Source organism: Pseudomonas sp. HR1, from assembly GCF_030175875.1.
GTDB classification, from domain to species: Bacteria; Pseudomonadota; Gammaproteobacteria; order Pseudomonadales; family Pseudomonadaceae; genus Chryseomonas; species Chryseomonas oryzihabitans.
In genome coordinates this window covers 252,735-307,858 of the sequence record NZ_JASNRF010000005.1, presented here as the reverse complement: position 1 = coordinate 307,858, position 55,124 = coordinate 252,735, and the positions used below count along the sequence as shown (strand labels likewise).

Genomic DNA, 55,124 nt, shown 5'->3' with positions numbered 1-55,124 from the left:
GTAGTCGACCACCAGGTCCAGCGCCGAGCCGTCGAAATGGGGCAATACCCGCTTGACTTCGAACTTGCGCGCCAGGGTGCCGTCCAGACCGTCGACGAGCAGGGCGATGCCCAGCCACATCAGGCAACCCTTGGGTTGACCGTCGACCAGAGCGAGCAGCGCCAGAAGCGCGAGGATCACACCACTGGAGGTCACCGCATGGGCGCCCCAGGCCTTGGCTTTTGTCAGCATGAGCGGATGGGAAATGGAGTTCACGGGCGTCTCTCTATGATGACGGCTTCGACTGCCCAGCGCACCGCCCGTTCTGGCGATACGCTACGAAATCGACAATGAAGCCGGTGAACGGCAAGGCGGACCTTGACCGCCGACCCCGGAAACCGGGCGCCAAACGTCGAGGATACCGCGCCTTGCGGCCCTTTGCCCGCCTTCCCGCCGAACGCCCGTGACTGGGTTCGCAGGACGACCGGGGCGGACAGGTCGCCGCCCCGGCCGCGCTTAGTGCAGGATCTGCCCAAGGAACAGGCGGGTACGCTCGTTCTGCGGGTTGTCGAAGAACTGGTCCGGAGCGGCCTGTTCGACGATTTCGCCCTTGTCCATGAAGATCACCCGGTTGGCCACGGTGCGGGCAAAGCCCATCTCGTGGGTCACGCAGAGCATGGTCATACCGTCCTGGGCCAGACCGATCATGGTGTCCAGCACCTCCTTCACCATCTCAGGGTCGAGCGCCGAGGTCGGCTCATCGAACAGCATGATGCGCGGCTGCATGCACAGCGCCCGGGCGATGGCCACGCGCTGCTGCTGGCCGCCGGACAGCTGGCCCGGAAACTTGTTGGCCTGCTCGGGAATGCGCACCCGCTGCAGGTAGTGCATGGCGATTTCTTCGGCCTGCTTCTTCGGCATCTTGCGCACCCACATGGGGGCCAGGGTGCAGTTCTGCAGCACGGTCAGGTGCGGGAAGAGGTTGAAGTGCTGGAACACCATGCCCACTTCGCTGCGAATGGTCTCGATCTGCTTGAGATCGTTGGTCAGCTCGGTACCATCGACGATGATCTGGCCCTTCTGGTGTTCTTCCAGCCGGTTGATGCAACGGATGGTGGTGGACTTGCCCGAGCCGGACGGCCCGCACAGCACGATGCGCTCGCCCTGGGTCACGGTCAGGTTGATGTCCTTGAGCACGTGGAACTGGCCGTACCACTTGTTCACGTCCTTGAGCTGGATCATGACCTTACTGCTGTCGACCTGCTGCTTGTTGCTTACGTTCATCTGATGACTCCTAACGCTTGTGGCCGGTGTTCAGCTTGCGCTCCAGGCGAGCGGAGTAGCTGGACATGGCGAAACAGAAAACCCAGTAGATCAGCGCGGCGAACACATAGCCCTCGGTGGACATGCCCAGCCAGGCCGGATCCGAGGTGGCGCGCTTGATGCTGTTGAGCAGGTCGAACAGGCCGATGATGATCACCAGGCTCGAATCCTTGAACAGCGCGATGAAGGTGTTGACGATGCCCGGGATCACCAGCTTGAGCGCCTGCGGCAGGATCACCAGGCCCATGGTTCGCCAGTAGCCCAGGCCCATGGCGGCAGCGGCCTCGTACTGGCCCTTGGGAATGGCCTGCATGCCACCGCGGACCACTTCGGCGATGTAGGCCGCCTCGAAGATGATCACCATGACGATGGCGCGCAGCAGCTTGTCGAGGTTCATGCCCTCGGGCAGGAACAGCGGCAGCATCACCGACGACAGGAAGAGCACCGTGATCAGCGGGATGCCCCGCCAGAACTCGATCATGGTCACCGAGATGACCTTGATCGCCGGCAGCTTCGAGCGGCGGCCGAGGGCCAGCAGGATGCCCAGCGGCAGCGCGCCGACGATGCCCACCGCCGCGATGACGATGGTCAGCATCAGGCCGCCCCACTCGCTGGTGGGGACCACTCGCAGGCCCAGACCACCGTACAGCAGCCAGAAGGCCACCAGCGGGTAGATCACCAGCAGGGACAGGCCGTAGCGAGCCTTGTGCTTGAAGCTGTCGAGGAACAGCGGAATGGCGCCGACCACGGCCAGCACCACGGTCAGGTCGAACCGCCAGCGCTGGTCTTCCGGGTAGAAGCCGTACATGAACTGGCCGATGCGTTCCTTGATGAACACCCAGCAGGCACCGCCCGGCGCGCAATCGGACCGGGTCGTGCCACTCCAGGTGGCATTGAGGAAGGCCCAGTTCACCACCGGCGGCACGATCAGCCAGACCAGGTAGAGGCCGAGCAGGGTCAGCAGGGTATTGCCGACGCTGGAAAACAAATTGCCACGAATCCAGGCCAGGGCACCGACGCTGGAGGGTGGCGGCGGCAGGTCCGGTTTGAAGGTATGGGTCTGGTTACTCATACGCGCTCCTTAACGCTCGATCAGCGCGATGCGCTTGTTGTACCAGTTCATCAGGATGCTGATGCTGATGCTGATGGCCAGGTACACGCTCATGGTGATGGCCATGGTCTCGATGGCCTGGCCGGTCTGGTTCAGCGTGGTGCCGGCGAACAGCGCCACCATCTCCGGATAGCCCACCGCGGCGCCCAGGGAGGAGTTCTTCATCAGGTTCAGGTACTGGTTGGTCAGCGGGGGAATGATCACCCGCAGCGCCTGGGGAATGATCACCAGCCGCAAGGTCAACCCGGGACGCAGGCCTAGGGAGCTGGCTGCCTCGGTCTGACCATGGCTGACCGCCTGGATACCGCCCCGTACCGTCTCGCCGATGAAGGCCGCGGTATAGACCGATAGGGCCAGCGCCAGGGAGACCAGTTCCGGAATGATCACCCAGCCACCGCGCAGGTTGAAGCCTTGCAGCTCCGGCAGCTCCCAGTGGAACGGCTTGCCGAACACCAGGGTCGCCAGCAGCGGAATGCCGATCAGCAGCGCCAGGATCGTCCACAGCACCGGGAAACGTTCACCGGTGGCGTGCCGACGCTTGCGGGCCCAACGGAACACCACGACGCTCGCCACGACGGCGATCAGAAAGGCGATCAGGCCCGGAATGAAGCCCGCATCGGCGCTCGGGGCCGGCATGTACAGGCCGCGGTTGTTGACGAAGAAGGCGTCACCCAGGCTCAGACTCTGGCGCGGGCCAGGCAGCGGCGCGAGGACGGCGAAGTAGACGAAGAAGATCAGCAGCAACGGCGGAATGTTGCGGAAGATCTCGATATAGACCATGGCGACCTTGCGCAGCAGCCAGTTGTTGGACAACCGCGCCACGCCCACGGTGAAGCCGATGATTGTCGCCAGCACGATGCCGATCACCGAGACCAGCAGGGTGTTGAGCAGACCGACCAGGAATACCCGGCCGTAGGTGTCACCCTCGGTATAGGGAACCAGGTGCTGGGGAATGCCGAAGCCGGCGGAGTTGTTGAGGAAGCCGAAGCCCGAGGTGATCCCCCGGTGAGACAGGTTGGTCTGGGTGTTGTTGAACAGGAACCAGCCGAAGGCCACGACGGCGACTACGGCGACGACCTGGAACAGCCACGAACGCACCTGAGGGTCGGTCAGTAGCGACCCACGGACTGGTGGCGAGGTTTTGCTAACGTTTTGCATCTACTGGAAGCCTCATTAAATCCTCGCCCCGCAGCGCGAACAGCGCTGCAGGGCGAGAATCTGCACATCCGGAAGGTGTCGGCGACTAGGGCGCCGAGATCAACGGACCGGCGGGGAGTACTGCAGGCCGCCTGCGTTCCACAGGGCGTTGAGACCACGCTTGATCTTCAGATCGGAACCCATGCCGACGTTACGTTCGAAGACTTCGCCGTAGTTGCCGACCTGCTTGACGATGTTCAGCGCCCAGTCCTTCGGCAGCTTCAGGTCCTTGCCGAATTCGCCATCGGTACCCAGCAGACGACGCACGTCAGGATTCTTGGAATCCTTGGCCTGGGCTTCCACGTTGGCGGAGGTCAGGCCCATTTCCTCGGCGCTGACCATGGCGAACTGAGCCCACTTGACGATGGTGAACCAGTCTTCGTCGCCACGACGGACGGCGGGAGCCAGGGGCTCCTTGGAGATGACCTCGGGCAATACGACGTAGTCGTCGGGCTTGGCCAGCTTGATGCGCTGGGCGTACAGCTGCGACTGGTCGGAGGTCAGCACGTCGCAACGACCGGCTTCCATGGATTTGGCGCTTTCGTCGGAGGTGCTGTAGGTGATGGGGGTGAACTTCATGCCGCTCGAGCGGAAGTAGTCAGCCAGGTTCAGCTCGGTGGTGGTACCAGCCTGGATGCACACGGTGGCACCGTCCAGTTCCTTGGCGCTCTTCACACCCAGCTTCTTGTTCACCAGGAAGCCCTGGCCATCGTAGTAGGTCACGGCGGTAAACATCAGGCCCATGCCGCCATCGCGGGAGCTGGTCCAGGTAGTGTTGCGCGACAGGACGTCGATCTCGCCGGACTGCAGCGCGGTGAAGCGCTCCTTGGCGGTGAGGGGGGTGAAACGCACCTTGGAAGCATCGCCGAACACGGCGGCGGCGACGGCGCGGCAGACGTCCACGTCGATACCCTTGTATTCACCCTTGGAGTCGGTGAAGGAGAAACCCGGCAGGCCATCGCTGACGCCGCATTGCACGAAACCCTTGTTCTTCACTGCATCCAGAGTAGCGCCCGCATGAGCCATGCCGGACAGGCCCAGAGCAGCGGCGGTGGTCAGAATTGCCAGGGTAGACTTCACCATCTTCATCGATAAGCTCCACTTTGTTTATGAATTACGTTTCCAGTCGCACGGCAGCACGATGTCTCTCGCCTGATTGCCGTGTAACTCGCCCACCCGATCCCTGGGCGTCCTCTATCAAGGGATGGAGGAGACGCGCTGGAAGGCGTGACGAAGCAGTGAGTCAGTGTTACCTGTTAGTGCACTACCTGGCCGCAGCCTAGATGAGGCAATTTGCGGACCAGTGAATGCGACAGCTGCTCACTTCGCTCAAACCCGGCAATCGCGTGACTTCGAGCAAAAAGCCGAACAACAGAATTACGAAAATGCGACACGCATTTTGTGCACCATCTGTTACCACACCCATTTTTAGTGGCACCAAACTGGAGCAAAGCCTTGGAAAATTCGCCTCTTGTGCTGGAATCGCCTAGCGGAACCGCCGATAGCTGCGTCATTTGGTTGCATGGCCTGGGTGCAACCCAGCATGACTTCGAACCCGTTGCCGAATTGTTGCAGCGCAGCCTGACGTCGACCCGATTCGTCCTGCCCCAGGCGCCCACCCAGGCGGTCACCATCAATGGCGGCTGGGCCATGCCGTCCTGGTACGACATCCTGGCCATGAATCCGGCCCGGGCCATCGACCGCGCCCAGCTGGACGCCTCGGCCGCCACGGTACGGGCACTGATCGAGACCCAGCAGGCCCAGGGCATTGCGGCCGAACGCATCGTGCTGGCCGGCTTTTCCCAGGGCGGCGCCGTGGTCCTGCACACCGCCTACAACACCGCCTGCCCGACACTGGGCGGCGTCATGGCGCTGTCGACCTATGCGCCCAGCTTCGAGGACGCCCAGGTCAATCGGGGCGGGGCCACCCCGGTGCTGTGCCTGCACGGCGAGCAGGACGACGTGGTACCCCTGGCCCTGGGGCGGGCCGCCTACGAGGCGCTGGTGGCCGCGGGCGTGGAAGCGCTCTGGCACAGCTACCCCATGCGCCACGAGGTCATCCCCGCGGAGATCCAGGACATCCAGGGCTGGCTGCTGGCACGTCTCGGCGGAAAATAAAGGGCGAATTGCCGGACCGCTTCGTTTTTGGAAACCGGTCGACAATTTGCAGAATCTGGACGCGAAGGGAGGCCTGGAAAGGGCAAAGCGAACGAACTTTGAGGTACCCATCCGGTCCAGTGTGGGTGCCTGAAGGTCGTGATGTGCATGGAGCAGCTATGGCCCGAGTTTTCCTTTCAGTCCCCGGGGTGATCCTTTGATGGCTGCCCCCTTGTCGGTCTGGTTGGCCGAAGTCCCGGTCGATTCCCTGAAGGACCTGCGCCTGTTCAAGGGCGTGGAGACCTATCTGCTGGAAGCCCTGATCGCCCGCTCGGCCACGCGCAGCCTGGTCGCTGGTGAGTGCCTGCTCTCGCCCGCCATGCTCAACCAGTACATGTATCTGATCCTAGAGGGTCGCCTGCGGGTCCACCTGGGCTCGCCGGACAATCCGCCCATCTATCTGCTGGGTCCGGGCGAATGCTCGGGCGAGATCAGCTTCATGGACAGCGAGCGACCCAGCGCCCACGTCATCGCCGAGGCCGACACCCAGGTGCTCTGCCTGCACCGCGATCTGGTGCTGGAACTGATCGAGCGCTCCTCCAAAGCCATGCACAACCTGCTCGGCATCCTCTGCGAGCGGATGCGCCGTGGCAACCAGCTCATCGTCGATACCGAACGCAATGCCAATGTCGACACCCTGACCGGCCTCTTCAATCGTCGGCGGCTCGAACAGCTGTTCGAGCGCGAGAGCACCCGTTGCGCCTTCAATCGGCAGCCCTTGAGCCTGCTGATGCTGGATGTGGATCACTTCAAGCGCTACAACGACACCCATGGGCACCTGGCGGGCGACTACGCCCTGTGCCTGGTGGCCAACACCCTGCGCGACCAGCTGAGACCCAAGGACAGCATGGCGCGCTATGGCGGCGAGGAGTTCGTCATCCTGCTGCCGGAGATCGACCGCGACGAAGCCATCGCCATCGCCGAGCGCCTGCGCCAGAGCCTGGCGGAGATCAAGGACTTCTATTCGCCCTGCGGCAAGCTGCCGGGGGTGACCGTGTCCATCGGCCTGGCCCAGATGCGCAAGGCCGACTCCCTGGACGAACTGGTAGGGCGTGCGGACAAGTCGCTCTACCAGGCCAAGGATGCCGGGCGCAATCGGATCAGCGGCTGAGCGGATTGCGCTTGCGTTCGGCAGGTAGTTGTTGCCGGGCACGTAGGTTGCTTTACACTGCGGTCTCATTCCGCTTTCGATGATCGAGACCCTCCGTGCTCAAGGCACTCAAAAAATTTCTGGGCAAGGATCAGGAGGTCGCTCAGCCGACTCCCTCCCCTGCGCCCCAAGCTACCCCCAGCGTCGCTCCTGCCGCCCCCTCCTCTTCTGCACCCATCGCGCCCGAGCCCCAGGCCGAGCGGGCGCCGCGCAAACCGCGCAACTCAGGCGAATCGCGCAGCCAGGAGCCGCGCGCCCAGACTGAAAAACAGGAACCCCGCGCGCAGGCGGAAAGAGCCGCCAAGCCGCGTCGCGAACGCAGTCCGCGCAAGCCCAAGCCGGTCGACACCTGGAAACTGGAAGACTTCGTGGTCGAGCCGCAGGAAGGCAAGACCCGCTTCCACGACTTCAAGCTGGATCCGCGGCTGATGCACGGCATCCATGACCTCGGCTTTCCCTACTGCACGCCGATTCAGGCGCAGGTGCTGGGCTTCACCCTCAAGGGCAAGGACGCCATCGGTCGCGCCCAGACCGGTACCGGCAAGACCGCCGCCTTCCTGATCTCGACGATCACCCAGTTGCTGACCACCCCGCCGCCCAAGGAAAGGTACATGGGCGAACCGCGGGCACTGATCATCGCGCCGACCCGTGAACTGGTGGTGCAGATCGCCAACGACGCTCTGGACCTGGCCAAGTACACCGGTCTCAACGTCATGAGCTTTGTCGGCGGCATGGACTTCGACAAGCAGCTCAAGCAGCTCGAAGCGCGCTATTGCGACATCCTGGTTGCCACCCCGGGCCGCCTGCTGGACTTCAATCAGCGCGGCGAGGTGCACCTGGACATGGTCGAGGTGATGGTGCTGGACGAGGCCGATCGCATGCTGGACATGGGCTTTATTCCCCAGGTTCGCCAGATCATCCGCCAGACCCCGCCCAAGAGCGAACGCCAGACCCTGCTGTTCTCCGCCACCTTCACCGACGACGTGATGAACCTGGCGCGGCAGTGGACCACCGATCCGGCCATCGTCGAGATCGAGCCGGAAAACGTGGCCAGCGATACCGTCGAGCAGCACGTCTATGCGGTCTCTTCCAGCGACAAATACAAGCTGCTCTACAACCTGGTGGCCCAGAACAACTGGGAGCGGGTGATGGTGTTCGCCAACCGGCGTGACGAGGTGCGCCGCATCGAAGAACGCCTGACCAAGGACGGCATCAGCGCCGCCCAGATGTCCGGCGACGTGCCCCAGCACAAGCGCATCAAGACCCTGGAAGGCTTCCGCGCCGGCAAGATCCGCGTGCTGGTGGCCACCGACGTGGCCGGTCGCGGCATTCACGTCGACGGCATCAGCCACGTGATCAACTTCACCCTGCCGGAAGATCCGGACGACTACGTGCACCGCATCGGCCGTACCGGTCGGGCTGGCGCCAGCGGCACCTCGATCAGCTTCGCCGGCGAGGACGACGCCTTCGCCCTGCCGCCCATCGAGACCTTGCTGGGTCGCAAGATCTCCTGCGAAATGCCCCCGGCCGAATTGCTCAAGTCGGTCCCGCGGCAGCGCTAGGGCAGACGCGTTGGAACGCCCCCCCTAAGTGGCCTACCAACGCGACCGCTTGCTGAACCTCTCTTATCGCGGCCATGGCGGTCCGCCAATGCGGCCGCTCCTACACCTGTATCGCGCCTCTGTAGGAGCGACCCATGGCCGCGATAAGTGTTAGCGCTGCGCACGCGCGGTGATTGCCAGCCGCTGGAAATCACCTGTCGTAGGGTGGATGACGGCGTAGCCTCATCCACCGCCAGCCTTGAAGCAGCAGGTGGAAAACGCTTACGCGGTTTTCCACCCTACCCCATCACTCTTTCGCCCAACGCCCCGCGGCATCCTGGTCGCTGGCGCGGCCTTCCACCCAGCGCGGGCCTTCGGCCGTATCTTCCTTCTTCCAGAAGGGTGCGCGGGTCTTGAGATAGTCCATCACGAAATTGCAGGCGTCGAAGGCGGCCTGGCGATGGGCGCTGGCGGTGCCGACGAAGACGATGGGCTCGCCCGGCTCCAGGCGACCGATGCGATGCAGGATATCGACCCCGAGCAGCGGCCAGCGCTGCTTCGCCTCCTCGACGATGCGCGCCAGGGCCTTTTCGGTCATGCCGGGAAAGTGTTCGAGGAACAGGCCGCCGACGTCGCGCCCGTCATTGAAATCCCGCACATACCCCACGAAACCCACCACGGCACCGATACCGGTGTTGGCGGCATGCAGGGCATTGAGTTCCTGGCCGGGATCGAAGGCCGCGGCCTGCACACGAATGGCCATGGCTAACCTCCGGTCACGGTGGGAAAGAAGGCGACCTCGTCGCCATCGCGCAGCGGCTCGGCCAGACCACAGAGTTCTTCGTTGCGCGCGCACATCAGCCCCCGCTCACCCAGGGTCTCGGCCCAGCTGCCGCCGCGCTGGACCAGGTGCTCGCGCAGGTCACCAACGGTGGCCAGCTCAGGCGCCCAGGCCAGGCTATCCTCGGCGCGGCCCAGCATTTCGCGATAGCGGGCGAAGAATTGCACGCGGATCATGCCGGTTGCTCCTCGGCGCGGAAATGACCGCTCTTGCCGCCGCTCTTTTCCAGCAGCCGTACCGCCTCGATGGTCATGCCCCGATCGACCGCCTTGCACATGTCGTAAAGGGTCAGGGCCGCGACGCTGGCGGCGGTCAGGGCTTCCATTTCCACCCCGGTCTGGCCGGACAGCTTGCAGGTGGCGGTGATCCGCACCCCATCGGGCGCTTCGGCGGCCAGCTGGACCTTGACGCCGGTCAGCATCAGCGGATGGCAGAGCGGGATGAGGTCGGCGGTCTTCTTGGCCGCCTGGATGCCGGCGATACGGGCCACGGCGAAGACATCGCCCTTGGGATGGCCACCGCTCTGGATCAGATCGAGGGTTTCCGGACGCATGCGCACCCGGGCTTCGGCGGTGGCTTCACGGAAGGTCACCTGCTTGTCGGTGACATCGACCATGTTGGCACGGCCTTGGGAATCGAGATGGGTCAGCACGGCATGACTCCTGGAAAAGACCTGCCATTGTAGACCCGCGGTTGGGAATTTGATCCCCGCCCGTGGCCGGACGGGGATCGGGGGAGTTACAGATGGGCCTCGGCGTATTCGGCGAGGACGGAACGGGGCACGCCCTGCAGGGTGATGTGCACCCCGTGGTTGAAGCCCTTGAAGCGCTCGGAAAGATAGGTGAGGCCCGAGCTGGTGGCCGAGAGGTAGGGCGTGTCGATCTGCGCCAGGTTACCCAGGCAGATCACCTTGGAGCCGCTGCCGGCACGGGTGATGATGGTCTTCATCTGGTGCGGGGTGAGGTTCTGGCATTCGTCGATGAGGATCAGACTCTGCTGGAAACTGCGGCCGCGGATGTAGTTCAGCGACTTGAACTGCAGCGGTACCTTGCTGAGGATGTAGTCCACGCTGCCGTGGGGGTTGTGGTCATCCATGTGCAGGGCTTCGAGGTTGTCGGTGATGGCGCCCAGCCAGGGCTCCATCTTCTCGGCCTCGGTCCCGGGCAGGAAGCCGATGTCCTCGTCCAGGCCCTGGACGCTGCGGGTGGCGATGATCCGCCGGTATCTCTTGGTGACCATGGTCTGTTCGATGGCCGCGGCCAGCGCCAGGATGGTCTTGCCCGAACCCGCCGCGCCGGTCAGGTTGACCAGGTGGATATCCGGCTCCAACAGGGCGAACAGCGCCAGCGCCTGATAGATGTCGCGTGGCTTGAGGCCCCAGGCTTCCTGGTGCATCAGCGGTTCCTGGTGCATGTCGAGCAGGATGACCTCGCCATCGCGCACCGCCTTGACCCAGCCGACGAAGCCCTGCTCGTCGAGCACGAAGTCGTTGACGTTGAAGGGCGGCATCTCGGCCGACAGCTGCACCCGGTGCCAGACCCGGCCCAGCTCCTGCCGGCTTTCCACCTTGCTCACGTTGTCCCAGAAGGATCCCGGCAGATTGTGATAACCCTGGGACAGCAGGGAGACGTCGTCGAGCAACTGGTCGGTCTGGTAGTCCTCGGCGGCGATGCCGCAGCCCCGCGCCTTGAGGCGCATGTTGATGTCCTTGGTCACCAGCACGACCCGCTCCTGGGGATGCTGGGTACGCAATTCGACGAGCTGGTTGATGATACGGTTGTCGTTGATGTCGTCGGGCAGACAGGCCATGGGCCCGGCGCGACGCCCCATGAGGATGGACAGCCGCCCCTTGGCCTCGCCCTTGCCGCGGGGGATGGGTACGCCCCGTTCGACGTCCTCGGGCGAGGATTCGGCGAGGACACTGTCGATCAGGCGGATCGCCTGCCGGCATTCGGCGGCAACGTTGTGCTTGCCGGTCTTGAGCTTGTCGAGTTCCTCCAGGACCGTCATGGGAATGGCGACGTGGTGCTCCTCGAAATTGAGCAGCGCGTTGGGGTCGTGGATCAGTACGTTGGTGTCGAGCACATAGAGGGTGGGCTGGGTGGGGCGGGAACGTCCGTGATCATCCATACTCGGTCACCTCGTAGAAACGCTTGACTCGCAAGCCTGTCGACGGAGCGCCAGACGACGCTCCGCTGCGAAAGGTGCCGTCGCTCCAGCAACGGGTTCACGGACCGGCCAACATGAGGGCACGGGACCCGAGAGATGCGACGGACACTTCGGTAATAACGCAAAAGGCCTGAGGCACAAAGGCTTTTTTTGGCGGTACCCGGTTTTTTTCGCGGACCGGTATTTCCTGCTGCCTGGCCTGGCAACCTCGCCCCGGGAGCGTGGTCAATACCTATCGATCCCATCGGCAAGGGCCACTGGAGCCCAGCGGCGGAGGCTTCTAGAATGGCGCCTCGCCAAGAGGAGCCAAGCCGATGCTGATGGTGATTTCACCCGCCAAGACGCTGGACTACAGCACGCCGCCGAGCACGTCCCGCCATACCCTGCCGCAATACCTGGAGCACTCCCGTGAGCTGATCGACGGACTCCGGCAGCTCGCGCCGGCGGAGGTCGCCGCGCTCATGGGGGTGTCCGACAAGATCGCTACCCTCAATGTCGCCCGCTTCGGCAGCTGGACCCCGGACTTCACGCCGGAGAATGCCAAGCAGGCGCTGCTGGCCTTCAAGGGCGACGTCTACACCGGCCTGGCCGCCGCAGACTTCCAGGAAGAGGATTTCGACTTCGCCCAGCGCCACCTGCGCATGCTTTCCGGACTCTATGGCCTGTTGCGGCCGCTGGACCTGATGCAACCCTATCGCCTGGAGATGGGCACCAAGTTCGCCAACGCACGTGGCAAGGACCTCTACGCCTTCTGGGGCGAGCGTATCAGCGACTGGCTCAAGGCGGATCTCGCGGCTCAGGGTGACGATGTCCTGCTGAATCTGGCCTCGAACGAGTATTTCAGCGCGGTGCGCCGCGCGCGCCTGCAGGCCCGGGTCGTGGACGTGGAGTTTCGCGATCTCAAGAATGGCGACTACAAGATCATCAGCTTCTACGCCAAGAAGGCCCGCGGCCTGATGGCGCGGCACGTGATCAAGCAGCGCGTCACCGCGGTGGACGACCTGCGCGACTTCGACGACCAGGGTTATCGCTATTCGAGCGAGCGATCCTCGGCCGATACGCTGGTGTTCCTGCGCGATGCGGCGCCGGATTAGCCGAGCGAATCGACGGATGGCACAATTGCCCGCACATCGGGCCATCGAACTGGCTAGGGGGTCACATTCGACGCCTGCCATCCGTGAAAGACTGTCATCTCCCTCCAATAAAAAAGGTTTCAGCCCCGTAGCGGAGACGTTTCAGGCGCGAAAAGTTGCCGGACATCTCAAAACCGCTGCCTTTCCGGAAAAAGGAAAATTCGCTGAGAACCACTTTCGTTTGATTCTGTCTTTGTCTGGTCCTTGCCCTGGGTCATGCTGGCCAAAGGCAATCAGTCCGCACGTTCAATTTGTACCGGTCGACCTGTCGGCCGGTTGATCTTTCGAAGCATGGACGCTTCGTCCCGACCTCAGGGACAGCGGCCACAAATCAGCAGACGCTGAAGGAGTAACGCCCATGATTCCCGTCATCCTGTCCGGTGGTAGCGGCTCGCGACTCTGGCCCCTCTCGCGCAAGCTCTACCCCAAGCAGTTCCTGGCACTGACCAGCGAACAGACCATGTTCCAAGAGACCATCAATCGCCTGGGCTGCGAGGGCAGCATCGATTGCCCCATCATCGTCTGCAACGCCGAACACCGTTACCTGGTGGAAGAGCAGCTCAAGGCCGTCGAGTGCAAGCCGCAGGCGCTGATCATGGAGCCCTTCGGTCGCAACACCGCACCGGCCGTGGCCATCGCCGCCATGCAACTGGTCGCTGACGGCAAGGACGACCTGATGCTGGTGCTGCCCGCCGATCACGTGATCGAGGACGAAGCCGAATTCAAGGCCGCCCTGCAACAGGCCGCCGCCGCCGCCGAGCGTGGCGAGATGGTGCTGTTCGGTATCCCGGCCACCGCGCCCGAGACCGGCTACGGCTACATCAAGACCGGTTCCAACGACGGTCTGCCCCAGGGCGTGTCCCGCGTCGAGCGCTTCGTCGAGAAGCCCGATGCCGTCACCGCCACCGAATACGTGGCTTCCGGCGACTACTGCTGGAACAGCGGCATCTTCCTGTTCCGCGCCAGCCGTTTCCTGGAAGAGCTGAAGAAGCACGACACCGACATCTATGACACCTGCCTACTGGCACTTGAGCGCAGCAGCATCGACGGCATCAACATCAGCATCGATGCCGCCACCTTCGCCGTCTGCCCGGACAATTCCATCGACTACGCCGTGATGGAAAAGACCACCCGCGCCTGCGTGGTGCCCATGAGCGCCGGCTGGAACGACGTCGGTTCCTGGTCCGCGCTGTGGGACGTGCATGCCAAGGACAACAACGGCAACGTCATCAAGGGCGACGTCGTCCTGCATGACAGCCGCAACTGCCTGGTGCACGGCAACGGCAAGCTGGTGACCCTGGTCGGTCTGGACGACGTGGTCGTGGTGGAAACCAAGGACGCCGTCATGATCGCCCACAAGGACAAGGTCCAGGACGTCAAGAAGCTGGTCAACACCCTCGAGAAGCAGAACCGCAACGAGGTCAAGGCCCACCAGGAAGTCTTCCGTCCCTGGGGTTCCTACGACTCCATCGACATGGGCCAGCGCTTCCAGGTCAAGCGCATCACCGTCAAGCCGGGCGCCCAGCTGTCGCTGCAGATGCACCACCACCGTGCCGAGCACTGGATCGTGGTCTCGGGTACCGCCGAGGTCACCTGTGACGACAAGGTTTTCCTGCTGACCGAAAACCAGTCCACCTACCTCCCGATGACCTCCGTGCACCGCCTGGCCAACCCCGGCAAGGTACCGCTGGAGCTGATCGAAGTGCAGTCCGGTGGCTATCTGGGCGAGGACGACATCGTCCGCTTCGAAGACATCTATGGCCGCGTCGACACCCAGGCCCTGGAAGTCGCCAAGGCAGGCAAGGCGTCGACCCGCTAAGCCTCGCTGTGCGGCAATGAACAGACACCGGCTCCGGCCGGTGTCTGCGTTTTCGGCAGCCGCTCGGCAAAACCGGTTAGGCTTGTCGTTTCCCCTTTCGCCATCGGATCCGCCGCATGACCGCTCCCACCCTGCTCCGCCTCGATCAACTGGACGAGGCCCTGGCCGCCTACGACGGCTTCATCCTCGACCTCTGGGGCGTGCTGATCGACGGCTACGAAACCTTTCCCGGCGCCCGCGCCTGGCTGGAGCGCCGCGCCGCCGAAGGCAAGCCGGTGTGGTTCCTCAGCAATGCCTCACGCGATGCGGACGGCATGGTCGAAGAACTGGGCAAGCTGGGCGTGCCGCGCGAGCTCTTCGCCGGCATCACCACCTCGGGTCAGCTGGCCATCGATGCCTTTCAGCAGGACCCGACCTTCAGCGAGGGCGGAATCTACCTCTCCGGTCCTGGCACCGGCCAGGTCGGCTGGCCCGCGGAAATCCGCGCGCGCTTCGTCGAGGACATCGCGCAGGCAGCCATCATCCTGGGCGTCGGCAGCTTTCCGGAAGACGAACTGGAGGCGCGCTTCGCGCCCCTGGCCACGGCGCTGGACAAGCCTTTTCTCTGCGCCAATCCGGATCGCAACGTGGTGTCCGGGGGTCTACCCTTCTATGCAGCCGGCAAGCTGGCCGATCGCTTCGCCGCCCTGGGAGGGGCGGTCACCTGGTATGGCAAGCCCGATCCCTATGCCTTCCATTGCGCGGCAGGCGCCCTGGCCGAGCGTGGCGCCAAGCGCCTGCTGTTCGTCGGCGACTCGCTGGTGACCGATGTACCCGGCGCGGTGGCGGCGGGCATCGACTGCCTCTGGCTGGCGGCCACCGGCATCCACCGCGAGGCCCTCGGTCTGGACTTCAACCAGGAGCCAACCCGCGAGGGACTCGAGCCGCTGCTCAGGCAACATCCCGAGCGGCCGCGCTTCGCCGCGGCCGGTCTGGCCTAATCCTTTCCCACACGCCGAGGTATCGATGAGCAAGAAGCACGTAGTGGTCTTCAACCGCCTGCCCGAACAGCTGGCGGAACGCCTGCGCGAACACTTCACCGTCGAAGTGATTCCCGCCAGCGCCAACATCGACCTGTTCGCCGCTTCCGCAGCTAAGGCCCAGGGCCTGATCGGCGCCAGTCGCAAGCTGGGCGAGAAGGAGCTGGAAATGGCCACGACCCTGGAAGCCATCGCCAGCGTCTCGGTCGGCTACGACAGCTATAATGTGGACTACCTGACCGAGCGCGGCATCCTGCTCACCAATACCCCGGACGTGCTCACCGATACCACCGCCGACCTCGGCTTCACCCTGCTGGTGAGCGCCGCCCGGCGGGTGCCGGAGCTGGACGCCTTCGTCAAGGCCGGACACTGGCGCAAGGGTATCGGCGAAGAACACTTCGGCACCGACATCCATGGCCGTACGCTGGGCATCGTCGGCGCCGGTCGCATCGGCGCGGCCATCGCCAAGCGTGGCCACTTCGGTTTCGACATGCCGATCCTCTATACCGCCAACAGCGCCAAGCCCGAGCTGGAAGAGCAGATGGGTGCCCAGCGCCGCGAGCTGGACGACTTGCTCAGGGAGGCCGACTTCGTCTGCCTGGTGGTACCCCTGTCGGCCGCCACCGAAGGCCTCATCGGCGCCCGCGAACTGGGGCTGATGAAGTCCAGCGCCATCCTGATCAACCTGGCGCGCGGCCCGGTCATCGACGAGCCGGCGCTGATCGAGGCGCTGCGCCAGGGCCAGATCCGCGGCGCCGGTCTGGACGTCTATACCCGCGAGCCGCTGGAGGCCTCGCCGCTGTTCGAACTGCCCAACGTGGTCACCTTGCCGCACATTGGCTCGGCGACCCACGAGACCCGCTACGCCATGGCCGAACGCGCAGTGAACAACCTGATCGCAGCCCTCACCGGTGAGCGCCCGACCGATCTGGTCAATCCGGCGGCGCTGGATCGCCGCTAGGCGCTGATCGCCCACCGTCGACCCAGGTGGCGTGCCGTCCGGGCGCTTAAAGGCTATACTGCCGCGCCGCTCTCGGGTCGGCCGCCCTGGCCGGGTGGGCCTCTCTCAGTGTGTCAGGCCACCCCTCCGATCGGGCTCCTTCGCGGCCCGGTCCGTGCGACCCGAATTGCGCGCCCGTCTCGCCACCGCTGTGGCCGAGACGCAAGAAACCGCCAAGAGGAGCGCGTACATGACCGTGATCAAGCAGGATGACCTGATCCAGAGCGTTGCCGACGCCCTGCAGTTCATCTCCTATTACCACCCCGTCGATTTCATCCAGGCCATGCACGAGGCCTATCTGCGCGAAGAATCCGCCGCCGCGCGCGATTCCATCGCCCAGATCCTGATCAACTCGCGGATGTGCGCCACCGGCCACCGGCCGATCTGCCAGGACACCGGCATCGTCACCGTCTTCGCCAAGGTCGGCATGGACGTGCGCTGGGACGGCGCCACCCTGAGCCTGGACGAGATGATCAACGAAGGCGTGCGTCGCGCCTACAACCTGCCGGAAAACGTCCTGCGCGCCTCGATCCTGGCCGACCCGGCCGGTGCCCGCAAGAACACCAAGGACAACACCCCGGCGGTGATCCACTACCAGATCGTCCCCGGCAACACCGTGGAGATCGACGTCGCGGCCAAGGGCGGCGGCTCCGAGAACAAGTCGAAGATGGCCATGCTCAACCCGTCCGACTCCATCGTCGACTGGGTGCTCAAGACCGTGCCGACCATGGGCGCCGGCTGGTGCCCGCCGGGCATGCTGGGCATCGGCATCGGCGGGACCGCCGAGAAGGCCGCGGTGCTGGCCAAGGAATCGCTGATGGACGAGATCGACATCCATGAGCTGAAGGCCCGCGGTCCGCAGAATCGCCTGGAAGAGCTGCGCCTGGAGATCTTCGACAAGGTCAACCAACTGGGCATCGGTGCCCAGGGCCTGGGCGGCCTGACCACGGTACTGGACGTCAAGATCAAGGACTACCCGACCCACGCCGCCTCCCTGCCGGTGTGCATGATCCCCAACTGCGCCGCCACCCGTCATGCCCATTTCGTGCTCGACGGCTCCGGCCCCGCCAGCCTGGAAGCCCCGCCGCTGGACGCCTATCCGGAAATCGTCTGGGAAGCCGGTCCGAGCGCCCGTCGCGTGGATCTCGACACCCTGACTCCGGAGGAGGTGCAGAGCTGGCAGCCGGGCGAGACCGTGCTGCTCAACGGCAAGATGCTGACCGGTCGCGATGCCGCCCACAAGCGCATGGTCGACATGCTCAACAAGGGCGAGCCGCTGCCGGTGGACCTCAAGGGCCGCTTCATCTACTACGTCGGCCCGGTCGATCCGGTGGGCGACGAGGTGGTCGGCCCGGCCGGTCCCACCACGGCGACCCGCATGGACAAGTTCACCCGCCAGATCCTCGACCAGACCGGTCTGCTGGGCATGATCGGCAAGTCCGAGCGCGGCCCCATCGCCATCGAGGCGATCAAGGACCACAAGGCCGTCTACCTGATGGCCGTCGGCGGCGCCGCCTACCTGGTGGCCCAGGCCATCAAGGGCGCCAAGGTCCTGGCCTTCCCGGAACTGGGGATGGAAGCCATCTATGAGTTCGAGGTGAAGGACATGCCGGTGACCGTGGCCGTGGACACCCGTGGCGAGTCGGTGCACATCACCGGTCCGCAGGTGTGGCAGAAGAAGATCGCCGACAGCCTGGCCGTCGAGATCTAAGCGCCCGTCGCGACAGAAAAGCCCAGCCTCAGTGCTGGGCTTTTTTCATTCAGTGACCGGACTCTAGTACCTGCCACTGCGCCGGCCAGTCACGGCGGATGAATACCTGACCATGGGTCCGCACCCGCCGTACCTCGTCCAGATCGACCTCGGCATGGAGCCAGTGGCTGAATTCAGGACAGAGGGCGTCGCTCTGGGCGATCACCCCGTCGGCCGGCATGCCCCGATCTGGCGGGACGAAGAGCCCGGCCCGGCCGACGTTCTCGTCCAGTGCGGGTGACCAGGGCGCCAACCCCACTGTCGGCGCCTGCAGCACCGCGAGCTGGTTTTCCAACGCTCGCGCCTGGGCCCCCACCCGTACCCGGTGGAAGCCGGCGACGGTATCGGTACAGCTCGGCACCAGGATCAGATCCACTCCAGCCTCGGCCAGGTGCCGGGCCAGGAGCGGGAATTCACTGTCGTAGCAGATCAGGATGCCGAGGCGGCCCAAGGCCGTATCGAAGACGCGCAAGCCTTCGCGGCCGCCCACGATATTCCATTCCTCCCGCTCGAAGCGGGTCATCATCAGCTTGTCCTGATGGCCCAGGCAGCCTTCGGGACCGAACAGCCAGGCCCGGTTGCGGTACCGACCACCGTCATCGAGCACGGGAAGCGAACCGGGTTGCAGATAGAGCTGCAGCCGGCGCGCCAGGCCCTCGCAGAGGTCGCGCCAGGCGGGCAGCAATGGCTGGATACCGGCGATGGAGCCGTGCAAATCGCTGCGCTCGGCGGGCGGCAGTTGGCCGCTGAGCACCAGCCCGGCGTATTCGGGCAGCAACAGGAGCTGGCTACCCTCGGCGGCGGCCTCCTCGCAGAGTTCGGTCAGGTGCGCGGCATAGGCGTCCCAGGTCTCCAGCAATTCGATGGCGTATTGGCAAGCGGCCAGGCGGATCATGGCAATTCCTTGAGCCAGAAGGTCATGGGTTTGGGCGACTCGGCGACCTCGTCGAGATCCTGCCACAGGTAGTGGGTGGTAAATTCCGGATGCTCGGCGAAGCCCTGGCTGTGCCAGAGGCCGTGCAAGTGTCGATAGCCCGGCGGACGGCGCGGATGGTCGTCCGGGCGTTGTACGGCGCAGAAGGCGCACCAGGTGAAACACCCCAGCTGTCGTGCCCGCGCCTCCCGCTCGGTGAAGAAGCGCCGTCCGAGCCCCCGCCCCCGGTAGGTCGGCAGCAACAGGGATTCACCAAAATAGTAGATTCGCTCCACCGGCCAACCGCCCGCGCGGAAGGGCTGCTGGAATTCCACGGTTTCGTCCGCCAGTGGCAGGGCGGTAGCCGCCCCCACCACCCGTCCGCCGTCGCGGACCAGCACGCAGAGGCTGTCCGGAGCGGCGGCATAGGTCTGCAGATAGCGCACCTCGTAATCCAGCGTACCGTCGTAGAGATAGGGGTATTCGCGAAAGACAGCGATGCGCAGCTTCGCCAGCTCGGGAATCAGCGGGGTGATGGCAGCGCCGTGGATGAGTTGGATGTCCATGGACTCTTCTGGTTAAGCAGGAGACGTGAATGGCTATGTCGGGATCGTCCAGGCACCCTACCATGCGCCGGCAATCGCATCTTTTCGCCAACGACAGGAGTTGTCATGACCACGACCGACCTCATCGATGCCTATTACGCCGCCTTCAACGCCGGTGACATGGATATCTTCCTGGAGCTGCTCACCGAGGATGTGGTCCATGACATCAATCAGGGGGAGCGCCAGGTAGGCAAGGCCGCCTTTGCCGCCTTCATGGCCCACATGAATCGCTGCTATCGCGAGCGGCTGACCGACCTAGTGGTGATGGCCGAGCCCAGTGGCCGGCGGGCGGCCGCCGAATTCATCATCCACGGTGAATACCTGGTCACCGATGAGGGTCTGCCCGAGGCCAGGGGTCAGACCTACGAGCTGCCGGTGGGCGCCTTCTTCGAGATCCGCGACGGCAAGGTGGCGCGGGTGACCAACTACTACAACCTGAACGACTGGATCGCCCAGGTCGGCGCCTGACGTCCGTCAGCCGGCGGGAGCACTGCCGATCGGCCGAGGTCGCATGCAGACCATCCCCGACCCCGGAGCCCCCATGCCCACTCTTCCCAGCGATTCCGTCTGCAGCCTGGCCCCCGTCTTCGCCGTCCAGCCCGATCAGCTCGAAGCCTTCAAGCGCCTGGGCGAGGCCATGCTGGAGCGCACCCGCAACGAACCCGGCTGCCTCTACTACGGCTTCTGTTATGACGGCACCACGGCGCGTTGCCGCGAAGGCTATCGCGATGCCCAGGCGCTGCTGGCGCACCTGGACAACGTCGGCGATCTGCTGGAGCAGGCCCAGGCCATCGCCACCCTGGAACGCTTCGAGGTATTCGGTGCGGCCGATCAGCTGGAGCAGCTACGCGAGCCGCTGGCGGCCCTGAACGCCCGTTTCTTCGTCATGGCCGCAGGCTTCCGCCGCTAGCCTGGGGCGGCTGCTGCGGCGGCGCCAGGCGCGGCAGCAGTACCGCGAGGATGCGCTTGCGGGTCGGCACCACCAGCCGCTCCTGGAACAGCACGCAGAGCACCACCACCGCCAGCAGGAACAGCCAGTACCACTCGATGGAGTTGGTATAGGCCCCGGCGGCGGCGATGCAGACCTCGCGATCGCCACTGAGGCAGGCCTTGAGATTGCCGCCGATCAGTTGCTCCAGGGTCATGTAGATCCCCGACAGGGGCACGTGCAGGGCGAACATCGACAGCGACGCACCGCCGAGTCGTGGCGACCAGTGGCGGATGCGTTCGCTGGCCGGCTCCTGCGCCAGCGCGGCCAGATAGACCAGGATCAGCTGCGACGGCAGGAACAGGCCGTTGTGGAACAGGAAGTACCAGAACTTGGGTCCATGGGTGAACAGCGCCGTGCCCAGGGCGAAACTCAGGATCAGGTAGGTCGCCAGCAGCAGCCGCTGCCGCTCCGAGGGTATCCAGCCCCGCGCGTGCTGGCGGCGGAAGATGGCGTACAGCAGGATACCGGCGAGAAACTCCGGCAGCCGGAACAGCGGCACGCGCTGCAGCAGGCCGGTAAAGGGCATGCCGTAGTTCTGGTGCAGGATCACCAGCAGCGGCGGAATCAGATAGAGCACCCAGACCAGCAGCAACAGCTGCCAGGGGCGCTCGCTGGTCATCAGCCGCGGGGCCAGCTTGGGAAAGGTCAGGTAGAAGAAGAACAGCGCCGAGATCGACCAGAGCGGTGCGTTGAAGGTCAGGTAGTAGGGATTCCAGGCCTGCAGCATGAACAGCTGCAGCACGGCATTGAAGGCCAGCTCCGCGTTGCTCATGAAGTGCTGGAACAGCTCGGGGTTGGTCCGGGCCAGGGGCTCGTTGGTGTCGAACACCACGAAGCGGATGCTCGCCGTGGCCGCGCCCGGCGGAATGCCCAGACTGCCGATCCAGGTCACCACCGCCATCGCCAGCAGCAGGGCGAAGATGTGGATCGGATAGAGGTTGGCGAAACGCTTGACCCAGAAACTGCGCGCCGGCTCGCGCAGGCTGCCGCGGCCGCAATAGACGTGGGCGAGCAGAAAGCCGGATAGCACGAAGAAGGTACTGGTGGCGAAGAAGCCCATGCTGGTGATCTCGTCCAGCAGGGGGATGGTCTTGCGCTCGGGATAGAAATGGATGGTGTGGTAGACGACCACATAGAAACCCATCAGGAACCTGAGCCACTCCAGACCGATGAAGCGGTGTTTATCTAAAGTCTGCACTAAGGCGTTACTCGTCTGGCCTCGTCCGCGGGACGATGGGTCCGGCCTACAGCGCCGGATCGGTTATGTTACCCGCACCTGACACCCGGGGCTGCTAACCGCGCCCCAGTACACCGATCACCAGGCGATCCAGCGAACCCCAGAGCCACTCGCGTGCGCGCCGCCACCAGGGCCGACTGCGCCAGAATTCCAGGGTGATCTCGCGACTCTGGGCGAAATCCTTGACGAAGCTGGCCGCCACCGCCTGACTCAGGCCGCGATCCACCGCCTCGACATTGGCCTCCAGGTTGAACCTCAGATTCCAGTGATCGAAATTGCAGGAGCCGACGCTGACCCAGTTGTCCACCAGGACCATCTTGGCGTGGATGAATCGCGGCTGGTATTCGTAGATGCGCACACCGGCGCGCAACAGGCTGCGGTAGTAGCGCTGCCCGGCGAAACGCACCGGTGGATTGTCGGTGTGCCGACCGGTAAGCAGCAGCCGCACGTCGGCGCCACGCCGCGCGGCCCGTCGCAAGGCCCAGCGCACGCGCCAAGTCGGGAGGAAATAGGGGGTGGCGAACCAGATGCGTTCGCGGCCGCCCACCAAGGCGCGAATCAGCGCCTGCAGGATGTCGCGGTGCTGACGGGCATCGGCATAGGCGACCCGGCCCTGCCCTTCCTGGGCGGCGGGTGGCGGCGGTGGCCGCTCGCGACCCCGCCGCGGGCGTGGCTTCCAGGCGCGGCGGCGACCCACCGCTTCCCATTGCCGTTCGAACAGCGCCAGCCAGTCCTCCACCAGGGGTCCCTGGATGCGTACCATCACCTCGTGCCAGTTGCAGTCGCTCTTGGCCGGATCCCAGAAGTCATCGGTCGCGCCGCTGCCACCGACGAAGGCCTCCTCGCCGTCGATGATGAAGATCTTGCGATGGTCGCGGTGCAGGTTGTGCAAGCCGTGACCGAAGCGCACGGGGTTGAAGATGCGCAGCTCGGCGCCCGCCTCTTCCAGCTGGCGGCGCAAGCCGGCGTCCATGCGCAGGGTGCCGAAGCCATCGAACAGGCAACGCACCGCGACGCCGCGTCGGGCCGCTTCGGTCAGGGCCACGAGCAACTGCTCGGAGCAACTGCCGGCTTCCACCAGATAGAGTTCGACATCGATCCGGCGACTGGCGCCCGCGATGGATTCGAGCATGGCCGGAAAGAACCGACCGCCGTCCACCAGCAATTCGAACCTGTTGTTTTCCCGCCATGGAAAGACGGCGCCCCGCATGCTTCCTACTCCGTGCCTGTGGCCATTGCATAAGAAGGCGCGGACGGGGGTTCGTTCAGTGGCAGGCGTGGTTTGGCTGGCCAGGGGAGCACCGCTGGCTCTGGCGCGGCGCCTGCTCGACGGCCTGCGCCGATGGACGGAGGGGCCTGCCCCTGGAGCAGGCCGTCAGCGCGCCTAGAGCGTGGGCTCGGGGCGTCGGGCGGTCCAGTCCACTTGCTGGGGAAAGCGACCGGTCACCTCGGCGCTCAGCGGCCGGGAGACCAGGAAGCCCTGCATGATCTCGCAGCCGTGCTCGATCAGCCAGTCGCGCTGTTCCAGGGTCTCCACCCCTTCGGCGATGACCTCCAGATCCAGGTTGCGACCCAGTTCGAGGATGGTGCTGACGATGGCGGCGTCGCGGGAGGAATCCAGCATGTTGGCGATGAACAGCTGATCGATCTTGAGGGTGTCGAGTTCGAAGTGGCGCAGATAGGCCAGCGAGGAATAGCCGGTGCCGAAGTCGTCCACCGCGATGCGCACGCCGAGGGCGCGCAGTTGCGACAGCTGGGCGCGGGTGTAGTCGATGTCGTGCATCAGCGCCGACTCGGTCACCTCGATTTCCAGCTGCTCGGGTCGCAGCCCATGGGTCTCGATGATCTGGCGCAGGCTTTCCGCCAGTTGCGGCATGCCGAACTGCACCGGACTGAGGTTGATGCTCAGCAGCAATTCGTCGCCATAGATTTCCTGCAGGGACTGCAGCTTGGTCGCGCCTTCGCGGAAGATCCAGTCGCCGATGCGGTTGATCAGCCGGGTCTCTTCCAGCAGCGGGATGAAGACGCTCGGCGAGACCTTGCCGGCCACCGTGTGCTCCCAGCGCAGCAGCGCCTCGAAGCCGCGCAGGCGGCCGTCGCGCAGATAGACCTGCGGCTGGTAGGCGAGCACGAAGTCCTTGTTGTCGATGGCGTTGCGCACGCTTTCTTCGAGCATCAACCGGGAACGGGCGCGGCCGTTCATGTCCGGCGAGAAGAAGCGGTATTGCTGGCGCCCGCCGCGCTTGGCCTCGTACATGGCGATGTCGGCGGATCTCAGCAGGCCGTCCACGGTATGGCCGCAGTCGGGATAGCTGGCGATGCCGATGCTGGCGCCCAGGCTGACTTCCATGCCGTCGATGCGATGCACCGTGGCCAGCAGCTCCAGCAGCTTCTCGGCCACGCGGGCAGCGTCCTCCGGATGCTCCAGGGAATCGAGCAGCGCGGTGAATTCGTCACCGCCCATGCGCGCCAGGATGTCGTAGGGCCGCATGCAGCTCTTGAGCTGCTCGGCGACGATGCACAGCACCCGATCCCCGGCTTCGTGACCGAGGGAATCGTTGATGCGCTTGAAGCCGTCGAGATCGATGTAGAGCACCGCCATGCGCTTGCCGTTGCGGCCGCTGCGCGCCAGCGCCGCTTCCAGCGTCTGGTTGAAGCCGCGGCGATTGAGCAGACCGGTCAGGGCATCGGTGACGGCCTGGGATTCCAGCTGGTCCTGCAGCTCGCGCATGCGCGACATGTCCAGGGCGATGATGACCATGGCCCGCTGCATGCGCGGCAGCGGCGCGCAGGACAGCGCCACCGGCAGGCTGTCGCCACGATTGGTGCGCAGGCGGGCATCGTGCAGGCGATAGGTCTCGCGGCGGTCGTAGTGCTCCATGAAGGGCGAGGTCTGCCAGTCGTCGAGACCGCTGCCGCCTTCGAGGAAGTCGAGGAAATTGGCGTGCACCAGGTCGCTGACGCTGCATCTCAGCATGCGGGCGATGGCGGCGTTGGCGAAGGTCACCCGACCCTGTTCGTTGACGGTAAGGATGCCTTCGGCGGCATTGTCGAGCAGCGAATCGCTGAAGGACTTGGCCAGTTCCAGCTGCTGGGTGGCCTGCAGCAATTCGCGGCGATTGCGCTCGTGATCGAGCAGCGAGCGCACCTTGTGCCTGAGGATATTGGGATCGACCGGCTTGAGCAGATAGTCGACCGCGCCGGTGGCATAGCCCCGCAGGACCGATTCGTAGGAGTGGGCTTCGGCGGAGACGAAGATGATCGGGGTGAAGCGGGTGCGCAGGTTGCTGCGCATGATGCGCGCCACCTCGAAGCCGTCCATGATCGGCATCTGGACGTCGAGCAGCACCAGATCCACGGTTTCGTCCAGCAGGTATTGCAGGGCACGCTCACCCGAAGCGGCCGTGATTACCCGCCAGTTTCCAACCTCCAGTACCGCCTGCATGGCGAGCAGGTTCTCCAGGCGGTCGTCGACCACCAGCAACACCGGACCTTGCTCTGTCTGCGGCAACGGGCACTCCATCAAGCCTCTTCTCCCCGCGGCCTCTGCCGCCGTGCAGCAGCCATGCGCGGCTGGCTACCTCTTCCCGTCGTGACCGTTATGCGACGCGTCGCTCTCAACCCTACTAGGGTAGCAGCCGGACAGGGGTCTGCCGCCTGCCGATTGGCAGGCGGGACCCTTCGCGACGTCTATCAGAGCGCAAAATGAAAAAGCAGTTTCCGCCAGGCTGCCCGAAGGCGCGGAAACTGCCGGTCGCCGGCGACGAGCGGTCGCTACTGGGCGGGGGTGCCGGTGGCTCCGGGCAGGGGGCGCAGATTGACTTCGACGCGGCGATTCTGCGCGCGGCCATCGGCGGTGGCGTTGCTGGCGATGGGGGCATCGGGACCGGCGCCCCGGGTGCTCAGGCGCGCCGCGGGCACGCCCTGGGCAGTCAGGTAGCCGGCGACGTTCTGCGCCCGGCGCTGGGACAGCTCGACGTTGTGGGCACGACTGCCGGTGCTGTCGGTGTAGCCAACGATCTCGATGCTGTTCTGATCGAATTGCTTGAAGGAATTGGCCAGGTCGTTCAGCGGCTTGTAGAAGCTGTTGGCGATATCGGCCGAATCGGTGGCGAAGGTGATGTTGCCGGGCATGATCAGCTTGATGTCGTCGCCCTGGCGCTGCACCTCGACGCCGGTGTTTTCCATCTGCCGGCGCAACTCGGCTTCCTGGCGATCGGCGTAATAGCCGTAACCGGCGGCGGCCGCACCCACGGCGGCGGCGCCGATCAGCGCACCCTTGCCGCGGTGGTTGTGATCGATGGCGGCACCGGCGACGGCACCGGCCAGGGCACCCAGGCCGCCGTACTTGGCGGTCTTGGAGGTACCACCGCTGGCCTGACCCTGGTTTTCGTAGGGATTGGGGGATGCGCATCCGGCCAGGGTGGCCAGGGCCAGGCTGGCGAGAAGGATACGGGTGGGCAGCGCCATGTCTTTGCTCCTTGGAAATCCATTGCGGCGAATGGGGCCGCACCCGGCAATTCTAGCCGCGTGATCTGAATCGCAACTGAACGAAGCGGCGCTCGCGGACACTTATCGCGATAGTGAGCCTCTAAGTCCGCGATAGGCAGAATCGAAGATGGATAGCTTGCATATCGATTTTTCGCGATCTAAGGTTCGTTACAACCCAATATGACGATGCGACCGTGATGGACGAGATCCTCAAAGCCCTGGCCAATCCCCTGCGCCGCCAGATCCTCGGCTGGCTGCGCGATCCCCGGCAGTATTTCCCGCACCAGGAACACGACCTGGGTACGGGCGTCTGTGCCGGACAGATCGAAGCCCGTGCCGGACTCTCGCAGTCCACGGTCTCGGCGCACCTGGCGGTGTTGACCCGGGCTGGCTTGGTCACCACGCGGCGCATCGGCCAATGGGTGTTCTACCAACGCGACGAGGCCGCCATCCAGGCCTTTCTGCAACGTCTCGCCCGCGAACTCTAGTCTGCAAGGAATCCTGATGCCCGCTTCTCTCATCGTGCTGGCGCTGAGCGCTTTCGCCATCGGCACCACCGAATTCGTCATCATGGGGCTGCTGCCCAACGTCGCCGCCGATCTCGGCGTATCCATTCCCAGCGCCGGCTGGCTGGTCACTGGCTATGCCCTGGGCGTGGCCGTCGGCGCGCCCTTCATGGCACTGGCCACCGCCCACTGGCCGCGCAAGCGTGCCCTCCTCGCGCTGATGGGCATCTTCATCGTCGGCAACCTGCTCTGCGCCATTGCCAGCGGCTACAACATGCTGATGCTGGCGCGGGTGGTCACCGCCCTCTGCCATGGCGCCTTCTTCGGTATCGGCGCGGTCGTGGCGGCGAGCCTGGTCCCGGAGAATCGCCGCGCCTCGGCGGTGGCCCTGATGTTCACCGGTCTGACCCTGGCCAATGTGCTGGGCGTGCCCCTGGGTACCGCCCTCGGCCAGGCCGCCGGCTGGCGCTCGACCTTCTGGGCGGTGGTGGCGATCGGCGTGGTCGCCCTGATCGGTCTCTGGCGGGTGCTGCCGGCCGACCGCAACCAGCCGCGCGCCGACCTGCGCCGGGAATTGCTCGCCTTGCGCGGCCTGGGCTTCTGGCTGGCGCTGTCGATGACGGTGTTCTTCGCCGCCTCCATGTTCGCCCTCTTCACCTATGTGGCGCCGCTACTGCAGGAGGTCACCGGCGTCTCGCCGCGTGGCGTCACTGGTACCCTGCTGCTGATCGGTCTGGGCCTGACCCTGGGCAACTTCATCGGCGGTCGCCTGGCCGACTGGCGCCTGGCCACCAGCCTGGTGGGCATCTTCGTCGCCCTGGCCCTGACCTCCGCCGCCCTGCGCTGGACCGGCCAGGCCTTCCTGCCCGCCGAGATCACCCTCTTCCTCTGGGCCGCGGCCGCCTTCGCCGCCGTGCCGGCCCTACAGATCAACGTGGTCACCTTCGGCAAGGACGCGCCGAATCTGGTCTCGACCCTCAACATCGGCGCCTTCAACGTGGGCAATGCCCTCGGCGCCTGGGTCGGTGGCCTGGTGATCGACCACGGCCTGGGTCTTACCGCGGTACCCCTCGCCGCCAGCGGGCTCGCCCTGCTGGCCCTTATCGCCACCCTGCTGACCGCCAGCCAGGCCCGCAAGAGCGGCCTGGCGATCGCCAGCTAATCAAGAGAGCTAGCCATGACTCAGCTGTTCGACCCGATCAAGATCGGCGCCCTGGAACTGCCCAACCGCGTCATCATGGCGCCCCTCACCCGCTGCCGTGCCGAACCGGGACGGGTCCCGGGCGACCTGATGGTCGAGTACTACGTGCAACGCGCATCCGCCGGCCTGATCATCACCGAGGCCACCTCGGTGGACCCCATGGGCGTGGGCTATCCCGACACCCCCGGCATCTGGTCCGACGAGCAGGTGGCCGGCTGGCAGCGCGTCACCACCGCCGTGCACAAGGCCGGTGGCCGCATCGTGCTGCAACTCTGGCACGTGGGCCGCATCTCCGATCCCAGCTACCTCGACGGCGAACTGCCGGTGGCGCCGAGCGCCATCGCCGCCCAGGGGCACGTCAGCCTGCTGCGCCCCAAGCGTGACTATGTCACCCCGCGGGCACTGGAAACCGCCGAGATCCCCGGCATCGTCGCCGCCTATCGCCATGGCGCCGAGAACGCCAAGCGCGCCGGCTTCGATGGCGTCGAGGTCCATGGGGCCAATGGCTATCTGCTCGACCAGTTCCTGCAGAGCGACACCAACCAGCGCACCGACAACTACGGCGGCTCCATCGAGAATCGCGCCCGTCTGCTGCTGGAAGTGACCGATGCCTGCATCGACGTCTGGGGCGCCGATCGCGTCGGCGTGCACCTGTCCACCCGTGGCGACATGCACACCATGGGCGACAACGACCCTGCCGCCACCTTTGGCCATGTCGCCCGCGAGCTCGGCCAGCGCCAAGTCGCCTTCATCTGCATCCGCGAAGCGGCCGGCAGCGACAGCCTCGGCCCGGACCTCAAGGCGGCCTTCGGTGGCGTCTACATCGCCAACGAGAAATTCGACAAGGCCAAGGCCAATGCCTGGCTGGCAGAAGGCAAGGCCGATGCCGTGGCTTTTGGCGTGCCTTTCATCGCCAACCCGGACCTGCCGCAACGCCTGGAACAGGACGCCGCGCTGAACGAGCCGCACCCGGACACCTTCTACAGCAAGGGCCCGGTCGGCTACATCGACTATCCGCGGCTGTAGGTTTTTCCGTGGATAAAAAAGCCCGCCGGTTGGCGGGCTTTTTTTGTGCCAATATCGCGGCCATGGCGGTCCGCCGATGCGGCCGCTCCTACAGGTGTTCGGTGCCCCTGTAGGAGCGGTCGCTACGGCGCACCGGCATGGCCGCGATTGGATTACACCATTTGTCTCAAACGCCCTCAGGCCAGAACGCCCGGATCGCCGCCACGCCCTGGGCGCCGGCCTGCCAGGCGCTGTTGAGGTCGTCCTCGCCCAACCCGCCCAGCAGATAGGCCGGCAGGTTGCAGTCGGCCAGCAGCTGCTGGGCCTTGACCCAGCCCAGGGTCGGGGCACCGGGATGGCTCGTGGTGGGCATCACCGGCGACAGGGTGACGAAGTCCACGCCCATCTGCTGGGCCAGGGCCAGTTCCTCGGCGTCATGGCAGGAAGCCGCCAGCAGACGGTGCTCTGGAAAAGGCCGGCCATTGGGCGCATAGCGGCGCAACTGCTCGGCGGTCAGGTGCCAGCCAGCCGCGGGAAAATCCCCCAGCCACTCCAGCGGCCCCTTGAGCATCAACTGGGCGCGGCCGGTGCAGAGGCCCTGGACGTCGCCGGCCAGATCGCGGTACTGGGGATCGAAGTTGTCCGGCGTGCGCAGCTGGACCAGGCGGATGCCGCTGTCCAGCGCCCGGTGCAGGCCATTGAGCAATTCCGCGGTGGTCAGCTCGCCGGGGGTGATGAGGTAGCGCTCGGGCAGCCGCGCCGCCTGGACGATGGGCCGGTTGGCCGCCGGGAAGTCGTAGTCGGCCAGCTCGCGAGGCGCGACCCAGGCCAAGGGCTGGCCTTCGGCGCCATGGGCGTCGCCGGTGAAGGCATCCACCTGCCAGACATCCAGCAGTACCGCCTGGTCGGGATAGTCGTGGCGCACCTGCAGCAGCGGCCGCGCCCTTGTCACCTGGATGCCCAGCTCCTCGGCCAGTTCGCGGGCGAGGGCCGCGGCCGGGGCCTCACCGGCCTCGACCTTGCCTCCGGGGAATTCCCAGAGACCGCCCTGGTGCTTGTGCGCCGGGCGCTGGGCGATGAGGATCCGGCCCTGGGGGTCGCGGATCACCGCGGCGACGACATGCAGACGAGTCATGCGCTCTGCTCCTCGGTTTCGGCCTCCGCCAGCCAGCGCTGGAAGGCCGGCCAGGCGTAGATGGTTTCGACATAGGCGGCCGCCTCGGCCGACAGTTCCACCCCGTAGCTGCGGAAGCGACTGGCCACCGGGGCATAGAAGGCATCGGCGATGGTCGGCGTACCGAACAGATAGGGACCCTGCTGGCCATGGCGTTCGCGGCATTCGCGCCACAGGCGCTGGATGCGCTGGATGTCTTCCACCGCCTCGGCGGTGGTCGACTTCAACCGCTGCCGGCGACGCAGATCCATGGGCAGTTCGCGGCGCAGGGCCAGGAAGCCGCTGTGCATCTCCGCGCACAGCGCCCGGGCATGGGCGCGGGCCAGGGTCTCGGCGGGCCACAGCCCGGCGTCGGGATAGGCCTCGGCGAGGTATTCGACGATGGCCAGGGAATCCCAGATGGTGCCCTCGGCCAGCTTGAGCACCGGCACCTTGCCGGTGGGCGACTGGGCCTTGAGCAAGGCGCGGCTGTTGGGCGCATAGAGCGGGATCGACACCTCTTCAAAGGCGGCGCCGCTGAGCTCCATGGCCAGCCAGGCCCGCAACGACCAGGAGGAGAAATTCTTGTTGCCGATCACGAGTTGCAGCTGGGACATGCGGGGATTCCTCGAAACGATGCGGCCCGCGAGGACCGCCGCAGGCGCCCGCCGGAGCGGACGCCAAGGCGTCGGGTAGCCGTCAGGTACGGTACTCGGCGTTGATCTTCACATAGTCGTGGGAGAGGTCGGTGGTCCAGATGGTCTCGCTGTGGCTGCCGCGACCCAGCTCGATGCGGATCTCGATCTCGGCCTGGGCCATGACCCGCGCGCCCTGCTCTTCCGTATAGGTGGCCGCGCGACCGCCCTGCTGGCAGATCTGCACGCCACCCAGGAAGACGTCGATCAGGCTGACGTCCAGCTGGGGCACGCCGGCCCGGCCGACGGCGGCGAGGATGCGCCCCCAGTTGGGATCGGAGGCGAACAGCGCGGTCTTGATCAGCGGCGAATGGGCCACGGCGTAGCCGACGTCCAGGCATTCCTGGGCATTGCCACCGCCATTGACCTGCACGGTGACGAACTTGGTGGCACCCTCGCCGTCACGCACGATGGCCTGGGCCAGTTCGGCGAATACCGCGAACACCGCCTCGCGCAGCTGCTCGAAGGCCGCGCCGTTGGGCTGGGTGATCTCCGCCATGGCCGCCTGACCGGTGGCCACCAGCATGCAGCAGTCGTTGGTGGAGGTGTCGCCGTCGATGGTGATGCGGTTGAAGGAGCGGTTGGCGGCGTCGGCCAGCAGATCCTGCAGCAGGCCCCGGGCGACCTTGGCGTCGGTGGCCACGTAGCCGAGCATGGTCGCCATGTTCGGCTTGATCATGCCGGCGCCCTTGCTGATGCCGGTCACGGTGACGGTGGTGCCGTCCACCTGGAACTGGCGGCTGGCGCCCTTGGGCAGGGTATCGGTGGTCATGATGCCGGTGGCGGCGGCGGCCCAGTTGTCCTCGGCCAGATCGGCCAGGGCAGCCGGCAGCGCGGCTTCGATCTTTTCCACCGGCAGCGGTTCGCCGATCACGCCGGTGGAGAACGGCAGTACCGCCTCCTCGCCGACGCTGGCCAGGGTCGCCAGGGTCTTGGTGGTGCGCTCGGCCGCGGCCAGGCCGGGCTGTCCGGTGCCGGCGTTGGCATTGCCGGTGTTGGTCAACAGGTAACGCACGGGGCCGGCGAAGCGCTGACGGGCAATGATCACCGGGGCCGCGCAGAAGGCGTTCAGGGTAAAGACCCCGGCCACGCTGGAGCCTTCGGCACAGCGCATCACCACCACATCCTTGCGCCCGGGGCGCTTGATGCCGGCAGAGGCGATACCGAGTTCGAAACCGGGAACCGGGTGCAGCGTGGAGAGCGGACCGAGACCGACAGCCATGGGAAAACTCCAGTGAAAGAAAAGGAAACGCCGCGAGCGGAAAACCGGTCGCGGCGTGGAAAGCAGCCTTCCAGCGCCCGCCTCGCCCAGCCGGGGCAAGGGGCGCAAACAGCCTAGCGAGTGGAGTTTACAACCTGTCGGCTGCTATGCCGACAGGTTGCCGTCGCCTCGACTGCCTGGGCAGGCCCTCAATCGAGCTTGCCGTGGCACTGCTTGTACTTCTTGCCGGAACCACAGGGGCACGGCTCGTTGCGACCGATCTTCTGGTCATTGCGCTGGGGCTGCAAGGGCACCACGGTGTCTTCGCCCTGCTCGTCCTCGAGCACCTCGGGGTCGACCAGCGAAGGCGCCTCGGCGTGCTGGAACTGCATGCGCTCGGCCATGGCCTCGGCCTCGCGGCGCATGCGCTCCTCTTCCTCGGCCGGATCTTCGCGACGCACCTGGACGTGGGACAGGACGCGGATGGTGTCGCGCTTGATGCTGTCCAGCAGCTCCTGGAACAGGGTGAAGGACTCGCGCTTGTATTCCTGCTTGGGGTTCTTCTGGGCGTAGCCGCGCAGATGGATACCGTGGCGCAGGTGGTCCATGGTGGTGAGGTGGTCCTTCCAGAGGTCGTCGACCACCCGCAGCAGCATCTGCTTCTCGAAGTTGCGCAGGGCCTCGCGACCGGCGAGGTCTTCCTTTTCCATGTAGGCGGCTTCGAGCTGCTCGAGGATCTTCACCCGCAGGGTGTCCTCGTACAGCTTGTCGTCTTCGTCCAGCCACTGGCCGATGGGCAGTTGCAGACCGAAGACGCTGTACAGCTCGGCTTCCAGGCCGGGGATGTCCCACTGCTCGGGCAGCGATTGCGGCGGGATGTGCTCGTTGATCACCTGGGTCAGGGTTTCCTCGCGGAAGCCCTTGATGGTGTCGCCGACGTCTTCGTTGGCCAGCAGGGTGTCGCGCATGTGATAGATCACCTTGCGCTGTTCGTTGGCCACGTCATCGTATTCCAGCAGCTGCTTGCGGATGTCGAAGTTGCGGCCTTCGACCTTGCGCTGCGCCTTTTCGATGGCGTTGGTGACCATGCGGTGCTCGATGGCCTCGCCGCCCTGCATGCCCAGGGCCTTCATGAAGTTCTTCACCCGGTCGGAGGCGAAGATGCGCATCAGGCTGTCTTCCAGCGACAGGTAGAAGCGGCTGGAACCCGGGTCGCCCTGGCGCCCGGCACGGCCGCGCAGCTGGTTGTCGATCCGGCGGGATTCGTGGCGCTCGGAGGCGATCACGTGCAGGCCGCCGGCGTCGATGACCTGCTTGTGGCGCGCCTGCCAGGCGGCCTTGATCGCGGCGATCTGCTCCTCGGAAGGATTCTCCAGGGCCGCGACCTCCACTTCCCAGTTGCCGCCGAGCAGGATGTCGGTACCGCGACCGGCCATGTTGGTGGCGATGGTCACGGCGCCCGGACGCCCGGCCTGGGCGATGATCTCGGCTTCGCGTTCGTGGTACTTGGCGTTGAGCACCTTGTGCTCGATGCCGGCCTGGGTCAGCAGCTGGTCGACGTACTCGGAGCTCTCGATGGAGGCGGTACCCACCAGCACCGGGCGGCCTTCGGCCTGGCACTGCTTCACGTCCTCGATGATGGCCTGGTACTTCTCGGCCTGGGTCAGGTAGACCAGGTCGTTGAAGTCCTTACGGGCGATCTCGCGGTGGGTCGGGATGACCAGCACGTCGAGGTTGTAGATCTGGCGGAATTCGAAGGCCTCGGTGTCGGCGGTGCCGGTCATGCCACCGAGCTTGTTGTAGAGGCGGAAGTAGTTCTGGAAGGTGGTCGAGGCCAGGGTCTGGCTCTCGGGCTGGATCGGCAGTCCTTCCTTGGCCTCGATGGCCTGGTGCAGACCTTCGGAAAGGCGGCGACCCGGCATGGTCCGGCCGGTGTGCTCGTCGATCAGCAGCACCTGGTCCTGCTGGACGATGTACTCGACGTTGCGATGGAACAGGGTGTGGGCGCGCAGACCGGCGAACACGTGGGTCAGCAGGCCCAGGTTGTGCGCCGAGTAGAGGCTCTCGCCCTCGGCCAGCAGCCCGGCCTCGGTGAGCATCTCCTCGATGTACTGGTGACCCAGCTCGGTGATCTCCACCTGGCGGGTCTTTTCATCGATGGTGTAGTGGCCGACCTGGGTCGGATTGCCTTCCTCTTCCTCGATGTGCTGCTGCAGACGCGGGATCAGCTGGTTGATCTTCTGATAGAGCTCGGAGCTGTCTTCGGCCTGACCGGAGATGATCAGCGGGGTCCGGGCTTCGTCGATGAGGATGGAGTCCACCTCGTCGACCACCGCGAAGTTCAGCTCGCGCTGGTACTTCTCGGCCATGCTGAAGGCCATGTTGTCGCGCAGGTAGTCGAAGCCGAATTCGTTGTTGGTGCCGTAGGTGATGTCCGAGGCGTAGGCGGCGCGTTTCTCTTCCGGCGGCTGGAACGGCAGGATGATGCCCACCGACAGGCCGAGGAATTCGTACAGCGGCCGCATCCAGTTGGCGTCGCGGCGGGCCAGGTAGTCGTTCACCGTGACCACGTGGACGCCCTTGCCGGACAGCGCATTGAGGTAGACCGGCAGGGTACCCACCAGGGTCTTGCCCTCACCGGTGCGCATCTCGGCGATCTTGCCTTCGTGCAGCGCCGCGCCACCGATCAGCTGGACGTCGAAGTGGCGCATGCCCATGACGCGCTTGCCGGCCTCGCGGACCACGGCGAAGGCTTCCGGCATCAGGGCATCGAGGGACTCGCCCTTGGCCACGCGCTGCTTGAATTCCTCGGTCTTGGCGCGCAGTTGCTCGTCGCTCAAGGAGGCAATCTGGGATTCCAACGCATTGGTGGCCACCACGACCTTGCCTAGGCGTTTGACATCTCGTTCGTTCTTGCTTCCAAAGAATTTCTTCAACAAAGGCGCAAACATATCGACTGGAATTCTTCCGCTGGAATGAGGGGAGCGAAACGGGCGGCAAGGCCTCTGCAGAGCCTGGCCAGACGCCTGGGCGCGGGGGTTGAGACCCGCGGTGTCCCGCGATGGTAATCGGGCATTCTACTCGGAAATGCCGATGAGGAAAGAACGACGGGCCCCCAGCCGCCAGGACGCCAGAGCGATCTGTTACCATCGGCGTCTTCTCTTCGCCCATCGCGAGTCCTGCGCATGGCCTTTCGCCCTCTCTCCGCCGTCGCTCCCGCTGCCCTGCTGCGCCAGGCCAAACCGCTCAAGTCGCTGTTTCGCGAAGCCGAGCGACTGGGGCGCCTGCAACAGTTGCTGGAAGAACAGCTGCAACCGGCTGCCCGCCCCCACTGCCGGGTGGCCAGCTGGCGCGAGGGCACCCTGCTGCTGGTGGTCAACGATGCCCACTGGGCGACACGACTGCGCTACCAGCAGCGCCGCCTGCTCAGACTGCTGCAGCAGGCGCCGGAATTCGCCGGCCTGATGCGCCTGCAATTCAAGATGCAGCCGAGTCCCGGCGTCGCCACCCGGGTCCGACCGGTGCGCCAGGTCAGTCAGGTGGGCGCCGACAGCCTGCGCGACGTGGCCGCCGGCATCCGCGACCCCAAGCTCAAGGCGGCCCTGGAACGCCTGGCCAGTCGCGCCGCGCCCAAGGCGCCTGCCGCGGACGACAACGCCTAGGGCCAGCCCACTAACAGCCGTCCAGCGATGCCGGCCAGACTGCCCATGACGACCAGGGCGATACGCCGCGCCCAGCGGCGCGCGCGTGTCTCCCGGTGCGGCAACAGGTGATCGATCAGCAAGGCGCCCAGCAGGATCAGGCCACCGGTGGCCAGGGCTTGCCATAGCAGGAGCATGCAGAGCGTCCTCGGTGAGGGATATTTCGTTCGGTGGCGCTACGCCTCGTCCGGCGTCATCGACCGGGTTGCCGCCACCCCATTGGCGCCGACACCGCGCTCAGGCATGGCCGGACGCCGGATCGCTGAAGCCCGTATCGAAGGCGCCCTGGGATTCTGCGCCCCGCGGCGCTATCCGTCCTGATTTTGTTGCTAACGATCCAGCCCGTCTCAGGTGCGTGCCACCGCCCGCTCGAAGGCGGCGCGGATGCGCTCCTCCGGCAGGTCCATGCCGATCAGCACCACGCGACTCTCGCGTTCCTCGTCGGCCAGCCAGTCACGCTCCCAGTCGGCGGCATAGATCTGCTGCACGCCTTGGAACAGCAGGCGGCGCTCCTCGCCGGCGATATTGAGCAGCCCCTTGTAGCGCAGCAGGTCGCAGCCGAGGGTGTCGAGCAGCATCTCCATGACCTTGCCGATCTTGTCCTGATCGTAGGGGCGCGACTCGCGGATGGCGATGGACTGGATGCGCTCGGTGAGGCTGACGGCTTCCGACACCGGGCGCAGCGGGCGAAACAGCGTGGGCGGCGCCAGGTCTTCGTCGTGCAGGTTGAAACCGCGGATGTCCAGCAATTCGGCCAGCTCGATGCGGCCATGATCGACATGGCGGATGGGCGCACGGCGATTGATGCGCTGCAGGCGATTCTCCAGCGCCTCGACGGCGGCCGGCTCGGCCAGGTCGAGCTTGGTCAGCAGCAGGCGGTCGGCGAAACCGATCTGCGCCTGCAGCAGCGGATCGCTAAGTTGCTCGCTGGCGTGGACGGCGTCCACCAGGGTCAGCACCCCATCGAGCAGATAGCGCTCGCGCAGCAGGTCGTCGGTAAAGAAGGTCTGGGCCACCGGACCGGGATCGGCGAGACCGGTGCATTCCACTACCAGGCGCTCGAAATCCAGTTCGCCGCTGTCCAGCCGCTCCAGCAGCACGGTCAGGGCATAGGCCAGGTCCTTGCTGCCGGTGCAGCAGACGCAGCCGTTGGCGACCTTCATCAGTTGTACGGCGCCAGCGTCTTCCAGCAATTCGCCGTCGACGTCGAGGGCGCTGAATTCGTTTTCGATCACGGCGATCCTGAGGCCGTGCTCGGCCTGCAGGATGTGCTTGAGCAAGGTGGTCTTGCCGGCGCCGAGAAAGCCGGTCAGGACGGTGACGGGGATGGGTTCGTGCATGGCAACTCCAGACAGAAAGAGGCCGGGCTCGAGGCCCGGCCTGGAGGAGACCCTGGGTCAGCAGCAGCGTATGGCGCCGGACTTGCCGCCACCGTAACGCGCTTCCTGGCGCTCGCGGAAGAAGGCTTCGTAGCTCATCACCGGCTGGTCCGGGTGCTTGCCGCGCATGTGCTCGACATAGGTGTCGTAGTCGGGCATGCCCACCAGCATCTTGGCGGCCTGCCCCAGGTACTTACCCATGCGACCCAGGTCATTGAACATAGGGATTCTCCTTTAAACGCCCGCGGCCGGCTGGAACGGGGTCTCGCGATCGCTGCGCTCGGGCTTGGCCAGGGCGGCGCGACCGACCTTGATGGAAAAGAACAGGATGCTCATCACCACCACCAGGAACAGCACCGAGAGGGTGGCGTTGGTGTAGGCGTTGAAGACGATGTGCTGCATCTGCTCCATGCTCTTGGCCGGGGCGATCACCTGGCCCTGGGCCATGGCGGTGCTGTACTTCTTGGCCAGGGCCAGGAAGCCGACCGCCGGATTCGAATCGAACAGCTTGATCAGGCTGGCGGTGGTGGTGCAGATCAGCAGCCACACCGCCGGCACCAGGGTCACCCAGACATAGCGCTGGCGCTTCATCTTGATCAGCACCACCGAGCCCAGCATCAGGGCGATACCGGCGAGCATCTGGTTGGAGATGCCGAACAATGGCCAGAGGGTGTTGATGCCGCCCAGCGGATCGACCACGCCCTGGTACAGCAGCCAGCCCCAGAGGGCGACGCAACCGGCGGTGCCGATGACGTTGGCAGTCCAGGAGTCGGTGCGCTTCAGCGCCGGTACGAAGCTGCCCAGCAGGTCCTGCAGCATGAAGCGTCCGGCGCGGGTGCCGGCGTCCACCGCAGTCAGGATGAACAGCGCCTCGAACAGGATGGCGAAGTGGTACCAGAAGGCCATGGTGTTCTCGCCCGGCAGCACGTTGTGCATGATCTGGGCGATGCCCACCGCCAGGGTCGGCGCACCACCGGCACGGGCCAGGATGGTGTGCTCGCCGATCTCGGTGGCGGTGGCCTGCAGCATCTCGGGCGTCACCACGAAGCCCCAGGTGCTGATCTTGGCGGCCACCGACACCACGTCGGCGCCGACCACGGCGGCCGGGCTGTTCATGGCGAAGTAGACGCCCGGCTCGATCACCGAGGCGGCGACCATGGCCATGATGGCGACAAAGGACTCCATCAGCATGGCGCCGTAGCCGATGTAGCGGGCATGGGTTTCCTTGGCGATCAGCTTGGGGGTGGTGCCCGAGCTGATCAGGGCATGGAAGCCGGACACCGCGCCGCAGGCGATGGTGATGAACAGGAAGGGGAACAGGGTGCCCTTCCACACCGGACCGGTGCCGTCGACGAACTGGGTCAGGGCCGGCATCTTCAGCATCGGCATGGTCACCAGGATGCCGATGGCCAGGGCGATGATGGTGCCGATCTTGAGGAAGGTGGACAGGTAGTCACGCGGGGCCAGCACCAGCCAGACCGGCAGCACGGCGGCAACGAAGCCGTAGCCGATCAGCATCCAGGTGATCTGCACGCCGGTGAAGGTGAAGGCCGGACCCCAGACCGGATCGGCGGCGACCAGGCCACCCACCCAGATGGAGGCCAGCAGCAGTACCACGCCGATCAGCGAGATCTCGCCGATGCGCCCGGGGCGGATGTATCTCATGTAGACGCCCATGAACATGGCGATCGGCAGGGTGGCGATCACGGTGAACATGCCCCACGGGCTCTCGGCCAGGGCCTTGACCACGATCAGCGCCAGCACCGCGAGGATGATGATCATGATCAGGAAGCAGCCGAACAGGGCGATGGTGCCGGGGACGCGCCCCATCTCCTCGCGCACCATGTCGCCCAGAGAGCGGCCGTTGCGGCGGGTGGAGAGGAACAGGATCATGAAGTCCTGCACCGCGCCGGCAAAGACCACCCCGGCGATCAGCCAGAGGGTGCCGGGCAGATAGCCCATCTGGGCGGCGAGCACCGGGCCCACCAGCGGACCGGCGCCGGCGATGGCGGCGAAGTGGTGGCCGAAGAGGATGTGCTTGTTGGTGGGGACGTAGTCCAGGCCGTCGTTGTTGAGCACGGCGGGCGTGGCTCTTTTGGCGTCCAGGCCCATCACCTTGGTGGCGATGAACAGGCTGTAGTAGCGGTAGGCAACGAGGTAGATCGCCACGGCGGCGACCACGATCCAGAGGGCGTTGATCGCTTCGCCTCGACTCAGCGCCACGGTACCCAGCGCGAAGGCGCCCAGTACGGCAACGGCGAACCAGGCAAGATGGCTGGCCATTCGGGTCATGCTTGTTCTCCTGCCGCGCACCGGTGGCCGCGGCGATACTTGTTATTGTGAGAGCCCACAGCGGAGCCATATTACTATCGGCGGCTCGACGCGACAGCGAAATTCGCAGAACTACCCAAGGCCCGCTACGTAGTTCTACGTAGCCGCCAGCCCGGACAGGTGCCGATGCAGCTCAAATACAAGATGGTCGCCCTCGGACTGCTGCCGCTGCTGCTGGCGGTGGCCGCGGTCTGCCTGGTGGTCCTGGAACAGAGCCAGCGCCTGGGCGAGCAGCAGGCACGGCTACTCGAACACAGCATCCTCGGCAGCAAGAAGACCGAGTTGCGCAACTATGTGGAGATGGGCGTCAGTGCCATCCAGCCGCTGTACGGCAGCGGTCGCGACGACGAGGAGACCAAGGCCAGGGTACTGGCGCTGCTGGCCAGCCTGAATTTCGGCAGCGACGGCTACTTCTTCGTCTACGACCAGCATGGCCGCAACCTCATGCACCCGCGCCAGCCCGAGCTGGTCGGCCAGGATCTCTGGCAACTCACCGACGGCAACGGCCTGCTGGTGATCCAGGCGCTGCTGCGCAGTGCCAGCCAGGGCGACGGCTTCCAGCGCTATGGCTGGCAGAAGCCCTCCAGCGGCCAGATGGCGGAAAAGCTCGCCTACGTGACCCAGCTGCAGCGCTGGGGCTGGGTGCTGGGCACCGGCCTCTATCTGGACGACGTGGACGCCGCCCTCGCCCAGGTGCGCCACGACGTGGCCGCTGGCATCCGCACCACCCTGCTGGCCAGCGCCGGGGTGGCCCTGGTGGCGGTGCTGCTGGTGTTCGCCGGCGGCCTGACGCTCAACGTCAGCGAGCACCGCCTGGCCGATCGCAAGCTCAAGCAGCTGACCCAGAGACTCATCACCTCCCAGGAAGAGGAAAGATCGCGGCTGTCGCGGGAATTGCACGACGGCATCAGCCAGCTGCTGGTGTCCATCAAGTTCCAGTTCGAACTGGCCAGCCGCGAACTGGGGACCGGCAAGCCCAGCGCCGGCGAGACCCTGCGCGAAGGCACCCAGCGCCTGGCCGCCGCCATCGGCGAGATCCGCCGCATCTCCCACGACCTGCACCCTTCGCTGCTGGATACCCTCGGCCTGCCCGCGGCGCTCGGGCAGCTGGTGGAGGAATTCCGCCAGCGCAGCGGCCTGGACGTGGACTATCGGCAGACCCTGGACGACAGCACCGCCGGCGGCGACATGGACGTCGCCCTGTTCCGCATCGTCCAGGAGGCCCTGACCAACATCGAGCGCCACGCGGCGGCGCGCAAGGTCGTCATCGACCTGCAGCGGCGCGGGCGCTGGATCTGCCTGACCGTGCACGACGACGGTCGGGGCTTCGATACCGGCCAGGTGGAACATCTCAGCGGCGGCATCGGCCTGCGCAACATCCGCGAGCGGGTGGAGCTGTTCGGCGGTCGCTGCGCCATCCAGTCCGGCCCCGGCGGCACGACCCTGGACGTGGTTCTGCTACGCTCGGACCTCCCGGCCGACGAGGAAAGCCCGACATGACGCCCATCCGCATCCTCCTGGTCGACGACCATGCCCTGGTCCGCGCCGGGGTGCGGGCGCTGCTGGGCACCATCGAGCGCTTCGTCGTGGTCGGCGAGGCCGGCAGTGGTGCGGAAGCCCTCGACCTGCTGGCGCGGCTCGATCCGGACATCCTGCTGGTGGACATCGGCCTCAAGGACATCAACGGCCTGGAGCTGACCGCCCTGATCGCCGAGCGTGCCCCGCGCGCCCGGGTGCTGATCCTGAGCATGTACGACAATCGCGAATACGTGAGCACCTCGTTGCGAGTCGGCGCGGCCGGCTATGTGCTCAAGGATGCGCCGTCCGAGGAGATCATCGCCGCGGTGGAAGCCCTGGCGGTCGGCGGGCGCTTCTACAGCAGCGCCATCGCCGCCCGCCTGGGCGAAGGGGGCACCAGTGACGGCGACCTCACCCCGCGGGAGCGCCAGGTGCTGCTGCTCATGGCCCAGGGCCTCAACAACAAGACCATGGCCCAGCAGCTGGGGCTCAGCGTGCGCACGGTGGAAACCCACCGCCTGAGCATCCGCCGCAAGCTGGACATCCAGAAGCCGGCCGATCTGGTCCGCCATGCGCGCGAGTACGGCTGGCGCCCGGAGGGCACCTCCAACGTCTGACGAATTGGGCCGCTGCTCGCCCCCTGGCGACCAATGAGCCCTCTCGTCCTGGCCCCACCGGCCGCCGCCGGCTACCCTTCCAGGCGCAGTCGATACGGGACGGCCACGGTCGTCTACAGTGATCAGGAAACCTCAGGAAGCCCTTCCATGAACGACACCAACGAGCGTCGCCGCTTTACCCGCTTCACCTTCGATGCCCCTGCCCAGTTGCACCAGGGTGAGCGCCAGTGGGCAGCGCCCGTGGACGACATCTCGCTCAAGGGCGTGCTGCTGGCGCGGCCTGCCGACTGGTCGGCCCAGCCGAGCGCGACCTATCAGCTGCGCATCCTGCTGAACGACGAGGCCCAGGTGAGCATGGACGTGGAGCTGGTACGGGAAACCCCGGAGCAGTTGGCCTTCGCCTGCCGCCAGATCGATCTGGATTCCATCAGCCACCTGCGCCGCCTGGTGGAGCTGAACCTGGGCGACGAAACCCTGCTGGAACGCGAACTGGCGGCGCTGGGTTCGCCCTAGGTCTTGGGGTCGACGGTACTGGCTAGCGCTCTATCGTCTGTGCCGATTGCGGCTTATCGCGGTCGCGGGGTGCTCCTACAGGTGTAGGCAGACAGCTGATCGCGATCCTGAAGCCGATGGAGATGAACACCTGCACGGATAGCCCCCTCTCCCCTCGGGAGAGGGTTGGGGTGAGGGTGTCCCTCGCCGCGAAGGCCCAGTGGAAAAGGCTGCGCCGTTTTCCACGCTACTGCTCTGCTTGATCTCTATCGCGGCCATGCCGGTGCGCCTTAGCGATCGCTCCTATAGGTACACGGAAAGCGCTGCAGGAGCGGCCCGTGGCCGCGATAGAACAGCCAGGTCACCTCTGCCTACCCCCTGAGCGAGGGCGCCTGTCCGAAGCGAAGGGCGAAGTCTTCCGTAGGACCGGGCCTAGAACTCCAGGTGCAGACCCACCACCAGGCGAGCGTCGTGGGTGTCTTCGCCCTCTTCCCGCGCCATGGCGGCGGTGTTGCCGTGGGTGGCGTTCCAGGACACCCCGACATAGGGCGCGACCTCCGGGGTCACCTGGTATCTCAGGCGCAGCCCGGCTTCGCTTTCGGCGAAACCGGCGCCCTGGCCGCGGGACTCGTCGTTGCGGCCGTAGAAATTGAGTTCGGTGTGGGGCTGGAGGATCAGCCGCTGGGTCAGGGCCCAGTCGTATTCGGCTTCCAGGCGCAGGGCGGTCTGGCTGTTTTCGCCAAAGAAGGCGGTGATCTCGATGTCGAGATCCTCGGGATCGTGTTCCTGGATGCCCAGGGCTGCCCAGGTCTGCGGCGAGCCGGGTTTGAAATCCTGGCGGATGCCGGCCACGCTGCCCCAGCCCTTGGCCAGGGCGTGACCCCAGAGCGCCTGCACCTCGGCCTGCTCGGTGTGGCCGTTGGTACGCTCGCCCTGGCTGCGAAAATCCAGGCGATTGGCGCCGCCGCCCAGGGCCCAGCCTTCCAGATCCCAGTTGAAGACGCTGCCTTCGTCGGCGTGCTGCCACTCCAGCTGATCCACCTCCAGACTGGCCGGCGCGGAGCTGCTGGGATCGGCGGCCTGGACCAGGGCACTGGTAGCGAAGCCGGCAAGGAATACGGAAAGCGGGAGCAGACGAGACATGGCGGGTATCCAGGGTCATGGAAGCGCCTGATAGACCACCCTGCCCCGCCGAGAGTTTTAAAAAATATTACAAAAGCCGCCCAGGGCTATTCGAACAGGGCATCCAGCGCCTGCTCCAGACGCGTCACCGCGACCACCTGCAAGCCGGGTGGCGGGTCCTTGGGCGCATTACCCTTGGGCACGATGGCCCGCTTGAAGCCGTGCTTGGCCGCCTCCTTGAGCCGTTCCTGGCCACTGGGCACCGGGCGGATCTCACCAGACAGGCCGATCTCGCCGAACACCAGCAGGTCGTGCGGCAGGGCGCGGTCCCTCAGGCTGGAGATCACCGCCGACATCAGCGCCAGGTCCACCGCCGTCTCCAGCACCTTGACCCCGCCGACCACGTTGATGAAGACGTCCTGATCGTAGGTGGGAATGCTGCCATGGCGGTGCAGCACCGCCAGCAGCATGGCCAGGCGATTCTGGTCCAGGCCCACGGTGACCCGCCGCGGATTGGCCAGGTGACTGGTGTCCACCAGGGCCTGCACCTCCACCAGCATCGGCCGCGAGCCCTCCCAGGTCGCCATGACCACGCTGCCGGCCACCGCCTCCTGGGCCCGGTTGAGAAAGATCGCCGAAGGGTTGGAGACCTCCTTGAGGCCCTTGTCGGTCATGCCGAACACGCCCAGTTCGTTGACCGCGCCAAAGCGGTTCTTGACCGCTCTCAGCATGCGCAGGCGGCCGTCGGATTCGCCCTCGAAATAGAGCACGGTGTCGACCATGTGCTCCAGCACCCGCGGTCCGGCCAGGGCGCCTTCCTTGGTGACGTGGCCCACCAGGAAGATGGCGGTGCCGGTCTGCTTGGCGAACCGCACCAGCAGCGCTGCGCTCTCGCGTACCTGGGCCACGCCGCCGGGCGCGGACTGCAGCTGCTCGGTGAAGATGGTCTGGATGGAGTCGATCACCATGACCCGCGGCTTTTCCTGGCGGGCGGTGGCGACGATGGACTCGATGCAGGTCTCGGTCATGACCTTGAGCTTGTCTTCCGGCAGGCCCAGGCGGCGGGCACGCATGGCCACCTGCTGCTGGGATTCCTCGCCGGTGACATAGAGCGCCGGCATGCGCGCGGCCAGGTGGCAGAGGGTCTGCAGCAGGATGGTGGACTTGCCGATGCCGGGATCGCCGCCGATCAGCACCACGGAGCCATCCACCAGGCCGCCACCCAGCACCCGGTCGAGTTCGGTGGAATCGGTGGTGAAGCGCGGGGTTTCCTCGACGCTGACCTCGGCCAGGGTCTTGATGGTCGCCTGGGCTCCGGCCCAGCCGGCGCGTCCGGAAGGGACAGCGGAGGTCTCGACGACGGTTTCCACCAGGGTGTTCCAGGCGCCGCACTCACCGCACTGGCCCGCCCACTTGGGAAAGGTGGCGCCGCATTCGGTGCAGCCGTAGAGACGCTTGGCCTTGGCCATGGCGGAATTCTCCAGTCGAGAAGGGAAGACCTCCAGCATAACACGACTGGATGCATAGACAGTAAAAAGGCGCACTCCCGCGGGGGAGCGCGCCTTTTCTCGAACGGCAGGCTTGGGCCTTAGTTGCCCTCGCCACCCGGCTGACGCAGCATGGTCAGGGCCTGGTTGGCCTGCGCGATGCACTTCTTCTCGTCACCGGCTTTCTGGGCAGCCATGGCGTTCTTGCGGAATTCGGCGATCTGCTGGGCCTGGGAACTGCCCGGGCCGATCATGTTGGTCTTCATCTTGCTGGCATCGTCCAGCTTCTGCAGCTGGACCGCGCACAGATCCTTGGCGAATACGGGGGCGGCGGCAAACATCATCAGGGCGATCAGGGCGGTACGCTTCATGGGGACATCCTCGTTGAGAGGGCCAGGTAGGCCGGATAAACCTCGCTCACCCCGCGAAAGTAGCCTGGGGTAACCCATTGACCGCCGGGCACCGCTGGTCGTTCATCGCGCTGTCATCAGGCTCTGCAGGGGGTTCGCCGATCAGCCGCTAGTGCTTGAGCGTCGACACCATTTCCGCCTCGCCACGCAACCAGACGGGCAACGCCTGTTGCCAGCGCTGCTGTTCGAGCAGTTGCAGGTCGGCCAGCAACCGGCTGTATTCGGCGAATTCGAGCTGCACGCGACGGCGCTGGGCTTCCACGGCCGCCTCGGTGATCCACAGGTGCCACTGCTGGTACATCGCCACTTCGTCGGTCATCGGCTCCTCTCCTGGGAGGCCATGATGGCAACGCCAGCGGCTCTTGCCAATCGCGCCAGGCAGGGCTCGACGCTGCCGGTCGAGCCCGGTACGGCTAGGACGGGTATTTCAGCTGCTGAGCGATCTTGTCCTTGAGCAGGACGCGCTCGCGGCGCAGGCGACCCAGTTCCTCGTCGCCACTGGATTCTTCCACTTCCTCCAGATCGAGGATCTGCTGGTCGAGCTTCGCATAGTCTTCCAGCAGCTTGGCGAAGGCCGCATCGGTCTGCGGACGGCTGTCCAGCTGCTCGGCGTACTCGGGAAAGTCTTTGTGCAGGTCGTGTTTGGCAACCATCAGGGGCTCCTTGGGGACGAGAGGTGGAGGTCGCGAGGGTTGCTGCCCTCGGCGTACAAGGGTGGACCCGGCCCCTTCGACAAAGTGCGACAGCCGCGACCAGTTGCCGATCGCGCGGCGATTTGCCGCTTCCGGGGAACCTGGAGACCGTTAGCAGGGTTCCAAACCCGAGCGAAGCGAGCACAATCGTCTATCGTCTCTTCGAAACCATCCAAAGGAGTGCAGCATGAGCATCATTGCCGAGTTCAAGAAATTCGCCATGAGAGGCAACGTGGTCGACCTGGCGGTCGGCATCATCCTGGGCGCGGCTTTCGGCAAGATCGTGTCGTCCTTCGTGGCCGACATCATCACGCCGCCGCTCGGCCTGTTGCTGGGGGGTGTGGATTTCTCGCAACTGGCGATCACCCTGAGGGCCGCCGTGGGTGACCAGCCAGCCGTGGTCATGTCCTACGGCAAGTTCCTGCAGACCATCTTCGACTTCGTGATCATCGCCTTCGCCATCTTCATGGCGATCAAGGTGCTCAACCGCCTGCGCCTGCATCAGGATGCCGCCCCGGCCGGTCCGACCAAGGACCAGGTGCTGCTGACCGAGATCCGCGACCTGCTCAAGGAGCAGAACAGCAAGGCGACCGAGGTTCCCGTGGTGAAGCAGGAACCGCCGGTCAACCCGCTGTAAGCCTTTCAAAGGCGGCTGCGCGTCGGCCAACCTGCGTTGAAAATGGCTTCGGAATGCTCATTTACCACTTGTAAACTCCGCTTCCTCAGCCATTTTCGCCTTGTTTGACTCTAGCTCGCAGCCTTTGAACAGGCTTACAGAACGCCCGCCTCGCTAGGAGGCGGGCCGCTCCAGGCGGATCCAGCCGATCCGCCGATCCTTGACCGATTCCACGGTCAACTGCCAGCCCTGGTATTCCAGGCGATCACCGGCCACCGGCAGGCGTCCCAGCAGGTCCACCACCAGGCCGCCGAGGGTCTGGTAGTCCTCGTTTTCGGCGATCTGGAAACCGGTGCGCTGGGCCAGGGGATGCAGGTTCAGGCCGCCGCTGGCGCGATAGCCGTTCTCCACCTTTTCCAGTTCCGGCAGGCTCTCCTCGCTGGCATCCGGCAATTCGCCGGCGATGGCCTCGAGGATGTCGGTCAGGGTCAACAGGCCTTCGAAACCACCGAATTCATTGACCACGAAGGCCACGTGGGTCGAGGCGGCGCGCAGCTGTTCCAGAGCGCCCAGTACCGTGGCCTGGGCCGGCAGGTGGATGGGGGTGCGCACCCGGGCACGCAGATCCGGCGACTGGCCTTGCAGGATGTCGGCGAACAGCTCCTTCTTGTGCACATAGCCCAGGGGTTCGTCGATGTTGCCGTTGACCACCAGCGGCAGGCGCGAGTGGGCCGAGGCCAGCAATTGCTCGCGCAGCCGTTCCGGGGCGGCGTCGGCATCGAGGATGTCGACGTCGGCGCGGGCGGTCATCACCGTGCGCACCGGGCGCTCGCCCAGTTGCAGCACGCCGCTGATCATCAGGCGCTCGCGGCGATCGAAGACCGGGCCTTCGCCCTTCTCGCCTTCCATCAGCTCGGCGATGTCCTCGTCCACCTCGTCTTCGCGCAGGCGACCGCCCAGCAGCCGCAGCACGGCCTGGGAGGTCCGCTCGCGCATGCCGAGCCGCTCGTGCAACTGGCGCTTGCGCTTCCAGCGCACCACCTGGTTGGCCAGCTCGATGAGGATCGAGAAGCCGATGGCGGCATAGAGGTAGCCCTTGGGAATGTGGAAGCCCAGGCCTTCGGCGGTCAGGCTCAGACCGATCATCATCAGGAAGCCCAGGCACAGCATGATCACCGTGGGGTGGGCGTTGACGAAGGCGGTCAACGGCTTGCTCGCCACCAGCATCAGACCGATGGAGATGATCACGGCGATCATCATCACGCTCAGGTGCTCGACCATGCCTACGGCGGTGATGACGGCGTCCAGCGAGAACACGGCGTCAAGCACCACGATCTGCGCGACCACCGGCCAGAAGGCCGCGTAGGCGCGATTGCCACCGGTCTTGTGGGTGTGGCCCTCGATGCGTTCGTGCAACTCGGTGGTGGCCTTGAACAGCAGGAAGATACCGCCGAACAGCATGATGAGGTCACGGCCGGAGAAGGCCTTGCCGAAGACCTCGAACAGCGGCTCGGTGAGGGTCACCATCCAGGAGATGCTGGCCAAGAGGCCCAGACGCATAATCAGCGCCAGCGACAGGCCGATCACCCGTGCCTTGTCACGCTGCGCGGGCGGCAGCTTGTCGGCGAGGATGGCGATGAACACCAGGTTGTCGATGCCCAGGACGATTTCCAGGACGATCAGGGTGAGGAGTCCCAACCAGGCGGTGGGATCGGCGATCCATTCCATTAGCGGGATGCCTCCGCGATAGAGGGCCGAACGGCCGCGGAGGAAGAAAGACGGTAGGGGGTGTCAGCCGCACCTGGCCTGGGGGCCGGGGGCGGCTCGGATCTGTCACTGCTCATCGGGACTCGGAAAGTAGCCTTGGAAATTCCGATCCTAGAGCAAGGTGGGGCCAAAGCTAAAGGCCCAACCTTTTCCAATTGTGAAGAAAACGTAAAGACGCCGGTGGTGGCCCCTGTTACCAGTAGTTTTCCACCGCCACCTGCCCGGGTCGGCGACTCAGGGCCAGCTGTAGATCGCGGGTCTTGAGCAGCTGGCGGGTGTCGTCGACCATCTCCGGATTGCCGCAGATGAGGATGCGCGAGTGCTCGGGCGAGAGTTCGACGCCGGCGGCGCGTTCCAGCTCGCCGTTCTCGATCAGGGTGGTGATGCGGCCACGCAGGGCGCCGGGGTGATCCTCGCGGGTAACCACGGGAACATAGACCAGGCGGTCGGTGAGACCTTCGAGGTGCTCCACCTCGCCGTAACCGCGGATGACCTCCTGATAGGCCAGATCGCGGGCTTCGCGCACGCTGTAGACCAGCACGATGCGCTCGAAGCGCTCCCAGGTATCGGGCTCCTGCAGCATCGACAGGAAGGGCGCGAGGCCCGTGCCGGTGGCCAGCAGCCAGAGATCGCGACCGCCGCCGAAGCGCTCCAGGGTGAGATAGCCATAGGGCTGCTTTTCCACCAGCAGTTCGTCGCCCTCGCGTAGGCGGCTCAGTTCGCTGGTGAAGGCGCCACCCGGCACCACGATGGAAAAGAATTCGAGGAAGTCGTCGTGGGGCGCCGAGACCATGGAGTAGGCCCGCCAGACGATGTCGCCATCGGCCTTGCGCACGCCCAGCCGGGCGAACTGGCCGGCGCGAAAGCGATAGCGCGGATCGCGGGTGGTCCTCAGGCTGAAGAGGTTGTCGCTCCAGGGCCAGACGGCGGTGATCGTCTCGCGGGTGAACTTGTCTTCGGTGGCGGTCATACTGGCCTCTTTTTCCCGATTGCTTGGCGCCATTGTCCCGCAGTGAGCCGCCGATAAACACCGACAGAAACCATGCCTTCTCTCGTCTCGCCCTTCGCCACCCTCGAACTCGACCGTCAGCCCCCGCGCCGCGACGATCCCCTGCAGGCCTTCGACGCCGCCGACGAATACCTGCTGCAGCAGGTCGCCGAGGAGGGCCTGGCCCCGTCCGCCCGGGTGCTGGTGCTCAACGACGGCTTCGGCGCCCTGGCCGCCAGTCTCGCCGCTCATGCCCAGGTGACCTCCAGTGGCGACTCGCACCTGGCGGCCCTGGCGCTGGCGGCCAACCTGGCGCGCAACGGCCTCGCCGCCGAGGCGGTAACCTTCGTCCCGGCCAGCGAGGCGATCAGCGGTCCCTTCGATCTGGTGCTGGTGCGGGTGCCCAAGACCCTGGCGTTGCTGGAAGAGCAGCTGATCCGCCTGCACGGCCAGCTGGCGCCGGGTGCCCGGGTGATCGCCGCCGGCATGCTCAAGCACCTGCCCCGCGCCGCCGGCGACCTGCTGGAGCGGCATATCGGCCCGGTGCAGGCTTCGCTGGCGGTAAAGAAGGCGCGGCTGCTCTTCGCCACCCCCGAGGCGCGACCGGCGGTGGCCTCGCCCTACCCGAGTCGCTATCGCCTGGATGCGCCGCCACTGACCCTGGTCAACCATGCCAACGTCTTCTGCCGCGAGGGCCTGGACATCGGCACCCGTGCCTTCCTGCCACACCTGCCCCAGGGCCTGGGCCAGACCCGGGTGGCCGATCTCGGTTGCGGCAACGGCGTGCTGGCGCTGGCCTGCGCCCTGGCCAATCCGGAGGCGCAATTCACCCTGGTGGACGAGTCCTACATGGCGGTGCAGTCGGCGCGAGAGAACTGGAGCGCGGCCTTCGGCGAGCGACCGGTGGCGATCCGCGCGGCCGATGGCCTGGCCGACCAGCCGCCGCGGTCGCTGGAGCTGATCCTGTGCAATCCGCCCTTTCACCAGCAGCAGGTGGTGGGCGACTTCCTCGCCTGGCGCATGTTCCAGCAGGCGCGGGCGGCGCTGACCGAGCAGGGCGAACTCTGGCTGGTGGGCAATCGCCACCTGGGTTATCACGTCAAGCTCAAGCGGCTGTTCAGGCGTGTCGAACAGATCGCGGCCACGCCGAAATTCGTGGTGCTCAGGGCGGTCCAACCCCTCTGACATCCACCCAGGAGCGAGAGCTGCCCGCGTGCCTTCCCTGCCCCTCGATCTCCACTACATCGCCCTGGTCCTCGAACTGATCGGCATCAGCGCGGCGATCCACGCCATCATCACGGTGCGTACCGCCCAGGGCGCAATGGCCTGGGCCATGGCGCTGGTGTTCATGCCCTTCCTCAGCCTGATCCCCTATCTGGTATTCGGCCGGCGGCGCTTCGACAGCTACGTGAAGGCGCGGCGCCAGGCCGACGAGGAGATGGCGCGCCAGGCCGCCGAACTGGACTGGCGACCCTGGATCGCCGAGGCCATGGCCGCCCAGCAGTGCAGCGCGGCCAATCGCAAGCTCAAGGCCATGACCGCCCTCACCGGCACGCCCTGCGTGGCCAACAACCAGGTGCGGCTGCTGATCAACGGCGAGGAGACCTTCGCCGCCATCCTCGCGGCCATCCGCGGGGCGCAGAAGGTGGTGCTGGTGCAGTTCTTCATCATCCACGACGACGCCCTCGGCCTGGCTCTGCAGAACACCCTGCTGGACCGCGCCCGCGCCGGGGTCCAGGTCTTTCTGCTGTACGACGCCATCGGCAGCCATGCCCTGCCGCGCGCCTATGTGGAAAAGCTGCGCGAAGCCGGTTGCGAGGTGAAGGGCTTCAGCAACCGTCGCGGGCTGATCAACAGGTTCCAGGTCAACTTCCGCAACCACCGCAAGATCGTCATCGTCGATGGCGAGGTGGGCTTTACCGGCGGGCTCAACGTCGGCGACGAATACATGGGTCTCAAGCCGCCCCTGGCGCCCTGGCGCGACACCCACCTGGAATTGCGCGGTCCGGCCCTGGCCACCCTGCAGGAGACCTTTGCCCAGGACTGGTACTGGGTGACCAGAAAGCTGCCCACCCTGCTGCTGCCGGAACGCTACGAAGAAGGCGGCGTGCTCTGCCAGGTGGTGCCCAGCGGGCCGGCGGACGATCAGGAGACCTGCTCGCTGTTCTTTGTCGAGGCCATCCACTCGGCGCGCCACCGCGTCTGGATCACCACACCCTACTTCATCCCCGACGAAGCCGTTTCGGCGGCCCTGCGCCTGGCCGCCCTGCGCGGGGTGGACGTGCGCATCCTGCTGCCCTCGCGACCCGACCACAAGGTGGTCTATGCCGCCTCCTATCTCTATGCCTTCGAAGCGGTGCATGCCGGGGTGCGGGTGTTCCGCTACGGCCCGGGCTTCCTGCACCAGAAGGTGGTGCTGATCGACGAGGACGTGGCCGCGGTGGGCAGCGCCAACCTGGACAACCGCTCCTTCCGCCTCAACTTCGAGGTCATGGTGATGGTGATGGACGTCTCCTTCGCCTGGGAGGTGCGCAAGATGCTGGAGCAGGACTTCAGTCGCTCCCGCGAACTCACCCCCGAGGACAATGCCGCCCTGCGCCGCTGGCGGCGGGTGGCCATGCGGGTGGCGCGGGTGTTTTCGCCGGTACTCTAGGGCCTGGAACCCGCTCGGCGGCGGCCTAGTCCGATGCCCCATGGCGCCTCACCCGGAGCGCCCCGCGCATCCCGGAGTCGCCATGTCGCGCCCCTCGTCCCTGCGTTGCGCCGGTCTGCTGGCGGGCTGTCTGGCCCTGGAGGCCACCGCCGCGCCGCGTAGCGTGCCGTCCATCGAAAGCGAAGACGCCGCCCTGGGCAGCGTGGAGGTCAGCGAAAACTCCGGGCGCTTCCATCCGCAACTGGGCACGGACGTGCGCAACGGCGACTTTTCCCGCGGCAACTACGATGACGACGCGGCCAGCCTCGACCGCGTCCCCTTGCACCTGCAGGCGGGCTTCGCCCTGGATCTGCACCAGGGAAGCGACGGCAATGCCGATGCCTGGCTGGTGTTCAGCAGCAGCAACGGCCTGCACAGCCCCTCCAGCGAGGAACGGGTCAGCCCGCGGCGCTGGTACGAGAGCAACAACCTGCTGGGCCTGGTGGTGTCACCGGCCGAGGGCCTGAGGGTCGGCTTCGTCTACACGGTCAAGAGCAGTCCCAACGACGTTGCCGCGACCACTCAGGAAGCCAGCCTGACCCTGGCCTACCAGGCCGATTCGGGCCTGGGTGCCTGGCGTCCGGGACTGGCGGTGACCACCCGCACCCAAGGTGACAGTGGTCTCTACACCCAGGGCAGCCTGGAACCCGGACTGGACCTCTCGGCGGGCGGCCTGCGCCTGAGTTTCCCCAGTGCCCTGGGGGTGGGGTGGAACGGCTTCTATGGACCGGATTCCGGCGATCGCCTCTATGCCCGCACCGGGCTGGCGCTGGAGCAGCCCTTTCGCTGGGGCGAGACGCGCTGGAGCGCTCGCGCCGAAGCCCTGGCGCTCTATCGCGACGGCGCCCTGCGCGAGTTGAGCGGTCCGGAGGGCGAGACCGACGGCGTGGTGCCCCAGGTGACCCTCAGCCTGTCCATGGCCTACTAGCCGAGCGGCGCCACGCCCAGCCCTTCCACCAGGGTCTCTAGAGAACGCAGGCCGGCCACCGAGTTGCCGTAGCTGTCCAGCCGGGGCGACCAGACGCAGATGCTCATCTGTCCCGGCACGATGGCGACGATGCCGCCCCCTACCCCGCTCTTGCCCGGCAGGCCGACGCGCCAGGCGAAGTCGCCGGCCGCGTCATAGAGGCCGCAGGTCAGCAGCAGCGCATTGAGCTGGCGGGTCTGCTGGGGCGTCACCACGACCTGGCCATCCTGGGGATTGATGCCGCCGTTGGCGAGAAAGGCGAAGGCGCGAGCCACGTCGACGCAGCTCATGGCCAGGGCGCAGCCGTGGAAATAGACGTCGAGGACGTCATCGACCTCGCTGTGCAGATTGCCGTAGGCCTTCATCAGATAGGCCAGAGCGGCGTTGCGCGCCTTGTGGTCCATCTCCGAGCGGGCCACGCGGTCGTCGAAGTTGAGCGTCGGATTGCCGGCCAGACGGCGCGCCTGTTCGCGCATCATCCAGTGGATCGACATGATGCGCGACACCAGCAATTCGCAGACCTGCACGGCGCCGGCGTTGATGAAGGGATTGCGCGGCACGCCCTTCTCTTCTTCCAGCTGGGCCATGGAATTGAAGGCATGGCCGGAAGGCTCGCGGCCGACGCGGGTCCAGATATCCGCCTCGTCCAGGCGCTGCATGGCGATCACCAGGTTGAGCACCTTGGAGATGGACTGGATGGAAAAGGCCGTGTCGGCCGCCCCGGCGCGCCACACCTGGCCGTTGACGTCGCAGACGGCGATGCCGAACTGATCCGGCGCCACCTCGGCCAGGGCCGGGATGTAGTCGGCCACCTCTCCTTCGCCGAAATGGCGCGGCGCGGCGGCGGCGATACGGTCGAGCAGGGGTTGCAGCGAGTGGCGGTCGAAGGGCTCTGCCATGACGATTCCGAAACGGGCGGGGGCGCCAAGTGTAGGGGCCACGGCGGCCTCAGGCGAGCCCCAGGCGCGGCGGCAATGGCAGGCGGATCTCGAATCGAGCGCCACCCTGGGCACCGGCGCTCAGGTCCAGCCGGCCACCCTGGTTTTCCACCGCGCGCCGGCTGATGGCCAGGCCCAGGCCGAAGCCGCCGGTGGCGCGGTCGCGACTACGATCCAGACGATAGAAGGGTTCGAAGACCCGCTCGCGCTCCGCCGCGGGAATCCCTTCGCCGTCATCCTCGACGGCGATCAGCAACGCGTCGCCGTCGTCACGGACCGCTACCCAGACCTCGCGCTGGCAATAACGCAGGGCGTTGCCGACGAGATTCTGCAGGGCGCGGGCGGTGAGGCGTGGCGCCAGTTCGGCCCGCCTGGGCGCCTGCGTCAGGTCCAGGTGCATCACGACGCCGCGGCGCTCCTGCTCTTCGGCGAAGTCGGCCAGCACGCTGTCGAGAAAGGCTTCGAGTTCCAGGCTCAGGCGTTCGGGCGGCTGCTGGCTGCTCTGCAGGCGGGCAAAGGACAGTAATTCGTCGACCAGGGCATCCAGTTCGCGGACGTGGCGCACCAGTTGTTCCAGCTGGCGGTGGGCCTCGGCGGGCAGCGGATCGGCCTGCAACAGCGCCAGGCCGAATTCCAGGCGTGACAGCGGCGTGCGCAATTCATGGGAGACGGCGTTGAGCAGGTCGCGCTGCTGGACGATCAGCGCCTCCAGTTCCTGGGCCATGTCATCGAAGGCCCGCGCCACCTCGCCGATGTCCGAGCGCGGCGAGATGGCCGTGCGCTCGCCCAGATGGCCCTTGCCCAGGCGCGCCGCGGTACGCCGCAGCCGCTCCAGGTCGCGCCAGTGCGGTCGCAGCCAGACATAGAGACAGACCAGCAGGGCCGCGCCGATCAGGGCGTTCATGGCCCAGTAGGTCAAGGCGATGTCGGTGGGCGCCTCGGGGATGCCGACCCAGAGCACCTGATCCGTCGGCAGCGGCACCAGGGCCGCGCTGGGTTCGCCATAGTCGCCCAGGCGTACCCGCCGCTGGCCGGCGGCCAGATCGGCGCGCTCCTCCGGAGTGAGGGCTGGATCCTCAAGCGGGACCAGACGCAGGCTGATGGGCGCCAGCTCCGCGGCCAACTCCTCCTGCAGGGCTGGCCAGCGCGCCGGCGGCGCCTGGTTGAAGGTGCGCTGCACCAGGCTGAGCGGGCCGTGCAGTTGTTCGAGGGTGTAGCGA

General features: G+C 65.9%; 53 protein-coding genes (2 of these 53 cut by a window edge). 21 read left to right on the top strand and 32 right to left on the bottom strand.

The window, feature by feature from the left end:
- From pcsA to QKY98_RS19175, 5 genes are all read right to left on the bottom strand, one after another.
- Positions 1-231, bottom strand: partial view of a phosphatidylcholine synthase gene (gene pcsA, locus QKY98_RS19195; protein ID WP_085982652.1) — the start only. 462 nt of this gene lie to the left of the window's left edge; 231 of the gene's 693 nt are visible here — the first part of the coding sequence; its start codon is at positions 229-231; its stop codon lies off the left edge, out of view.
- A 264-nt stretch (positions 232-495) separates the two neighbouring features.
- Positions 496-1,263 carry an amino acid ABC transporter ATP-binding protein gene (locus QKY98_RS19190; protein WP_027598495.1) on the bottom strand — a complete coding sequence of 256 codons (768 nt, stop codon included), beginning with the start codon at positions 1,261-1,263 and terminating at the stop codon, positions 496-498.
- A 10-nt stretch (positions 1,264-1,273) separates the two neighbouring features.
- Positions 1,274-2,374 carry an amino acid ABC transporter permease gene (locus QKY98_RS19185; protein ID WP_027602996.1) on the bottom strand — a complete coding sequence of 367 codons (1,101 nt, stop codon included), beginning with the start codon at positions 2,372-2,374 and terminating at the stop codon, positions 1,274-1,276.
- A 9-nt stretch (positions 2,375-2,383) separates the two neighbouring features.
- Positions 2,384-3,571 (bottom strand): amino acid ABC transporter permease, encoded by a 1,188-nt coding sequence (locus tag QKY98_RS19180; RefSeq protein WP_284671406.1) that lies wholly within the window; start codon positions 3,569-3,571, stop codon positions 2,384-2,386.
- A 99-nt stretch (positions 3,572-3,670) separates the two neighbouring features.
- The gene (locus QKY98_RS19175) at positions 3,671-4,699 is read right to left on the bottom strand and encodes an amino acid ABC transporter substrate-binding protein (protein ID WP_027602995.1); all 1,029 of its coding nucleotides are present in this window, start codon (positions 4,697-4,699) and stop codon (positions 3,671-3,673) included.
- Between the two features lie 384 nt (positions 4,700-5,083).
- Between QKY98_RS19175 and QKY98_RS19170 the strand changes: the two genes are divergently transcribed.
- From QKY98_RS19170 to rhlB, 3 genes are all read left to right on the top strand, one after another.
- Positions 5,084-5,728 carry an alpha/beta hydrolase gene (locus tag QKY98_RS19170; RefSeq protein WP_027598491.1) on the top strand — a complete coding sequence of 215 codons (645 nt, stop codon included), beginning with the start codon at positions 5,084-5,086 and terminating at the stop codon, positions 5,726-5,728.
- Between the two features lie 199 nt (positions 5,729-5,927).
- Entirely contained in the window at positions 5,928-6,878 is a 951-nt protein-coding gene (locus QKY98_RS19165; RefSeq protein WP_037007313.1) for a GGDEF domain-containing protein, read from the top strand.
- A gap of 95 nt (positions 6,879-6,973) precedes the next feature.
- Positions 6,974-8,479 carry an ATP-dependent RNA helicase RhlB gene (gene rhlB, locus QKY98_RS19160; RefSeq protein WP_027602993.1) on the top strand — a complete coding sequence of 502 codons (1,506 nt, stop codon included), beginning with the start codon at positions 6,974-6,976 and terminating at the stop codon, positions 8,477-8,479.
- 286 nt (positions 8,480-8,765) lie between these two features.
- On the opposite strand, the gene moaE is transcribed toward rhlB, so the two are convergent.
- The 4 genes from moaE to QKY98_RS19140 form a co-directional block, all read right to left on the bottom strand.
- Positions 8,766-9,221, bottom strand: a complete 456-nt coding sequence (gene moaE / locus QKY98_RS19155) for a molybdopterin synthase catalytic subunit MoaE (RefSeq protein WP_284671405.1) — start codon at positions 9,219-9,221, stop codon at positions 8,766-8,768.
- Positions 9,222-9,223: 2 nt separating this feature from the next.
- Positions 9,224-9,475 (bottom strand): MoaD/ThiS family protein, encoded by a 252-nt coding sequence (locus QKY98_RS19150; RefSeq protein WP_007161878.1) that lies wholly within the window; start codon positions 9,473-9,475, stop codon positions 9,224-9,226.
- Positions 9,472-9,951, bottom strand: coding sequence for a cyclic pyranopterin monophosphate synthase MoaC (moaC, locus tag QKY98_RS19145; RefSeq protein ID WP_027598486.1), 480 nt, complete (start codon positions 9,949-9,951; stop codon positions 9,472-9,474). The genes QKY98_RS19150 and moaC overlap by 4 nt, the downstream gene beginning before the upstream one ends.
- An 86-nt stretch (positions 9,952-10,037) precedes the next feature.
- Complete coding sequence (locus QKY98_RS19140; protein WP_144947426.1) at positions 10,038-11,429, bottom strand: PhoH family protein; 1,392 nt, start codon at positions 11,427-11,429, stop codon at positions 10,038-10,040.
- A gap of 353 nt (positions 11,430-11,782) precedes the next feature.
- Between QKY98_RS19140 and yaaA the strand changes: the two genes are divergently transcribed.
- From yaaA to QKY98_RS19115, 5 genes are all read left to right on the top strand, one after another.
- A complete protein-coding gene (yaaA, locus tag QKY98_RS19135; protein WP_284671404.1) occupies positions 11,783-12,562 on the top strand; it encodes a peroxide stress protein YaaA in 780 nt (259 codons plus the stop codon).
- A gap of 397 nt (positions 12,563-12,959) precedes the next feature.
- A complete protein-coding gene (locus QKY98_RS19130) occupies positions 12,960-14,420 on the top strand; it encodes a mannose-1-phosphate guanylyltransferase/mannose-6-phosphate isomerase (protein ID WP_027598484.1) in 1,461 nt (486 codons plus the stop codon).
- Between the two features lie 116 nt (positions 14,421-14,536).
- Positions 14,537-15,400: a TIGR01459 family HAD-type hydrolase gene (locus tag QKY98_RS19125; protein WP_144947432.1), complete on the top strand. Its 864-nt coding sequence runs from the start codon at positions 14,537-14,539 to the stop codon at positions 15,398-15,400.
- 25 nt (positions 15,401-15,425) lie between these two features.
- Positions 15,426-16,400 carry a 2-hydroxyacid dehydrogenase gene (locus QKY98_RS19120; RefSeq protein WP_284671403.1) on the top strand — a complete coding sequence of 325 codons (975 nt, stop codon included), beginning with the start codon at positions 15,426-15,428 and terminating at the stop codon, positions 16,398-16,400.
- A gap of 229 nt (positions 16,401-16,629) precedes the next feature.
- Positions 16,630-18,150 carry a fumarate hydratase gene (locus tag QKY98_RS19115; protein ID WP_027598481.1) on the top strand — a complete coding sequence of 507 codons (1,521 nt, stop codon included), beginning with the start codon at positions 16,630-16,632 and terminating at the stop codon, positions 18,148-18,150.
- A gap of 49 nt (positions 18,151-18,199) precedes the next feature.
- Here QKY98_RS19115 and QKY98_RS19110 read toward each other — a convergent pair whose 3' ends face one another.
- Complete coding sequence (locus tag QKY98_RS19110; protein WP_077170987.1) at positions 18,200-19,084, bottom strand: carbon-nitrogen hydrolase family protein; 885 nt, start codon at positions 19,082-19,084, stop codon at positions 18,200-18,202.
- Positions 19,081-19,668 (bottom strand): GNAT family N-acetyltransferase, encoded by a 588-nt coding sequence (locus QKY98_RS19105; protein ID WP_284671402.1) that lies wholly within the window; start codon positions 19,666-19,668, stop codon positions 19,081-19,083. The genes QKY98_RS19110 and QKY98_RS19105 overlap by 4 nt, the downstream gene beginning before the upstream one ends.
- Positions 19,669-19,773: 105 nt before the next feature.
- Between QKY98_RS19105 and QKY98_RS19100 the strand changes: the two genes are divergently transcribed.
- On the top strand, positions 19,774-20,175 hold the full coding sequence (locus QKY98_RS19100; protein ID WP_027602984.1) for a ketosteroid isomerase-related protein: 402 nt from the start codon (positions 19,774-19,776) through the stop codon (positions 20,173-20,175).
- A gap of 73 nt (positions 20,176-20,248) precedes the next feature.
- Positions 20,249-20,617 carry a putative quinol monooxygenase gene (locus QKY98_RS19095; protein WP_027598480.1) on the top strand — a complete coding sequence of 123 codons (369 nt, stop codon included), beginning with the start codon at positions 20,249-20,251 and terminating at the stop codon, positions 20,615-20,617.
- On the opposite strand, the gene QKY98_RS19090 is transcribed toward QKY98_RS19095, so the two are convergent.
- The 4 genes from QKY98_RS19090 to QKY98_RS19075 all read right to left on the bottom strand — a co-directional run bounded on the left by QKY98_RS19090 (position 20,592) and on the right by QKY98_RS19075 (position 26,405).
- Positions 20,592-21,842 (bottom strand): acyltransferase family protein, encoded by a 1,251-nt coding sequence (locus QKY98_RS19090; RefSeq protein ID WP_502945093.1) that lies wholly within the window; start codon positions 21,840-21,842, stop codon positions 20,592-20,594. The two genes, QKY98_RS19095 and QKY98_RS19090, sit on opposite strands and share 26 nt — an antisense overlap.
- A 148-nt stretch (positions 21,843-21,990) precedes the next feature.
- On the bottom strand, positions 21,991-23,145 hold the full coding sequence (locus QKY98_RS19085; protein ID WP_027598478.1) for a phospholipase D-like domain-containing protein: 1,155 nt from the start codon (positions 23,143-23,145) through the stop codon (positions 21,991-21,993).
- A 174-nt stretch (positions 23,146-23,319) separates the two neighbouring features.
- A complete protein-coding gene (locus tag QKY98_RS19080) occupies positions 23,320-25,458 on the bottom strand; it encodes a putative bifunctional diguanylate cyclase/phosphodiesterase (protein ID WP_169853363.1) in 2,139 nt (712 codons plus the stop codon).
- 251 nt (positions 25,459-25,709) lie between these two features.
- On the bottom strand, positions 25,710-26,405 hold the full coding sequence (locus QKY98_RS19075; RefSeq protein ID WP_007161866.1) for a YiaD family glycine zipper/OmpA-like lipoprotein: 696 nt from the start codon (positions 26,403-26,405) through the stop codon (positions 25,710-25,712).
- A 218-nt stretch (positions 26,406-26,623) separates the two neighbouring features.
- Between QKY98_RS19075 and QKY98_RS19070 the strand changes: the two genes are divergently transcribed.
- The 3 genes from QKY98_RS19070 to QKY98_RS19060 are packed head-to-tail and all read left to right on the top strand — an operon-like array spanning position 26,624 to position 29,159.
- Positions 26,624-26,914, top strand: a complete 291-nt coding sequence (locus QKY98_RS19070) for an ArsR/SmtB family transcription factor (RefSeq protein ID WP_007161865.1) — start codon at positions 26,624-26,626, stop codon at positions 26,912-26,914.
- A 16-nt stretch (positions 26,915-26,930) separates the two neighbouring features.
- The gene (locus tag QKY98_RS19065) at positions 26,931-28,094 is read left to right on the top strand and encodes an MFS transporter (protein WP_284671400.1); all 1,164 of its coding nucleotides are present in this window, start codon (positions 26,931-26,933) and stop codon (positions 28,092-28,094) included.
- A 15-nt stretch (positions 28,095-28,109) separates the two neighbouring features.
- A complete protein-coding gene (locus QKY98_RS19060) occupies positions 28,110-29,159 on the top strand; it encodes an alkene reductase (protein ID WP_027598475.1) in 1,050 nt (349 codons plus the stop codon).
- Between the two features lie 166 nt (positions 29,160-29,325).
- Here the strand turns inward: QKY98_RS19060 and QKY98_RS19055 are convergent, their stop codons facing one another.
- The 4 genes from QKY98_RS19055 to secA all read right to left on the bottom strand — a co-directional run bounded on the left by QKY98_RS19055 (position 29,326) and on the right by secA (position 35,138).
- The gene (locus tag QKY98_RS19055) at positions 29,326-30,273 is read right to left on the bottom strand and encodes a Nudix family hydrolase (protein WP_284671399.1); all 948 of its coding nucleotides are present in this window, start codon (positions 30,271-30,273) and stop codon (positions 29,326-29,328) included.
- Positions 30,270-30,908: a glutathione S-transferase family protein gene (locus QKY98_RS19050; protein ID WP_044341908.1), complete on the bottom strand. Its 639-nt coding sequence runs from the start codon at positions 30,906-30,908 to the stop codon at positions 30,270-30,272. Before QKY98_RS19050 ends, QKY98_RS19055 begins: the two co-directional genes overlap by 4 nt.
- Positions 30,909-30,990: 82 nt before the next feature.
- A complete protein-coding gene (gene argJ / locus QKY98_RS19045) occupies positions 30,991-32,208 on the bottom strand; it encodes a bifunctional glutamate N-acetyltransferase/amino-acid acetyltransferase ArgJ (protein WP_027598472.1) in 1,218 nt (405 codons plus the stop codon).
- Positions 32,209-32,396: 188 nt separating this feature from the next.
- Entirely contained in the window at positions 32,397-35,138 is a 2,742-nt protein-coding gene (gene secA, locus QKY98_RS19040) for a preprotein translocase subunit SecA (RefSeq protein ID WP_027598471.1), read from the bottom strand.
- Between the two features lie 234 nt (positions 35,139-35,372).
- Between secA and QKY98_RS19035 the strand changes: the two genes are divergently transcribed.
- Complete coding sequence (locus QKY98_RS19035) at positions 35,373-35,849, top strand: DciA family protein (protein WP_044341909.1); 477 nt, start codon at positions 35,373-35,375, stop codon at positions 35,847-35,849.
- Here QKY98_RS19035 and QKY98_RS19030 read toward each other — a convergent pair.
- The 4 genes from QKY98_RS19030 to QKY98_RS19015 all read right to left on the bottom strand — a co-directional run bounded on the left by QKY98_RS19030 (position 35,846) and on the right by QKY98_RS19015 (position 39,559).
- Positions 35,846-36,025 carry a hypothetical protein gene (locus QKY98_RS19030; RefSeq protein WP_042136758.1) on the bottom strand — a complete coding sequence of 60 codons (180 nt, stop codon included), beginning with the start codon at positions 36,023-36,025 and terminating at the stop codon, positions 35,846-35,848. The two genes, QKY98_RS19035 and QKY98_RS19030, sit on opposite strands and share 4 nt — an antisense overlap.
- 210 nt (positions 36,026-36,235) lie before the next feature.
- The gene (gene yjiA, locus QKY98_RS19025; protein ID WP_027602976.1) at positions 36,236-37,228 is read right to left on the bottom strand and encodes a GTPase; all 993 of its coding nucleotides are present in this window, start codon (positions 37,226-37,228) and stop codon (positions 36,236-36,238) included.
- A gap of 57 nt (positions 37,229-37,285) precedes the next feature.
- Complete coding sequence (locus QKY98_RS19020; RefSeq protein WP_007162682.1) at positions 37,286-37,489, bottom strand: YbdD/YjiX family protein; 204 nt, start codon at positions 37,487-37,489, stop codon at positions 37,286-37,288.
- A gap of 12 nt (positions 37,490-37,501) precedes the next feature.
- A complete protein-coding gene (locus QKY98_RS19015) occupies positions 37,502-39,559 on the bottom strand; it encodes a carbon starvation CstA family protein (RefSeq protein ID WP_284671398.1) in 2,058 nt (685 codons plus the stop codon).
- Between the two features lie 165 nt (positions 39,560-39,724).
- On the opposite strand from QKY98_RS19015, the gene QKY98_RS19010 reads away from it, so the two are divergent.
- From QKY98_RS19010 to QKY98_RS19000, 3 genes are all read left to right on the top strand, one after another.
- Positions 39,725-41,098, top strand: a complete 1,374-nt coding sequence (locus QKY98_RS19010; protein WP_042136754.1) for a cache domain-containing protein — start codon at positions 39,725-39,727, stop codon at positions 41,096-41,098.
- Positions 41,095-41,733 carry a response regulator gene (locus QKY98_RS19005; protein WP_027602973.1) on the top strand — a complete coding sequence of 213 codons (639 nt, stop codon included), beginning with the start codon at positions 41,095-41,097 and terminating at the stop codon, positions 41,731-41,733. The genes QKY98_RS19010 and QKY98_RS19005 overlap by 4 nt, the downstream gene beginning before the upstream one ends.
- A gap of 147 nt (positions 41,734-41,880) precedes the next feature.
- Positions 41,881-42,246, top strand: coding sequence for a PilZ domain-containing protein (locus tag QKY98_RS19000; protein WP_144956115.1), 366 nt, complete (start codon positions 41,881-41,883; stop codon positions 42,244-42,246).
- A gap of 411 nt (positions 42,247-42,657) precedes the next feature.
- Here the strand turns inward: QKY98_RS19000 and QKY98_RS18995 are convergent, their stop codons facing one another.
- The 5 genes from QKY98_RS18995 to QKY98_RS18975 all read right to left on the bottom strand — a co-directional run bounded on the left by QKY98_RS18995 (position 42,658) and on the right by QKY98_RS18975 (position 45,897).
- Positions 42,658-43,368 carry a copper resistance protein B gene (locus tag QKY98_RS18995; RefSeq protein WP_042136750.1) on the bottom strand — a complete coding sequence of 237 codons (711 nt, stop codon included), beginning with the start codon at positions 43,366-43,368 and terminating at the stop codon, positions 42,658-42,660.
- An 86-nt stretch (positions 43,369-43,454) separates the two neighbouring features.
- Positions 43,455-44,816, bottom strand: a complete 1,362-nt coding sequence (gene radA, locus QKY98_RS18990) for a DNA repair protein RadA (RefSeq protein WP_027598463.1) — start codon at positions 44,814-44,816, stop codon at positions 43,455-43,457.
- 119 nt (positions 44,817-44,935) lie between these two features.
- Positions 44,936-45,205 carry a PA2433 domain-containing protein gene (locus tag QKY98_RS18985; RefSeq protein ID WP_007162689.1) on the bottom strand — a complete coding sequence of 90 codons (270 nt, stop codon included), beginning with the start codon at positions 45,203-45,205 and terminating at the stop codon, positions 44,936-44,938.
- A 148-nt stretch (positions 45,206-45,353) separates the two neighbouring features.
- A complete protein-coding gene (locus QKY98_RS18980; RefSeq protein WP_007162690.1) occupies positions 45,354-45,563 on the bottom strand; it encodes a hypothetical protein in 210 nt (69 codons plus the stop codon).
- 94 nt (positions 45,564-45,657) lie between these two features.
- Entirely contained in the window at positions 45,658-45,897 is a 240-nt protein-coding gene (locus QKY98_RS18975; RefSeq protein ID WP_007162691.1) for an HP1242/YdcH family protein, read from the bottom strand.
- A gap of 226 nt (positions 45,898-46,123) precedes the next feature.
- Here QKY98_RS18975 and mscL point away from each other — a divergent pair, with 226 nt between their 5' ends.
- A complete protein-coding gene (gene mscL, locus QKY98_RS18970; RefSeq protein WP_042136748.1) occupies positions 46,124-46,573 on the top strand; it encodes a large-conductance mechanosensitive channel protein MscL in 450 nt (149 codons plus the stop codon).
- Positions 46,574-46,726: 153 nt separating this feature from the next.
- On the opposite strand, the gene QKY98_RS18965 is transcribed toward mscL, so the two are convergent.
- Together QKY98_RS18965 and QKY98_RS18960 are read right to left on the bottom strand one after the other, a co-directional pair.
- Positions 46,727-48,280 (bottom strand): TerC family protein, encoded by a 1,554-nt coding sequence (locus QKY98_RS18965; protein WP_027598462.1) that lies wholly within the window; start codon positions 48,278-48,280, stop codon positions 46,727-46,729.
- 232 nt (positions 48,281-48,512) lie between these two features.
- Entirely contained in the window at positions 48,513-49,289 is a 777-nt protein-coding gene (locus QKY98_RS18960) for a ferredoxin--NADP reductase (RefSeq protein ID WP_027598461.1), read from the bottom strand.
- Between the two features lie 72 nt (positions 49,290-49,361).
- On the opposite strand from QKY98_RS18960, the gene QKY98_RS18955 reads away from it, so the two are divergent.
- The 3 genes from QKY98_RS18955 (at position 49,362) to QKY98_RS18945 (ending at position 52,927) form a co-directional block, all read left to right on the top strand.
- Positions 49,362-50,492: a methyltransferase gene (locus tag QKY98_RS18955; RefSeq protein WP_284671397.1), complete on the top strand. Its 1,131-nt coding sequence runs from the start codon at positions 49,362-49,364 to the stop codon at positions 50,490-50,492.
- A 28-nt stretch (positions 50,493-50,520) separates the two neighbouring features.
- A complete protein-coding gene (gene cls, locus QKY98_RS18950) occupies positions 50,521-51,960 on the top strand; it encodes a cardiolipin synthase (protein WP_284671396.1) in 1,440 nt (479 codons plus the stop codon).
- An 82-nt stretch (positions 51,961-52,042) separates the two neighbouring features.
- On the top strand, positions 52,043-52,927 hold the full coding sequence (locus QKY98_RS18945; protein WP_284671395.1) for a hypothetical protein: 885 nt from the start codon (positions 52,043-52,045) through the stop codon (positions 52,925-52,927).
- Here the strand turns inward: QKY98_RS18945 and glsB are convergent.
- Positions 52,924-53,838 carry a glutaminase B gene (glsB, locus tag QKY98_RS18940; RefSeq protein WP_200893310.1) on the bottom strand — a complete coding sequence of 305 codons (915 nt, stop codon included), beginning with the start codon at positions 53,836-53,838 and terminating at the stop codon, positions 52,924-52,926. The two genes, QKY98_RS18945 and glsB, sit on opposite strands and share 4 nt — an antisense overlap.
- A gap of 76 nt (positions 53,839-53,914) precedes the next feature.
- On the bottom strand, positions 53,915-55,124 hold the 3' portion of the coding sequence (locus QKY98_RS18935; RefSeq protein WP_284671394.1) for an ATP-binding protein. It continues 107 nt past the right edge of the window; only the last 1,210 of its 1,317 coding nucleotides appear in the window; its start codon lies beyond the right edge, outside the window; its stop codon occupies positions 53,915-53,917.

Bases quoted from the DNA above. Each gene is read 5' to 3' on its own strand.
- QKY98_RS19190 (WP_027598495.1), bottom strand. From the start codon at position 1,263: ATGAACGTAAGCAACAAGCAGCAGGTCGACAGCAGTAAGGTCATGATC.
- QKY98_RS19185 (WP_027602996.1), bottom strand. From the start codon at position 2,374: ATGAGTAACCAGACCCATACCTTCAAACCGGACCTGCCGCCGCCACCC.
- QKY98_RS19180 (WP_284671406.1), bottom strand. From the start codon at position 3,571: ATGCAAAACGTTAGCAAAACCTCGCCACCAGTCCGTGGGTCGCTACTG.
- QKY98_RS19175 (WP_027602995.1), bottom strand. From the start codon at position 4,699: ATGAAGATGGTGAAGTCTACCCTGGCAATTCTGACCACCGCCGCTGCT.
- QKY98_RS19165 (WP_037007313.1), top strand. From the start codon at position 5,928: ATGGCTGCCCCCTTGTCGGTCTGGTTGGCCGAAGTCCCGGTCGATTCC.
- moaE (WP_284671405.1), bottom strand. From the start codon at position 9,221: ATGGCCATTCGTGTGCAGGCCGCGGCCTTCGATCCCGGCCAGGAACTC.
- QKY98_RS19150 (WP_007161878.1), bottom strand. From the start codon at position 9,475: ATGATCCGCGTGCAATTCTTCGCCCGCTATCGCGAAATGCTGGGCCGC.
- QKY98_RS19140 (WP_144947426.1), bottom strand. From the start codon at position 11,429: ATGGATGATCACGGACGTTCCCGCCCCACCCAGCCCACCCTCTATGTG.
- yaaA (WP_284671404.1), top strand. From the start codon at position 11,783: ATGCTGATGGTGATTTCACCCGCCAAGACGCTGGACTACAGCACGCCG.
- QKY98_RS19130 (WP_027598484.1), top strand. From the start codon at position 12,960: ATGATTCCCGTCATCCTGTCCGGTGGTAGCGGCTCGCGACTCTGGCCC.
- QKY98_RS19125 (WP_144947432.1), top strand. From the start codon at position 14,537: ATGACCGCTCCCACCCTGCTCCGCCTCGATCAACTGGACGAGGCCCTG.
- QKY98_RS19120 (WP_284671403.1), top strand. From the start codon at position 15,426: ATGAGCAAGAAGCACGTAGTGGTCTTCAACCGCCTGCCCGAACAGCTG.
- QKY98_RS19115 (WP_027598481.1), top strand. From the start codon at position 16,630: ATGACCGTGATCAAGCAGGATGACCTGATCCAGAGCGTTGCCGACGCC.
- QKY98_RS19110 (WP_077170987.1), bottom strand. From the start codon at position 19,084: ATGATCCGCCTGGCCGCTTGCCAATACGCCATCGAATTGCTGGAGACC.
- QKY98_RS19105 (WP_284671402.1), bottom strand. From the start codon at position 19,668: ATGGACATCCAACTCATCCACGGCGCTGCCATCACCCCGCTGATTCCC.
- QKY98_RS19100 (WP_027602984.1), top strand. From the start codon at position 19,774: ATGACCACGACCGACCTCATCGATGCCTATTACGCCGCCTTCAACGCC.
- QKY98_RS19095 (WP_027598480.1), top strand. From the start codon at position 20,249: ATGCCCACTCTTCCCAGCGATTCCGTCTGCAGCCTGGCCCCCGTCTTC.
- QKY98_RS19090 (WP_502945093.1), bottom strand. From the start codon at position 21,842: ATGGGTTTCTATGTGGTCGTCTACCACACCATCCATTTCTATCCCGAG.
- QKY98_RS19085 (WP_027598478.1), bottom strand. From the start codon at position 23,145: ATGCGGGGCGCCGTCTTTCCATGGCGGGAAAACAACAGGTTCGAATTG.
- QKY98_RS19080 (WP_169853363.1), bottom strand. From the start codon at position 25,458: ATGGAGTGCCCGTTGCCGCAGACAGAGCAAGGTCCGGTGTTGCTGGTG.
- QKY98_RS19075 (WP_007161866.1), bottom strand. From the start codon at position 26,405: ATGGCGCTGCCCACCCGTATCCTTCTCGCCAGCCTGGCCCTGGCCACC.
- QKY98_RS19070 (WP_007161865.1), top strand. From the start codon at position 26,624: ATGGACGAGATCCTCAAAGCCCTGGCCAATCCCCTGCGCCGCCAGATC.
- QKY98_RS19065 (WP_284671400.1), top strand. From the start codon at position 26,931: ATGCCCGCTTCTCTCATCGTGCTGGCGCTGAGCGCTTTCGCCATCGGC.
- QKY98_RS19060 (WP_027598475.1), top strand. From the start codon at position 28,110: ATGACTCAGCTGTTCGACCCGATCAAGATCGGCGCCCTGGAACTGCCC.
- QKY98_RS19055 (WP_284671399.1), bottom strand. From the start codon at position 30,273: ATGACTCGTCTGCATGTCGTCGCCGCGGTGATCCGCGACCCCCAGGGC.
- QKY98_RS19050 (WP_044341908.1), bottom strand. From the start codon at position 30,908: ATGTCCCAGCTGCAACTCGTGATCGGCAACAAGAATTTCTCCTCCTGG.
- argJ (WP_027598472.1), bottom strand. From the start codon at position 32,208: ATGGCTGTCGGTCTCGGTCCGCTCTCCACGCTGCACCCGGTTCCCGGT.
- secA (WP_027598471.1), bottom strand. From the start codon at position 35,138: ATGTTTGCGCCTTTGTTGAAGAAATTCTTTGGAAGCAAGAACGAACGA.
- QKY98_RS19035 (WP_044341909.1), top strand. From the start codon at position 35,373: ATGGCCTTTCGCCCTCTCTCCGCCGTCGCTCCCGCTGCCCTGCTGCGC.
- QKY98_RS19030 (WP_042136758.1), bottom strand. From the start codon at position 36,025: ATGCTCCTGCTATGGCAAGCCCTGGCCACCGGTGGCCTGATCCTGCTG.
- yjiA (WP_027602976.1), bottom strand. From the start codon at position 37,228: ATGCACGAACCCATCCCCGTCACCGTCCTGACCGGCTTTCTCGGCGCC.
- QKY98_RS19020 (WP_007162682.1), bottom strand. From the start codon at position 37,489: ATGTTCAATGACCTGGGTCGCATGGGTAAGTACCTGGGGCAGGCCGCC.
- QKY98_RS19015 (WP_284671398.1), bottom strand. From the start codon at position 39,559: ATGACCCGAATGGCCAGCCATCTTGCCTGGTTCGCCGTTGCCGTACTG.
- QKY98_RS19010 (WP_042136754.1), top strand. From the start codon at position 39,725: ATGCAGCTCAAATACAAGATGGTCGCCCTCGGACTGCTGCCGCTGCTG.
- QKY98_RS19005 (WP_027602973.1), top strand. From the start codon at position 41,095: ATGACGCCCATCCGCATCCTCCTGGTCGACGACCATGCCCTGGTCCGC.
- QKY98_RS19000 (WP_144956115.1), top strand. From the start codon at position 41,881: ATGAACGACACCAACGAGCGTCGCCGCTTTACCCGCTTCACCTTCGAT.
- QKY98_RS18995 (WP_042136750.1), bottom strand. From the start codon at position 43,368: ATGTCTCGTCTGCTCCCGCTTTCCGTATTCCTTGCCGGCTTCGCTACC.
- radA (WP_027598463.1), bottom strand. From the start codon at position 44,816: ATGGCCAAGGCCAAGCGTCTCTACGGCTGCACCGAATGCGGCGCCACC.
- QKY98_RS18985 (WP_007162689.1), bottom strand. From the start codon at position 45,205: ATGAAGCGTACCGCCCTGATCGCCCTGATGATGTTTGCCGCCGCCCCC.
- QKY98_RS18980 (WP_007162690.1), bottom strand. From the start codon at position 45,563: ATGACCGACGAAGTGGCGATGTACCAGCAGTGGCACCTGTGGATCACC.
- QKY98_RS18975 (WP_007162691.1), bottom strand. From the start codon at position 45,897: ATGGTTGCCAAACACGACCTGCACAAAGACTTTCCCGAGTACGCCGAG.
- mscL (WP_042136748.1), top strand. From the start codon at position 46,124: ATGAGCATCATTGCCGAGTTCAAGAAATTCGCCATGAGAGGCAACGTG.
- QKY98_RS18965 (WP_027598462.1), bottom strand. From the start codon at position 48,280: ATGGAATGGATCGCCGATCCCACCGCCTGGTTGGGACTCCTCACCCTG.
- QKY98_RS18960 (WP_027598461.1), bottom strand. From the start codon at position 49,289: ATGACCGCCACCGAAGACAAGTTCACCCGCGAGACGATCACCGCCGTC.
- QKY98_RS18955 (WP_284671397.1), top strand. From the start codon at position 49,362: ATGCCTTCTCTCGTCTCGCCCTTCGCCACCCTCGAACTCGACCGTCAG.
- QKY98_RS18945 (WP_284671395.1), top strand. From the start codon at position 52,043: ATGTCGCGCCCCTCGTCCCTGCGTTGCGCCGGTCTGCTGGCGGGCTGT.